Origin of the sequence: Streptomyces sp. NPDC051219 (assembly GCF_040682335.1) — a bacterium.
In the GTDB taxonomy this organism is placed as follows: domain Bacteria; phylum Actinomycetota; class Actinomycetes; order Streptomycetales; family Streptomycetaceae; genus Streptomyces.
Genome location: NZ_JBFBAS010000031.1, coordinates 1 through 57671 on the forward strand (window position 1 = coordinate 1; position 57671 = coordinate 57671).

The window sequence follows — 57671 nt, forward strand, 5'->3', positions numbered from 1 at the left end:
GCCCTCCCGGTGTGGGAGGGCCGCCGCCGGGTCGTGACCAGTACGCCGCTCAGGCCGCGTGCTTCTGCCGCGGACCGGCTGGACCTGCGCCTACTTCGAGTCGTGGACGCGCAGGAACGACTCGAGTCCGGCCAGGTCGTCGGTGTTGAGGTAGTCGACGTCCGCGTCGACCAGCTCCTGCCAGACCGCGTCACGCGCGGGTCCGGCCACATCGGGGGTGGCCCAGAAGCGGACCTGCTGCCCCTTGGCGTGGACGTCGGCCACTATCTGACGCAGTTTCGCGCGCTCATTCACCGGCATCGGGCCCACGCCCTGCCAGGTGAAGTTCTTCGTCCAGTTGTCGCTGATCAGCGGGATGAACGAGGCCGGAGCGCTGGTGCCGAGGTCGGCCAGGCGGCCGTCGTAGAAGGCGGAACGCACCTTCTGCGCTTCCATCGGGACTCGCGCGGCGCGGTCTCCGGAGACGACCGGGGTCACCGCCCCGGCGTGGACCTTGCCGGGCGTGTATGTGGTCAGCATCGACCGGTAACGCTTCAGGTGCTCGGACAGCACCTCGTAGGCCTCCGCGCCGGGGGTCTTGATGTCGATGAGCAGCTGAAGAGAGTTGGTGTGGCCGTCGTACACTTCGCCGTGGTTGGCCTTCACCCGCGCCATCAGCGGGTCGAGGTAGAGCGACTCGAGCGTGCGGCCCGGAATCAGGTCCTCCTTGTCGTGGCCGATCAGCAGCTCGTCGCCCACCAGCCAGATGTCGGCCTCGACGCTGCTGAAGCTGTGCGACAGCGCGTCGTTGAGCGGGTTGGTGTGCTCGTAGTCGTTGTGCGCGTGGGCCCGCGGCAGCGGCGCGGGGGCCGGCGCGGCATCCGCCGAGACGGCGTAGGACGGAGCCGCAAGACCGCCCGCGAGGACGGCCGTGACGAGCGCAACGAAAGCGTGGCGCGTTTGCCGGAACATGAAGCCTCCTGGAAATCCGCCCCGATGGGATACCGGGACGGAGCCACGGACGCTATGCAGCATTGGTGTCCCGTTGCCCACGCGGCAGAAGACATGTCATGAATCCGGGCGGGCTTCATCGCCCGGTCTGTTCACGGACTTTGGCTCATGGCCGGTCCCCTGCTAGACCCGGTCCGGAGCAAGCCGGTCCAACTCCCCGTAACGCGGCTGCGGGTGGAGCGTCGCCGTGGTGGCGGCCGGAGCCGGGTGCCGCTCCGCCAGCGGGACGAACGGCGGCAGGTCCGTCGTCTCGCCCAGGAAGACCCGGCGTACCACCCGCTCAGCCGCGTACCCGTCGTCGTACGGGCAGAAGCGCGCCCGGAAGGCGGCCCGCAGCTGGGCCGAGCGGGATCCCCGCCAACGGCCGCTGGTGAAGATGTCGATCAGCTCGTCCTCGGTGCGGGCAACCGCGCCGGGCGGGCAGGCGCGCACATCGAAGTAGGTGCCGCGGGCCGCCTCGTACGCCTCCCAGTCGTCGGCGTGGATCACGATCGGGCGGTCGAGGTTGGCGTAGTCGAACATCAGCGACGAGTAGTCGGTGACCAGCACGTCCGAGGCGATGCAGAGGGACTCGACAGAGGGGTGCTCCGACACATCGATCAGACGGGGTGAGCCACCGTGGGTGAGCGGCGCGTCGTACGCCGGGTGGGCGCGGGTCAGGATGACGAAGCGGGGCCCGAGGTCGCGCAGCACCCGTTCGAAGTCCAGGAAGCGGGGCTGACTGCGCCGGTAGTCGCGGTGCGTCGGGGCGTACAGGACGGCTGTGCAGCCGACCGGGATGCCCAGCGATTCGCGGAGCCGGGCGACGTCGGCGGCGGTGGCCCGCTGGAAGATGTCGTTGCGCGGATGGCCGTACTCGAGCGTCGTGTAACCGGAGGGCAGGGCCTTCTCCCAGACGAGCGTGGAGTGGCGGTTGGCCGAGAGCAGGTAGTCCCAGCGGTCGATGTCCCGCAGCAGGTCCGCGAAGTCGGGGGTCGGGGCGGCTGCCGGACGGTCCTGGAGGTCGAGACCCACACGCTTGAGCGGGGTGCCGTGCTGGGTCTGGAGGAGGACCTGGCCCGGCCGCTTGACCAGCCGGCCGTCACAACCCACGTTGTCCACCAGGTACTTGGCGCGGGCCAGAGCGGTCCGGTGGGCCGCCGAGCCGGGCCGCAGCCGGGCGGTCGCGGTGGGGACCGTGTGCGCGTGGGCGGCGGGGGCGATCCACGCGGTGCGGATGTGCGGGGCCAGCTCGCGCAGCTTCTCCTCGATCGCGGCCGGATTGCACGCGTAGCCCTTCTCCCCGTACGCGCTGAACACCGCGTAGTCCTCCTGGAGGGGCAGGCGTAGTTGGATCCGGTAGTGCAGCCGCAGCAGGGCCGCGCGCAAGCCTCGCAGAGCGGCCTTCACGTGCCGCAAGGTGTGTGCCTTCAAACTGCGCGCGGCGGCGAGCAGGCGGTACGTACGGTGGCTGCCGAGGCGCACCAGGCCGTGCCGCAGCCGGGCGACGGAGGAGACGGACGCACCGGGGGCGCGGTAGCGGCGGTAGTGCGCTCGCGCCCGGCGGAAGAATTCGGCGCGACTGCCGCGCGGGAGCCGGCCGCGCGCGGTGAACAGCTTGGTGAAGTGGTCGGTCATCCGGCGGAAGACCAGGGGGCGCCAGTCCGCCAGCGCCGGGCGGGCGTCGATGAAGGCGAAGACCCGGTCGTACTGGTCGAAGACGTCGAAGTGGCAGTGGCTGGTGGTGGACAGGATGCTGCCCGTGCGCCGCTGGCGGTAGTGCACGCACACGCGGTCGAGGACGGCGATCGACTCCGCAGTCATCAGCGCCGGGTAGGTCCAGGGCGTGTCCTCGTAGTAGCCGGCCGGGAAGGTGAGACCTTCGCGCTCGACGAACTCGCGGCCGTACGCCTTGTTCCAGACGACCATGAGAACGCCCAGAAGACCGGGGCGGTCGGTGAGCCGGAAGGTGGCCGGGCCGTCCTCGGTGAGGCGGTCCGCGAGCTGGTTGCGGACCACGTCGCCGGACCAGTACGTACGGGCGTAGTCGTAGACCAGGACGTCCGGACAGCCGGTCTCCTCGAGGCGGTCGGCGATCGCCCGGAGCGCGCCGGGGACCAGGGTGTCATCGCTGTCGAGGAAGATCAGGTAGTCGCCGGTGGCCCGCTCCAGACCGGCGTTGCGGGCGGGGCCGAGGCCGGCGTTCCGGGGCAGGTGGACGGCGGTGACCCGGGAGTCGCGGGCCGCGTACTCGTCGATGATGGAACCGCAGGCGTCCGGTGAGCAGTCGTCCACCGCGATGAGTTCCAGGTCCGTACAGGACTGGGACAGTACGGAGTCCAGGCTTTCCTGGAGATACGCCTGAACCTTGTACACGGGCACGATGACGCTGAACCGGGGCAAGGCACATCCATGGGTCGGCGTGGGCATATGGCCCAGCAACTGCCGATGGAGTGATCCGGTTACGCCAGACGTGGCATCCGGGGGACGAACGGCAGAGGACGGCCCGGTTAATGCCCGGTGGACCGTCCTCCGACCCCCGCTCCTTTCCGCCTACTTGACCGCACCCGCCATCACGCCGGAGACGAACTGCCTCTGGAACGCGAAGAAGACGACGAGCGGGATCACCATTGAGACGAAGGCGCCCGGCGCCAGTACATCGATGTTGTTGCCGAACTGCCGGACCTGCTGCTGGAGGGCGACGGTGATGGGCGGGCTGTCGGCGTCCGCGAAGATCAGCGCGACCAGCATGTCGTTCCAGACCCACAGGAACTGGAAGATGCCCAGCGAGGCGATCGCCGGGCCCCCGAGCGGCATGACCACCCGGGTGAACAGCCGGATCTCACCGGCGCCGTCGAGCCGGGCCGCCTCCAGCAGTTCCCGCGGGATCTCCGCGAAGAAGTTGCGCAGGAGGAAGATCGCGAAGGGCAGGCCGAAGGCGACATGGAAGAGCACCACCCCGAGGGTGGTCCCGAAGATGCCCAGTTCGCCGAAGAGTTCGGCGACCGGGACGAGCGCCACCTGGACGGGCACCACCAACAGGGCGACAACCAGCAGAAACCACCAGTCGCGGCCCGGGAACTCCATCCACGCGAAGGCGTAGCCGGCGAGCGAGCCGATGACGACGACCAGGACCGTCGCCGGGACGGTGATCAGCACCGTGCTCAGCAGGGAGTCCATGACGACTTCGTTGTCGAACAGCTTGGAGTAGTTCTCCCCGGTGATCTGGGCGGGGGCGGTGAAGACCTCCCACCAGCCGCTCGCACTGATGTCGGCGGGGGAGCGCAGCGATGAGAGGAGGAGGCCGATCGTCGGCATCAGCCAGAACAGCCCGATCAGGACCAGGAACACGCGCATCACGCCGCCGCCCGTGCGTGCCGCGATGCGGGTGGCGAGGGACTGCTCGGCCTTCACCGCTTCGGTGGTGGTCATCGCCCGGCCTCCCGTCGCATGCGCCGGATGTTGCTGTGCTGTCCCGGGGGACGACCCCCGGACCCCCGGCCGGGGGCGGGGGTGGGGGTGGGATTCACCGGCAGGCTCATCGCCTGGCCTCCCGTCGCATGCGCCGGATGTTGAAGAGCATCACCGGGATCACCAGCAGCAGGAGGAGCACCGCGATCGCGCTGCCGACGCCCAGGTCGGCGTCCGTGCCGAACGACGAGCGGTAGAGCTGCAGAGCCAGCACATTGGCATCGTCCTGGGAGGAACCGGGCGCGATGATGTAGACCAGGTCGAAGATCTTGAGCACGTTGATCATCAAGGTGACCAGCACCACCGCGAGCACGGGTGCCAGCAGCGGCACGGTGATCCGGCGGAACACCTGCCACTCGTTGGCGCCGTCGACCCGGGCCGCCTCCAGCAGATCCCGGGGCACGCTCGCCAGCCCCGCGGCGATGAGCACCATGGCGAACCCGGCCCACATCCAGACGTACGAGCCGATGACAGCAGGCGTGATCAGGCTCGGGCCCAGCCAGTCGACACCGTTGTACGGCTCGCGGAAGTTCGAGGCCGGGAAGCGGAGTTGGGCGCCGTCGGCCTTCTCGGAGAGCGTGAAGGTGCCGTCGGGCCCGGCCCGGGTGGAGTCCACCACCTTGCCGTCCTTGACCGCCTCGATCCTGATGCCGGGGTAGCCGACCTCCTGGGGGTCGATTCTGTTGGTCTCTCCGCCGCCGCCGCGAGTGAAGTCCTGCCAAGCGGTGCCGGTGACCTTGCCGGGCTCGGGCTCCGCCGGCCTGGCCGGCTTCGCCTCGTCGGGCAGCTGGGCGGGCGGTACTCCGACCAGGGGCAGGATCACCGGTTCGCCCGCCTGCACGGGGGCCTCGGTGATGAAAGAACCGCCGCCGCCCGGCTCCAGGGCCGAGTCCCGGCCGGGGCGTGCCTTGGGAAAGGCGGATGCCTCGGCGAACGTGTCGTGCACGCCGACCCAGACGGCGTTGGCGACCCCCCGGTCCGGGTCCTGTTCGTACACCAGCCGGAAGATGATGCCCGCGGCAAGCATCGAGATCGCCATGGGCATGAAGACCACGAGCTTGAAGGCCGTGCCCCAGCGGACCCGTTCGGTGAGGACGGCGAAGATCAGACCGAGCGCGGTCGCGACGGCCGGCGCGACCACCACCCAGATCAGGTTGTTCTTCACCGCCGTCAGGATCGTGTCATCGGTGAAGAGCTCGGCGTAGTTGTCGAAGGCGGCGAAGCTCGTGCCGGACTGGTCGAAGAAGCTCCGGTAGAGCGAGTACCCGATCGGGTAGACGACGAGCGCGCCGAGCAGCACGAGGGCGGGCAGCAGGAAACCCACCGCGACCGTCCTGCGGGTGCCGGTCACGCTCTTGCGCGGTCCTGCCGGGGACACCGGCTTTCCGGTGCCCCCGGTGGTGACGGACGTCATCGCGTCAGCTCTGGTACGCCTTGGCCGCGTCGGACTCCAGCTTCGCTTGAGTCCCCGCGACATCCTTCGGGTTCTTCAGGAAGTCCTGCAGTGCCTTCCACTCGCCCTTGCCGGGTGTGCCGCCGAAGGACTGCGGCGCCTGGTCCGACATGTCGAAGCGGAAGTCGTCACCCGCGGCGATCAGCGCCTTGGCGATGTCGCGCTGGATGTCGTTCGGGTACACCGCCACGTCCAGGGACTTGTTGGGCGAGATGAATCCGCCTGCCCCGGCCCACACCTTGGCGGCGTCGGTCGAGGCCAGGAAGGTCAGCAGGGCCTGCGCCCCCTTGGAGTCCTTGAGCGCGACGGCTACGTCGCCGCCGGAGACCACCGGGGACTCCGCGCCCACCGCCGGGAACGGGAACACCTTGGCGTCCGTACCGATCTTGGCGTCCGTCTGCGCGATATTGACCGCGACGAAGTCGCCTTCGAAGACCATCGCACCGTCGGGCTGGTCGCCGCCGGTGAACGTCTGCGTGACGGACTTCGGGAACTCCGTCTGCAGTGCGCCGTCCTGGCCGCCGACGAGGAACTCCTTCTTGCCGAACAGCTCGCCCAGGGTCGTCAGCGCGGCCTTGACGGTCGGGTCGGTCCACTTGATCTCGTGCTTGGCCAGCTGGTCGTACTTCTCCGGGCCGGCCTGCGAGAGGTAGATGTTCTCGAACCAGTCCGTGAGGGTCCACCCGTCCGCGCCGCCGACCGACACCGGTGTGACGCCCGAAGCGGAGATCGTCTCTGCGGTGTCCAGGAACTCCTTCCAGGTCTTGGGCGCCTCGACCCCCGCGTTCTCGAAGACCTGGGCGTTGTACCAGACCAGCGACTTGTTGGCCGCCTTGAAGTACACGCCGTACTGGGTGCCGTCCACGGCACCCAGCGTCTTCCAGCCGTTGCCGTAGTTCTTGTCGAGCTGTGCCTGGGCCTCCGCACCCACCGGCTTGGCCCATTTCTTCTGTACGGCCTGGGTGAGCGCGCCGACCTGAGGGAGCATCGCCACGTCCGGGGGCTGGCCTCCCGCGATCTTCGTGCCGAGGAAGTTGACGATCGGGTCCTGCGCGGGGACGAAGGTGACGGAGGCGCCGGTGCGCTTCTCGAACTCCTTCAGCACCTTGGTGAAGTTCTCCTGCTCCGGACCGGTCCAGACGGCCGCGACCTCGATCTTCTCGCCGTTCAGCTTGGGAAGCTGGACGGTCGCCGCGTCGGTCTGCTCACTGCCGCCCGGGGTGTCCTCCTCGGACTTGTCCCCGCCGCCGCAGCCGCTGAGCACGAGAGCCCCGGCGGCGACGACCGCCAGTACGGCCCTTCCCGGGCCACGGCCTGCCGCCCCGCGTGTGCCTCTGCGTGTGTGAAGAGTTGTGCGCATCACTGCCCCGTCTCTCCCGTTGCGCGTACGAACTTTGCGCGTACGAACCGCCGCATGCGAGTCACGGCCGCGACCGTTCGTGGCTGTCCCGTGCCGACAGTCCTACGCCGCGTGCCGATGCCCCGCAATAGCGCGGCCGATGTCAAGAGGGCGATCGTGATCCCGTTGTGACCAGCCCTACGGCCGGACGGTGCCATGCCCCCAGCGGTCAGCCGGTGTTGCCGGGCGCGAACGCCACAGGTGTCGCGTCCACCAGGCGGGCCGCCCGGTCCAGGGCGCTGGCCAGCAGTGCCAGATCCGTTGGGCCGTTGCCCAGTTCCCGCAGTGGCCGACGCGTCGGGGGGTCGCCCATCCGCTCCCACTCGACGGGTACGACCGTCGGCCGCAGCGTCGCCGTTCGCGGAATACGCCCCGTCACCCGGCCGCCCTGGAACTGCGTCACCCGGCCGTCGGGATGGTGCAGCTCCCCACGCCCTGCGGCGGCGTCCTCCGTGGCGCCCAGCACCACCCGCAGCCCGGCGGTCCGCGCCAGCTCGGTATCAGCCGTACGGTCGGGCCGCGCCGACGCCGCGACCAGGTGCACCCCGAGCCGCTCGCCGTCCCGGGCCACCGCTTCGAGCACCCGTACGACGGATCCGGCGGCGGGCCGGCCCGTGCTGCCGAGGGCCGGCGCCACCAGCGCGTCGAAGTCGTCGACCAGTACGACGAGCCGGGGCAGCGGGGTCGGTCCGGCCGCGGTCGTACGCGCCGCGGACGCGGAACGCAGCCGTAGGGTCCCGCTCGGCGGCGAGTCGAGTTCGCCGCGCTGCTCGGCCGCGCTGGGTGCCCGCTGCGCGACCATCCGCCCGGCCACCTCGCGCTGTGCGTGCCACTCCGCAAACCCCAGCGAGCCCAGTAGTTCGGAACGGCGCTTCAGCTCGGCACCCAGAGCCTGGGCGAAGTCGCGCATCCGTACCGGGTCGGAGGCGACGAGGTGCGCCGTGACATGAGGGAGTTCCGTACAGGCGCGCAGACCCTCGCCGCGCTCGCCCCCGGCGCCGTCGACGAGCACGAGCCCGAGCCGGTCCGGCCGCGCGGCGGCGCACAGCGAGGCGGCGACGGAGCGGAGCAGTTCGGTGCGGCCGCTGCCCGCCGGGCCCTCGATGATCAGGTGCGGTCCCTCCGTGACCAGTTCGGCACCGACCGGCCCACGCTGCCCGGTGCCGAGAACGACCTCCGCATGGCCGCCCACGCCCTGTCCCTCGTCGGTCGCCGAGGCCCAGCGCGCCATCAGCGACGCCGGGGTGGCGCGGGCGAGGCCCAGTTCGTCCAGCAGCCGGGCCGCGGCCGGCAGGGTGGCGGCCGACCTGGCGGGCAGGCCCGGTTCCGCACCGTCCGGCCGCAGAGGTGCGACGGCGCGGGCGAACCGCTCCGCCCATGCAGCGGACACCGCGTCCACGACGGCGACCGCGCCGTGCCCGGCCGGCTGCCCGTTCGCGGTGCGCAGCAGCCGCAGCGCGGTGGCGACATCGCCGCTCAGCAGTGCGGCGGCGCCGCATTCGCGGAAGGCGAGGGAGGCGGAACAGGCGGCTTCGTAGGTCGCGGTGACGGGTGAGGCGGGCGAGGCGGCGGGCGTCTCGGCGAGGCACACCAGATGGATCCCGGCGGCGGAGCCGGCCGCGGCCAGCCGCGCGGTGGTCTCCCGGAGCGCCGCCGAACCGGGATCGCCGTCCACGACCACCACGGTGTACTGGCCGGTGTACTGCCGCGCCGCGGCGGCGACTGCAGCGGGCTCCGCGGACGCCCAGCCGGGACCGAGCGGCCCGTCGTCCAGTCGGCGTACCAGTTCGGCGGCGCGGGCGGCGGCCTGGTCGCGGTCGTAGGCGAGGAGCAGCCGGCAGTCCTGGCCGTGCGCGGGACGCAGGTGCGGCAGCCAGCCGAGCCAGGACCATTCGCCCTTGCGCTGCTCCAGGCTCCTGGCCCGGTCCGTACTGATCAGCACGATCTCGAGGTCGTGCGGCGCGTGCAGGGCGGCGAGCTGGGCGAGCACCGACCGGGCCAGCCCGGACAGCCGCGCCCGCGGCCCGGCGAGCCCCAGCGAACCGGCCTCGCGCAGCCCGACGGTGACGGGCACGGCGGGCAACAGCCCCGCGCCGCCGGGCGCGGGCCGGTCCGCCGTACCCAGCCGCAGGACGAGCGCTTCGGGGTGCCCGGGGCCGCGCTCCCACAGCCGGGGCCCGGGGCCGAGAGCGGTGAGCAGCAGCGTGGCGGCATCCGGCCACGCCCCCGGAGTGGGCGCCTCGGCGGCAGGCGGCCGGCCGGCCGGTACGGTCTCGACCGCACCGTCGTCCCGCCCGGTCTCGACCCGTCCGCCGGTCAACCGCCGCGCCCAGGCCCCTATCCCACGCCGCCGATCCCCGGCCGTGTTGCCGCTGCGGCCGGCGTCCGCGCCGGCCCATCTGCCGGTCGCGGTGCCCGGCGCGTCTCCGGCCAAGGCCTGCGCCGCGCCGGCGATCGCCCCGGCACCCGCCCCGCCGGGGTCCGGCCGTCCCGTGGCGCCCCGTGAGGCCGCCGTGCCGGTACCGGCAGGAGAAGTGGCTTCCGGGTGTGACCTATGGCCCGCACTCCCGGCCGCGGGTGGAGTCTGGACCGCGCCGGCGGGTTCTCTGCCGCCCTGCGCCGGCACCCGGTACGGCCTGGACGCCGCCGGTTCGACGCCGTAGTGCCCCTGGCCCCCAGCCGCACCGGGGGTGCCGTAGCCGGCGGGGGGCACGCTTCCGCCCGTACCGGCACCGCCGTACGGTGCGCAGGCCGGCGACGTCAGGCGCAGGTGGCCCTCGGCGTCGGGAGTGGTGGGCACCCGTGGGTCAACCGGGCCGGGCGGCACGAGGCGCAGCGCGGACTCGCCCACACGCAGCAGCGCGCCGGGTGCCAGCCGCACCGGGCGGTCGCCGACGTCCGTGCCGTCCAGAGACGTGCCGTTCGTCGAGCCGAGGTCCGCGACCGAGACCCGTCCGTCCTCCGAGACCGTCACCACGCAGTGCAGCCGGGACACATCCGGATCGTCCAGCGGCACGTCCGCATCAACCGACCGGCCGATCCGGATCTGGCCGCCGTGCAGTATGTGGACGCCACCCGCGTCGGGCCCGGCGACCACATGGAGCTGCGCCGATCCGCCGCCGACGGGGGCGTCGTCCTCGGCCGGCGCCTGCAGCGACAGCACCGCGCCGTCGACCAGCGGGGGCTCGCCCAGCGTCCGGCGCTGCGCGTCGAGCCGCTCCTGGCCCGCGTACAGCACGACCGCACCCGTGACTTCGGGGCCCATGACCGTGGTCGCGAGCCCGGAGGCGACCGCGGCCAGAGCCGTTCCCGCCGGGGCGGTGACGAGCACGTCGCAGGCGCGCGGGTGCGGGGTCTGGCCGCTGCGCGGCCCGAGGACGGTCAGCCGGATCTGCATCGCCGTCAGCGGTCCCTTCTGCGCGGGGTGCCCGGCAGGGGAGCGGCAGGGAAGCTGCCCGTGAATCCCCCCACCCGGCACGGACGCGTCGTCCGGTACAGGTCAGCGCGGAACACGGGGCTCCCAACCCCAGTTCCGTGCTGGGGGCATCCTCGCACCTGCCGCTGACAACACGCCCGGCGACCACCATCAAGTGATCTTGATTGGTCGGCTGTGGACGTAAAAGTGCCTGCTTGGGACCGCCGATGGCTTGAGGAAGCGGCTCACGGGCGGGCCACCGCGGACTGCCGTCCGGCAACCATCCGCCCGATACGGGCGTCTTCCCCACCAACGAGAACGGGTGGTGCCCCCTCGGGCACCACCGGACCCTGTCCGGCGATCCCCGGCGAGGTGCCGTGGCTGTGGTCGCGGGCCCGACAGGATCGCCCGGACAGGGCCTAGAGTGGCCCGACGGGCAGGTGTGCCCGGCAAGCAAGGACACACGATCAGCAGGGAGCACATGACGTGCGGCCGGTAGGCAGCAAGTACCTGCTCGAGGAACCTCTCGGGCGCGGCGCCACGGGCACCGTCTGGCGAGCCCGCCAGCGCGAGACCGCGGGCGCCGAGGCAGCGGTGGCCGGGCAGCCCGGCGAGACGGTCGCGATCAAGGTCCTCAAGGAGGAGCTCGCGAACGACGCGGACGTGGTGATGCGCTTCCTGCGCGAGCGCTCCGTCCTGCTCCGCCTGACGCACCCCAACATCGTGCGTACCCGCGACCTCGTCGTCGAGGGGGATCTCCTCGCCCTCGTCATGGACCTCGTCGACGGCCCCGACCTGCACCGCTACATCCGGGAGAACGGCCCGTTCACCCCGGTGGCGGCCGCCCTCCTCACCGCCCAGATCGCCGACGCGCTGGCCGCCAGCCACGCCGACGGCGTCGTCCACCGCGACCTCAAGCCCGCCAACGTCCTGCTGGCCGACGCGAACGGCCAGATGCATCCGATGCTCACCGACTTCGGCATCGCGCGCCTCGCGGACTCCCCGGGCCTGACCCGCACGCACGAGTTCGTCGGTACGCCGGCCTACGTCGCGCCGGAGTCGGCCGAGGGCCGTCCGCAGACCTCCGCGGTCGACATCTACGGCGCGGGCATCCTGCTGTACGAACTGGTCACCGGCCGTCCGCCGTTCGGCGGCGGCTCCGCGCTGGAGGTCCTGCACCGCCACCTCAGCGAGGAGCCTCGCCGCCCCACGACCGTCCCGGAGCCCCTGTGGACGGTGATAGAGCGCTGCCTGCGCAAGGAGCCGGCCGAGCGGCCCAGCGCCGAGAACCTCGCCCGGGGTCTGCGCACCGTCGCGGCCGGCATCGGCGTCCACTCCTCCGCCGCACAGGTCGAGGCCGCCCTCGGCGTGGGCGCCCTGCTCGCTCCGGACCCGGACCCGGCCCCCGTCCCGGGCACGCCCGGCGCGGCCGACCCCACTCAGGTGCTGCCGGGCGGAGCCGGTTCGTACGATCCGAGCGCCGCGACCAGCGTCATGCCTTCCACCGGCCCCCGCGGCGCCGACCCGACGTCCGTCATGCCGCCGGTGCCTCCGCGGCCCGACGGCCCGCCGCAGCCTTCGCCCGACGACCCGCACCCCTGGCAGAGCCAGATGCGGGCGGCCCGCGACCGCAACGAGCAGACGCAGGTCCAGTACCTCGACCCCAGCCAGGATCCGCTGCGCCGCCGCCCGCAGCGCCGGCCCGCGCCCCAGCAGCCGCAGCCGCGGCAGCAACGGCAGCCGCAGCAGCCGCCTCAGCACTACGCCCCACAGCGTCAGCAGCAGCCGTACCAGCAGCCCTACCAGCCACCGCAGCAGCCTCAGCAGCGGTACGCGCCGCCGCAGCCGCCGCCCCAGCAGCCGGCCCCCCGTCAGCCGCGCGAGCCGCGCCGCCGGAACGCGAACCCGATGCGGATTCCCGGGCTCGGCTGCCTCAAGGGCTGCCTGTTCACGGTTTTGATCCTCGTCGTGGCGGCCTGGATGGTCTGGGAGCTCACCCCGCTCCAGGACTGGGTCGCGGACGGCAAGAGCTTCTGGAAACAGGTGTCGGACTGGGTCTCCGACGCATCCACATGGATCTCCGAGATCGGCAGCTCGACAGCGCCGGAACCGCCCGCATCGGAGACGGCTCCATAGATTTGTCGACTTCTGCGGGGTGATTTCCCCCGCAGAAGTGAAGGTTGGCATCGTCCGGGGCCCTGAAGACCCCGTCGGCCGCGTAGTTTTATGCGCGAACGCCAGCCGCTGAGGGAGCAGTCTTGGCACGGAAAATCGGCAGCCGGTACACCGCCCACCAGATTCTGGGGCGAGGCAGCGCCGGCACGGTGTGGCTGGGTGACGGGCCCGACGGGCCCGTCGCCATCAAGCTGCTGCGGGAGGACCTCGCGTCCGACCAGGAGCTCGTCGGACGCTTTGTGCAGGAGCGCAGTGCGCTGCTGAGCCTGGACCACCCCCGGGTGGTCGGCGTGCGCGACCTCGTGGTCGACGGCAACGATCTCGCCCTCGTCATGGAGCTCGTACGCGGCACGGACCTGCGCACCCGCCTCGACCGGGAGCGCCGGATGGCTCCCGAGGCGGCGGTCGCCGTCGTCGCCGACGTGGCGGACGCCCTCGCCGCGGCCCACGCGGCCGGTATCGTCCACCGCGACGTGAAGCCGGAGAACGTGCTGCTGGACATGCAGGGTCCGCTCGGCCCGGGCGGTTCCCATCCCGCGCTGCTCACCGACTTCGGCGTCGCCAAGCTGATCGACTCCCCGCGCCGGACCAGGACGGCGTCGAAGATCATCGGTACCCCCGACTACCTCGCTCCCGAGATCATCGAGGGCCTCCCGCCGCGGGCCTCTGTCGACATCTACGCCCTGGCGACGGTCCTCTACGAGCTGCTCGCCGGCTTCACGCCATTCGGCGGCGGCCACCCCGGCGCGGTGCTGCGCCGCCATGTGACCGAGACGGTCGTCCCGCTCCCCGGCATCCCCGACGAGCTGTGGCAGCTCATCGTCCAGTGCCTGGCCAAGGCCCCGGCGTCCCGGCTGCGCGCCTCCGAGCTCTCCGCCCGGCTGCGCGACCAGCTGCCGATGCTGGCCGGCATGCCCCCGCTGGACGTGGACGAACCGGACGACGAGGACGAGCCCCAGCGTCAGACGGCTGCGCCGTACCCCGACGAGACGGCCGTCCACCCCACCGCCCCCGGTGCGGGTGCGCCGGGCCGCCGCCGGGGCGCGGTCCCACTCGTCCCCGGCGCCGCGCCGGACTCGAACCGTGACACCCACACCAGCATGCGCGTCCCCGGCCCGGACGAGCTGGCGGGCGGCGCCCATGGCACGGCCCGCGTCCCCCGCTCCACGGCCGAACGCCGCCCCGGCTCGGCCCGCCACAAATCCACCTCGGACGCCGTCCGCCGGCGCCGCCTGAAGCTGGGTGTGGCCGCGGTGGTTCTGGCGGCGGCGGTGGGCGTCGGCGGCTGGCTGGCCACAAGCGGCGGCGACGCGGACGCCCCGCCCCAGGACACCCAGCAGTCCTCTCCCTGAGAGCGCGGGCGGGCGGTCCCTCTCCCGGGCGCGGGGAAGGTCCGGGCGGCCAGCCGTTACGCTGGGGGCGTGGCAGTCGTCGATGTATCCGAAGAGCTGAAGTCCCTCTCCTCGACCATGGGGTCGATCGAGGCCGTCCTGGACCTCGACAGGATGAGGGCAGATGTCGCCGTGCTCGAGGAGCAGGCCGCGGCCCCGTCCCTGTGGGACGACCCGGAGGCGGCACAGAAGATCACGAGCAAGCTTTCGCACCTGCAGGCCGAGCTGCGCAAGACCGAGGCCCTCCGTAGCCGGATCGACGACCTGAGCGTGCTGTTCGAGCTCGCCGAGGCGGAGGACGACGCGGACACCCTCGCGGAGGCCGAGTCCGAGCTCATTTCCGTCCGCAAGGCGCTGGACGAGATGGAGGTCCGTACGCTCCTCTCCGGCGAGTACGCCGAGCGCGAGGCACTGGTGAACATCCGTGCCGAGGCCGGCGGCGTGGACGCCTCCGACTTCGCCGAGCGCCTGCAGCGGATGTATCTGCGCTGGGCCGAGCGGCACGGCTACTCCACCGAGGTCTACGAGACCTCGTACGCGGAAGAGGCCGGCATCAAGTCGACCACCTTCGTGGTGAAGGCGCCCTACGCGTACGGCACGCTCTCCGTCGAGCAGGGCACGCACCGGCTGGTGCGCATTTCGCCGTTCGACAACCAGGGCCGCCGTCAGACCTCGTTCGCGGGCGTCGAGGTGCTGCCGGTCGTCGAGAAGACCGACCACGTCGAGATCGACGAGTCCGAGCTGCGCGTCGACGTGTACCGCGCTTCCGGCCCCGGCGGCCAGGGCGTCAACACCACTGACTCCGCCGTGCGGTTGACGCACGTCCCGACCGGCATCGTCGTCTCCTGCCAGAACGAGCGCTCGCAGATCCAGAACAAGGCGAGCGCGATGAACGTCCTTCAGGCCAAGCTGCTCGAGCGGCGCCGCCAGGAGGAGCAGGCCAAGATGGACGCGCTCAAGGACGGCGGCAGCTCCTGGGGCAACCAGATGCGCTCGTACGTCCTGCACCCGTACCAGATGGTCAAGGACCTGCGGACCGAGTTCGAGGTCGGCAATCCGCAGGCTGTGCTCGACGGCGAGATCGACGGTTTCCTGGAGGCCGGAATTCGCTGGCGCAAGCAGCAGGAGAAGTAAATTCGCGCTTTGTCGACAAGGGAACTGCCGTCCTAGGGACGGCAGTTCCCTTTTTTCGTCACAGTTGCAGGGCCTAACGGCAGGCAACTGCCCGCAAATTGGGCATTGCGTACGCAACGACCTTGACGCTTACATGAAAAGTGGGAAGGGTGGCGCGCGGCATGCGTATCACGGGGGCGCGTGTGACGGGGGCCGGTTACGAACCCCCGACGGCCGAGGCCCCGGACGCTGCTCCACTCACGAGAAGCTACTGGGGGTAGCAGGCAGATGACCAAGAAGACGCGGCTGCGCGTGGCGCGGATAGCGGCCGGCGCGGTAATTGCGGCCGGTGCCTCGCTGACCGCAGCCGGCGCTGCTCAGGCGGCCGGCATTGGCGTGAACATCGGAGGCCTCAGCGCGAAGGCCAACGTGGACGAGAATGGCGCGGCTGTCGAGATCGGCGCCGCGGACGAGGGTGAGGCCGACGGCGGCGGCGACGTCGCCGGTCCCGGTGGTGGCGACGTCGGTGGTGGTGACGCGGCCGTAGGCGGCGGTGACGCTGCTGTCGGTGGTGGTGACGCTGCTGTCGGTGGTGGTGACGCTGCTGTCGGTGGTGGTGACGCTGCTGTCGGTGGTGGGGACGCGGCCGTTGGCGGCGGGGACGCTGCCGTTGGCGGCGGGGACGCTGCTGTCGGTGGTGGTGACGCGGCCGTTGGCGGCGGGGACGCTGCTGTCGGTGGTGGTGACGCGGCTGTCGGTGGTGGTGACGCGGCCGTTGGCGGCGGGGACGCGGCTGTCGGTGGTGGTGACGCTGCTGTCGGTGGTGGTGACGCGGCCGTTGGCGGCGGGGACGCGGCTGTCGGTGGTGGCGACCAGGGCGGAACCCAGAACGGCGGCAACAGCAACGGCAACGGCAACGGTGGCGGCAACGCCAACGGCGGCGGTTCCACCGGCGGCGACGACGGCGGCGCCGGCACCTGCACCGTGGACCTCGACGGGGCCGAGTGCCAGGACAACACCGACACCGACAACGTCGGCTCCAAGCCGGTCGAGCAGGGTGAGGCCAAGGAGGAGCTCGCCGAGACGGGCGCCGCTGAGACCACGTTCCTGCTGGTCGGCGCCGCGACGATGATCGCCGGCGGTATCGGCTTCCGGATGCTGCCCCGCCTGGTCGGCGGCGGCCGTACGGCTGCCTAGCAGGCGCCTGCACGCACGTATGCACGCACAGGAGGGCCCGGGACGCGCGATCAGCGTCCCGGGCCCTCCTGGCGGTCCCGCCGGGTCCGTAGGCGGAAAGTCAGACGGTCTGGTGCGCCAGCAGGGCCATCGCGGCCACCAGCACCACCAGAAGCGCGACGAGCGCCGCCGGGCTCAGTCCGGCGAATGGGCCCTCCTGCTGGAGTCGCTCCCGGTTCGCCCGGCACACATGGCAGCGGCCCTCATTCACGGGCGCCGCGCAGTTGGCGCACACCAGTCGGTCATAGGTCATGCGCTCTCCTCTCCCGCGCGGCGGGGCCGCGATACGCAGCTTTCTCTCCGCACAACGCTCAGGGAAACGCGACCGTTCCCCCTACCACTCTGCCAGCTCGTGCGAGATTCGGCGCGCCCCACTCGATTTCGCGGGATAAATCACTCATCCACGACCGCCGCCTGCACGCTCCAGCCCGCTTCGCGTATGGTCACGCACACCTACTCCCGGCGACCGTGGTGCACCCGTGATCCGATTCGACAACGTCTCCAAGTCCTATCCGAAGCAGAACCGTCCTGCGTTGAGGGAGGTCTCCCTCGAGATCGAGCGGGGCGAGTTCGTCTTCCTCGTCGGCTCCTCCGGCTCCGGCAAGTCCACCTTCATGCGGCTGATCCTCCGCGAGGAGCGTGCCAGCCACGGCCAGGTGCACGTGCTGGGCAAGGACCTCGCCCGGCTCTCCAACTGGAAGGTGCCGCACATGCGGCGCCAGCTGGGCACCGTGTTCCAGGACTTCCGTCTGCTGCCCAACAAGACCGTCGCGGAGAACGTGGCGTTCGCGCAGGAGGTCATCGGCAAGCCGCGCGGGGAGATCCGCAAGGCCGTACCGCAGGTCCTCGACCTGGTCGGCCTCGGCGGCAAGGAGGACCGGATGCCCGGCGAGCTCTCCGGTGGTGAGCAGCAGCGCGTGGCGATCGCGCGGGCCTTCGTGAACCGGCCCATGCTGTTGATCGCGGACGAGCCGACCGGCAACCTCGACCCGCAGACCTCCGTCGGCATCATGAAGCTGCTGGACCGGATCAACAGGACCGGGACCACCGTGATCATGGCGACGCACGATCAGCAGATCGTGGACCAGATGCGCAAGCGCGTCATCGAACTCGAGATGGGCCGTCTCGTGCGCGACCAGTCGCGCGGCGTCTACGGCTACCAGCACTGAAAGACTGAGAGGACGCCATGCGCGCCCAGTTCGTCCTGTCGGAGATCGGCGTCGGCCTCCGGCGCAATCTCACGATGACCTTCGCCGTCATCATCTCCGTCGCCCTCTCGCTCGCCCTCTTCGGCGGCTCGCTGCTCATGCGCGACCAGGTGAGCACGATGAAGGGCTACTGGTACGACAAGGTCAACGTCTCGATCTTCCTCTGCAACAAGGGTGACGCCGAGGCTCTGCCCAAGTGCGCCAAGGGCGCCGTGACCGCGGAGCAGAAGAAGACGATCGAGGCCGACCTCGAGAAGATGGACGCCGTCGAGACCGTCACGTACGAGTCGGCCGACGAGGCGTACAAGCACTACAAGGAGCAGTTCGGCGACTCCCCGCTGGCCAGCTCGCTCACTCCGGACCAGATGCAGGAGTCGTTCCGGGTCAAGCTCGACGATCCGGAGAAGTACAAGGTGGTCGCGACGGCCTTCGCCGGCCGGGACGGTGTGCAGTCCGTACAGGACCAGCGCGGCATCCTGGAGAACCTCTTCGAGCTGTTGAACGGCATGAACGTGGCCGCCCTGTTCGTGATGGGGCTCATGCTCGTCATCGCGCTGATGCTGATCGTCAACACCGTGCGCGTCTCGGCCTTCAGCCGCCGGCGGGAGACCGGCATCATGCGGCTCGTCGGCGCCTCCGGCTTCTACATCCAGATGCCGTTCATCATGGAGGCCGCGTTCGCCGGGCTGATCGGCGGTGTGGTCGCCTGCGTCATGCTGCTCCTCGGCCGGTACTTCCTGATCGACCACGGCCTCGCGCTCTCCGAGAAGCTGGAACTCATCAACTTCATCGGCTGGGACGCGGTCCTCTCCGTGCTCCCACTGGTGCTGGTGATCGCTCTGCTGATGCCGGCGCTCGCAGCATTCTTCGCGTTGCGCAAGTACCTCAAGGTGTGACAAGCGCCCTGGGCGCCGTAAAGGCAACAGGCCTTACGGCGCCCGGCCTTGTCCTAGAGTGTTCGCCATGTCGGGCCCAGCTCTGTTCCGCCAACCTCGCCGCATCCGCCGCGCGGCGGCCCTGACATTGGTGTTCACCTGCGCTCTCGCGGCGGGCGCCGCGACCGGCGTCTGGGGCGAAGAGGCCCGTACGGACGGGCAGTTGACCGGAGCCCGAAGCGCCGCCGCCACCACCGAGCGCGATGCCGTCGAGAAGGCCGCCGCCGCGGCGATGGCCGACGGCAAGTCGGTCAAGGACGCGGCCGAGGAGGTCGTCAGCCGCAGTGGGGACCGCTGGGGCATGGTGTACGACGAGGGTGAGTACGCGGAGTTCGAGAAAACCCTCGACGGCGAGTACACGGGCGTGGGCCTGTGGGCCGGGCGCGGCCGCGACGGGCGGATCGAGGTCTCCCGCGTGCAGTCCGGCGGGCCCGCCGCCCGGGCCGGTGTCCGGGCGGGCGACCGGATCCGTACGATCGACGGTCACCGTATAGAGGGCCGGCCCGTCAACGAGGTCGTCTCCCTGCTGCGCGGCGACCGTGAGAGCGCCGTCGCCGGCACCTCGGTCACTCTGGGGCTGGAGCGCGACGGAAACAGCTGGACCGAGACCCTGCGCAGGGCCCGGCTCACCACGGAGGCCGTCACCGTGCGCCAGCTCGGAACGGGCGTGACGCTGATCAAGGTGGCGTCCTTCACCAAGGGCTCTGGCGAGCGGGTACGGGACGCCGTCCGTGCGGCCCCCACCGGCGCCGGCGTCCTGCTCGACCTGCGCGGCAACACGGGCGGGCTGGTGAACGAGGCCGTCACCGCCGCATCCGCGTTCCTCGACGGCGGGCTGGTCGCCACCTACGACGTCCGGGGAGCGCAGCGCGCTTTGTACGCCGAGCCCGGCGGCGACACCGGCCGACCGCTGGTCGCCCTGGTCGACGGCGGCACGATGAGCGCGGCGGAGATAGTGACGGGCGCGCTGAAGGACCGCGGCCGGGCCGTCACCGTCGGGTCGCGCACCTTCGGCAAGGGGGCGGTCCAGATGCCGACCGAGCTGCCGGACGGCTCGGTCGCCGAGCTCACCGTCGGCCACTACCGCACTCCGGCGGGTCACAGCGTCGACGGCCGGGGCATCACGCCCGACCTCGCGGTGAGCGAGCGGGCCGAGGAGAAGGCCCGCACGGTATTGGGTGGCCTCGGCACCGGGTCTTAGTGCGAAAATGGCCGCACTATGGCAAAAGAAAAAGGGCGCAAGCTGATCGCGCAGAACAAGAAGGCGCGGCACGACTACACCGTCATCGACACCTACGAGTGCGGGCTGGTCCTGACCGGCACGGAGGTGAAGTCTCTGCGCCAGGGGCGGGCGTCCCTTGTGGACGGGTTCGTCCAGATCGACGGGCACGAGGCGTGGCTGCACAACGTGCACGTCCCGGAGTACAGCCAGGGCACGTGGACCAACCACAGCGCGCGGCGGAAGCGGAAGCTGCTCATGCACCGCGTGGAGATCGACAAGCTCGAGTCGAAGTCCCAGGAGACGGGTCACACGATCGTGCCCCTGGCCATGTACTTCAAGGACGGCCGGGCCAAGGTCGAGATCGCGCTGGCCAGGGGCAAGAAGGAGTACGACAAGCGGCAGACCCTCCGCGAGAAGCAGGACCGGCGCGAGACGGACCGGGCGATCTCGGCGATCAAGCGGCAGCAGCGGGCCTGACGCGGGGAATAAGCTGGCACGGATGTGCGCTGTTAACGTACGATGGCATCTGCTCCCTGGCGACGGGGTGCGGTACCACCTTGATAAAAAAACATGGGGATGATCGGTTTCGACAGCGGATGTCGAAGCAGGGGAAGCGAGTCGAGGAAGCGGCAATGATCTCGTTAACCATATGTCGCAAACAATAATCGCCAACACCAAGCGCGATTCCTCCGCCTTCGCTCTCGCTGCCTAATTAGCAGCTAGCGAAGACTCTGCGGAGTGTCAGCCCGGGGCTGTTCCCGACCCGGATTCTGGCATCAGCTAGGGGACTAAACCACTGAGCCCGGTCACGGGGCCCAGTGGGAAATCAAACAGTGACTGAGCCCGTCGGAGACTTGTTCGCGTGATCTCCGGGGCCGAGAAAATCGCAGCGAACTGCACTCGGAGAAGCCCTGGTTCTGCACCGTTGGACGCGGGTTCGATTCCCGCCATCTCCACAATTCCCATGTGAGGCGAAGGCCCCGCTGTCTAGCACAGCGGGGCCTTCGTCGTTTCCGGAGCGCTCCGGCCGGCCGTTCCCACCGCCGTGACGACCAGTGCCAGGGCCGCGGCCGACACGGGCACCGCGTAGCCGGAGGCCGCCCCGAACCGCTCCACCGCCCAGCCCCCCGCCGCCGAGCCGCAGGCGATGCCGCCGAGCAGAGCGGTCACGGCCAGGGCCATGCCCTCGTTCAGGCGGTCCACCGGTATACGGCCCTGGAGGAGGGTCATGCCGGTGACCATGGTGGGAGCCGTGGCTATCCCGGCCGACAGCAGCGCCGCCGCGACCGCGAGCAGCGATCCGGTCAGGGTGGCCGCCAGCAGCGGCAGGCTCATCAGGGCAGTCATCGCGGCGACGCAGGGCAGCAGGCGGGCGCGAGGGTTGGCGGCCGGGCGCAGCGATCCGTACAGCAGGCCGGCCGCGCAGGATCCGGCGGCCTGGAGCGCGAGTACCGCGCCCGCCGCCGCGCGATGGCCCCGGTCCTCGGCGAAGGCGATGGTGACGACCTCCAGGGAACCGAAGACCGCGCCGGTGGCGAGGAAGGCCGACAGCAGCGGCGGCATGCCCGGTACCCGCAGCGGGGAGCGGGCTCTGCTGCGGGGCGAGACGGGGGGCTCGGTCGCGCGCTGGGCGGCGAAGAGCAGTACGCCGGTGAGGAGCAGCACGGCGCCGGTCAGGGTCCCTGCCTCCGGGAACACGGCGGTGCACAGGAAGGCCGCCAGTACCGGGCCCAGCATGAAACACAGCTCGTCGGCGGCCTGTTCGAAGGCGTTGGCGGTGTGCAGTGCGGCGGGATCGTCCTTGTGCAGATGAGCCCAGCGGGCGCGGGACATCCCCCCGGTGTTGGGGGTGGTGGCGGTCGCGGCGTACGCGGCGAAGAGCGTCCAGTCCGGGGCGCCGTGGCGCACGCACAGCAGCAGGGCGAGTGAGCCGAGGGCCGCGATCGCGGTCGCGGGCACCGCGATGCGGGCCTGGCCGTACCGGTCCACCAGACGGGCCGTCCAGGGGGCGACGAGCGCGGTGACGCCAAGTCCGGCCGCGGTGACCGCGCCGGCCAGTGCGTACGAGCCGCGCGACCCGGCGATCATGATGATGGCGCTCACACTGAACATCCCCATGGGGAGGCGGGCGATCAGGTTGCCCGCGGTGAACGCGCGGGCGCCTGGCGTTGCGAAGAGACGTGCGTACGGGTTGCGGCGGCCCGGGCGTGGTGGGCGCACCGGCGAGCCGGCGGCGTCGGCTGTGTCGTACATCGGCGGGGAGTCGGACGGTTGCGGCATGGCCCAACCCTCGCCGCGTCCCCGTCGGCGGTCCAACACCTGCTGGGACCCCATTGACGCGCTTACGTTGTGAATCGGTGCGAGGTAGGTTCGCGGGGTGCCCCGAGACATCGAGCCCCGGCTGCTCCGGGCCTTCACCGCCGCCGCCGACGAGCTGCACTTCACCCGGGCCGCCGCCCGGCTCTATGTCGCACAGCAGGCACTCAGCAGGGACATCCGGCGGCTGGAGCGGGAGGTGGGCGCCGAGCTGTTCGTCCGGACCACCCGACAGGTCTCCCTCACGGCGGACGGCGAGCGACTGCTGCCTTACGCGCGCCGGGTGCTGGAGGCCCAGGACGATCTGGCGGCGGCCTTCGCGGGGACCGGGGACGCGGCCCGGCCGCTGCTGGTCGACCTGAACACCGAGGGCATGACCTCCGGGCGGGTCCTGGCCCGCGCCCGTGAGCTTGCCCCGGGCTGTGAGTTGATGGCCCGCTTCGAGAGCGGACTCACCGGCGCCGCCGCAGAGATTCTCGCCGGGCGGCTCGATGTCTCCTTCGGGCTGTTCGCCGGTCTGCCGCCGGCCGTCCGCGCCCGGCTGGCCCACCAGCCGGTCCGGTACGAGCCGCTGGCGGTGCTGCTGCCGAACGGGCATCCGCTGGCGGAACGCCCGTCGGTACCGCTGGCCGCTCTGGCGGGCGAGACCGTGTATGCGGGGGCGGGCAATCCGCGAACCCTGGAATGGACGGAATTCGCCCGGCGGCTGTTCGCAGGCCGGGGCATCGCCGTGGCGCCGCCGGCGCCGGTGGCGATCGGTCACGAGGAGTTCCGCCGGGTGATGGCGAAGAGCCGGAACCCGGTGCTGGTCGTGGTGGACTTTCCCGAGCTGCCGGGCGCCGTGCTGCGCCCGCTCGTCGATCCCGTACCGCTGTCGCCGCTGTCCATGGTGTGGCGGAAAGGGCTGCGGCACCCGGGAGTGGAGGCGCTTCGCGCTGCCGTGTCGGAGCTTTCGCGGGTGGAGGGCTGGCTTGATCCCGTGACCGATAGTTGGCTGCCCGACATCGATTTGTCTTTGATAGTGGACAAATTCTCTTTGAGTATGGACAAAAACTGACTCGTGCGGATGAGGGCTCGATAGCTGCGCTACGTTCGCTCACCCGGGCGCGGTGTGGACATAGGGGGGCGCCCTGTTCGATGGGGATGGGCGTACAGCGGTGGAAGACCAGCAAGAAAATGCTCCTCTCGGGCATGCGCGTGATCAGGACGAAGTGACGGTCGAACTCCACGGCTGGGGAGAGCAGTTCGAGGTGGCAACCGGGGGACCGGGTCTCGCAGGGGTTCCCGGACCTGGTCCCGTCTTCGTGGACGAGAGCGGCCGCCGGAGCAGGAAACTCCGCCGCATGGGGTGGGTACTCGGCACGGCCTGCGCCTGTTACGCCGTACTCCTCGTCGGTACCCTCCTCGGCGGCAACTCCAGCGCACCCTGGCTGGGCATACCCGGTCCGGCCGCGGAGAAGAAGCCGGACACGGTACGCGACTCACCCGCCCCGGACGCTCAGCCGCCCGTCGGCAACGCGCCCGGTACCGTGCCCCGTCCCCTCCCCGGGGACGCCGCCGGGGAGGGGCCCTCGAACCCGCCGGGCACCACCGCGGCCCGTCCGCCGGCCGGCGGCGCGGCCCCGGCCGCCGGGCCCACACGCCGGCCGGGCGCCTCGGTCAGCGGCCCCCCGGCCGGCCCGGCCGGCCCGCCGCCCGGCGCCACCACCGGCGGTGGCGTGGACCCCGGCCCGGCGCCCGAGCCCGATCCGGAGCCGCAGCCCAGTGAGCCCGCGCCGTCGGTGAGCGAACCGCCGCCGGTGCTGCCGACGGATCCGGTGGATCCCGCGGCCGAGGGCGGTGCCGTATGACCTCCCGCGCCGGCACGGGAACCGTCAGGCGTCGCGGGATGCCTATGCGCTATCTGCTGCCCCTGCTGTTCCTGGTAGCGCTCTTCGCCATGCTCATGCTGCGCGGCTATGTGCACAGCGAGATCCTCGCGGACCACCGTGTCCGGCAGCCGGCCGCCAACGACCAGGTGCCCCGGCACCTCATCGAGGGCGGCCCGGTCATCGACGCGCGCAAGCGGAACGACCCCAAGGCGCTCGACGTCCCCGACAACAAGCTCGTTCTGACCTTCGACGACGGCCCCGACCCGGTATGGACGCCGAAGGTTCTCGACAAGCTCCGGCAGTACGACGCGCACGCCGTCTTCTTCGTCACCGGCACGATGGCCTCCCGCCACCCCGACCTGGTGCAGCGGATGGTCGACGAGGGCCATGAGATCGGCCTGCACACCTTCAACCACCCGGACCTCTCCTACCAGTCCCGGGCCCGGATCGACTGGGAGCTGTCGCAGAACCAGCTGGCGCTCGCGGGCGCGGCCGGGATCCGCACGTCCCTGTTCCGGCCGCCGTACTCGTCGTTCTCGCACGTCCTTGACAACAAGAACTGGCCGGTCACGGAGTACGTCGGCAGCCGCGGCTACGTCACGGCCTTCAACACCGTCGACAGCGAGGACTGGAAGCGCCCCGGCGTCGAGGCGATCGTCCGTAACGCCACTCCGGAGAAGCCCGGGGACGGCGCCATCGTCCTGATGCACGACTCCGGCGGTGACCACCGCTCCCAGACCCTGGCGGCCCTCGACCGGCTGCTGCCCCAACTGCAGGAGCAGGGTTACGAGTTCACCGGTCTCACCGGGGCCCTCGGCGCGCCCGGTGCGCACACGCCTGTGACCGGGCTCGAGCTGTGGAAGGGCAAGGCGTTCGTCGGAGCGGTCAGCGTCTCGGAGCACATCACCGACGCGCTGGTGGTGGGCCTCGCCATCGTCGGCGTGCTGGTCCTCGCCCGGTTCGGCCTCATGCTGCTGCTCTCGGTACTGCACGCCCGCACGGTGCGGCGGAAGGACTTCAGCTGGGGTCCCGCGGTCACCCGCCCGGTGACGGTGCTCGTTCCGGCGTACAACGAGAAGGAGTGCATCGCCAAAACGGTAACCTCCCTGACGGCAAGCGACCATCCCGTCGAGGTGATCGTCATCGACGACGGTTCGACGGACGGCACCGCGGACATCGTGGAGGGGATGGGCCTGCTCGACGTCCGCGTCGTACGGCAGATGAACTCCGGAAAACCGGCCGCGCTCAACAACGGCATCGCCCACGCCTCCCACGACCTCGTCGTGATGATGGACGGGGACACCGTCTTCGAGCCGTCCACCGTGCGCGAGCTGGTGCAGCCCTTCGGCGACCCCCGGGTCGGCGCGGTCGCGGGCAACGCCAAGGTCGGCAACCGCCACCGCCTCATCGGCTCCTGGCAGCACATCGAGTACGTCATGGGCTTCAACCTCGACCGCCGGATGTACGAGCTGCTGCGCTGCATGCCCACCATCCCGGGTGCGGTCGGCGCCTTCCGGCGCGAGGCGCTGGACCGCGTCGGCGCCATGAGCGACGACACCCTCGCCGAGGACACCGACATCACCATGGCCCTGCACCGCGACGGCTGGCGCGTGGTCTACGCGGAGAACGCCCGCGCCTGGACCGAGGCCCCCGAGACCGTGCAGCAGCTGTGGTCCCAGCGCTACCGCTGGAGCTACGGCACCATGCAGGCCATCTGGAAACACCGGCGGGCGCTGGTGGAAAGCGGTCCCTCGGGCCGCTTCGGCCGGGTCGGCCTGCCCCTGGTCTCGCTGTTCATGGTGCTGGCGCCCCTGCTCGCACCGCTGATCGACGTGTTCCTGCTGTACGGACTCGTCTTCGGCCCCACCGGGAAGACCGTCGCGGCGTGGTTCGGCGTCCTCGCGGTCCAGGCCGTCTGCGCCGCGTACGCCTTCCGGCTCGACCGAGAGCGCATGACACACCTGATCTCGCTGCCGCTCCAGCAGATCCTCTACCGGCAGCTGATGTACGTCGTGCTGCTCCAGTCCTGGATCACCGCCCTGACCGGTGGCCGGCTGCGCTGGCAGAAACTCCGCCGCACCGGAGCCGTCGAAGCACCGGGAAACCTGCCGAGCCGGCGGCAGCCCGCCGTCTCACACCGGCGCTGAGGGCCGGGTGAGAGCAAGGTTTCGCTCCAGTCATCCGGCGGCACGGGGCTGAAACGAGCCAACCGTACGGTCAGGCATCACGGACCCGACATCTGTGGAGGCGTGATGACTGCCCCGACCACCACCGCTTTGCGCAAGGGGGGCCGCTGGATCGAGCAGTGGGACCCGGAGGACGAGACCTTCTGGAGGGAGACGGGTGAACGAACGGCGCGGCGCAACCTGATCTTCTCCGTGCTGTCCGAGCACATCGGGTTCTCCATCTGGACCCTGTGGTCGGTCATGGTCCTCTTCATGGGACCGCAGTACGGGATCGACCCCGCCGGGAAGTTCTTCCTGATCGCCACGGCCACCCTGGTCGGCGCGGTCGTCCGCGTCCCCTACACGTTCGCCGTGGCCCGCTTCGGCGGCCGGAACTGGACGGTCTTCAGCGCGCTGATGCTGCTGGTGCCGACCGTCGCGGCACTGTTCGTGATGAAGCCGGGCACCTCGTACACCACCTTCATGGTGGTCGCCGCGCTCACCGGCGTCGGCGGCGGGAACTTCGCCTCCTCGATGACCAACATCAACTCTTTCTTCCCGCTGCGGAAGAAGGGGTGGGCGCTCGGCCTGAACGCCGGCGGCGGCAACATCGGCGTACCCGTGGTGCAGCTCGTCGGCCTGCTGGTGATCGGCACGGCCGGCGCCACGCACCCGCGGATCGTGCTCGCCGCCTACATCCCGCTGATCGTCGTCGCGGCGACCTGTGCGCTGCTGTGGATGGACAACCTCGCGCCCGTACGCAACGACACCGGGGCCGCGAAGGAGGCGGTGAGGGACGGGCACACCTGGATCATGTCGTTCCTGTACATCGGCACCTTCGGGTCGTTCATCGGCTACAGCTTCGCCTTCGGCCTGGTGCTCCAGACCCAGTTCGGCCGTACGCCCCTCCAGGCAGCCTCCCTGACCTTCATCGGTCCGCTGCTCGGCTCCCTGATCCGCCCGGTCGGCGGTTCGCTCGCGGACCGCTTCGGCGGTGCCCGGATCACGCTGTGGAACTTCGCCGCGATGGCAGGCGCGACCGCGGTCGTGGTCTACGCGTCCGTCGAGAAGTCCCTGGCCGTCTTCCTGATCGGCTTCATCGCCCTCTTCGTCCTCACCGGACTCGGCAACGGCTCGACGTACAAGATGATTCCGGGCATCTTCCAGGCCAAGGCTCTCGCCAAGGGGATGGAGGGAGAGGCCGCCGCGGCCTACGGACGCCGGCTGTCCGGCGCTTCCATGGGACTCATCGGAGCCGTCGGCGCCCTCGGCGGACTCGGGATCAACCTGGTCTTCCGGCAGGCGTTCCTCACCTCAGGTACGGGCACGGCGGCCTTCGTCACCTTCCTCGCCTTCTACGGAGTGTGCTTCGCACTGACGTGGGCGGTATACCTTCGGCGGCCGGCCGCGGCCCCGGCGCGGACAGAGATCACCGAAGCGAAGCCGCAGCTCAGCTACGCCGAGGTGTAATCCGCAATACCCGTTAACGACGTCGAAATACCGGCGAACCGAGCCCGTCACGCCCCGTTGGCAGGCTCGGTCCGCCGGCACCACCTCGTAACACCCCATGCACAGAGCGGGGCACCAGCCATGAACGACACACAGAACGGTCCTCTCGCGGGCTTCACGGTCGGAGTCACGGCGGCGCGGCGCGCGGACGAGCTCGGAGCGCTGCTGCAGCGGCGCGGAGCGGCCGTACTGCACGCCCCCGCCCTGCGGATCGTGCCGGTCGCCGACGACAGCGAACTTCTCGCCGCGACCAAGGAGCTGATCGCAAACGCCCCGGACGTGGTGGTCGCGACGACCGCGATCGGCTTCCGGGGATGGGTGGAGGCCGCCGACGGCTGGGGCATCGGCGAGGACCTCCTCGCGCGGCTGCGCGGGGTCGAACTCCTCGCGCGCGGACCGAAGGTGAAGGGCGCGGTCCGGGCCGCCGGCCTCACCGAGGAGTGGTCTCCCGCCTCCGAGTCCATGGCCGAGGTACTGGACCGGCTGCTGGCCGAGGGCGTGGACGGCCGCCGGGTGGCGATCCAGCTGCACGGCGACCCGCTGCCCGGCTTCGTCGAGGCACTGCGTGCGGGCGGCGCCGAGGTCGTCGGCGTACCCGTCTACCGATGGATGCCGCCCGAGGACGTCGCACCGCTGGACCGCCTCCTCGACGCCACGGTCTCCCGCAGCCTGGACGCGGTCAGCTTCACCAGCGCTCCGGCCGCCGCATCGCTGCTCTCCCGTGCCGAGCACCGCAGGCTCCTCCCCGAACTGCTGGACGCCCTGCGGCACGACGTCCTGTCGGCCTGCGTCGGCCCCGTCACCGCCCTGCCGCTGCAGGCCCATGGCATCGACACCTCCCAGCCCGAGCGCTTCCGGCTTGGCCCTCTGGTGCAGCTGCTGTGCCTCGAACTTCCGTCGCGTGCACGCACTCTGCCCGTCGCCGGCCACCGCGTCGAGATCCGTGGCCACGCGGTCCTGATCGATGACACCCTGCGTCCCGTGCCGCCCGCCGGCATGTCCCTGCTGCGCGCGCTGGCCCGCCGCCCGGGCTGGGTCGTCGCCCGCTCGGAGCTGCTGCGGGCGCTGCCCGGCGCGGGCCGGGACGAGCACGCCGTGGAGACGGCGATGGCCAGGCTGCGTACCGCGCTGGGTGCCCCGAAATTGATCCAGACCGTGGTCAAGCGCGGCTATCGGCTGGCCCTGGACCCGGCCGCGGACGCCAAGTACGCCGACTCCTGAGCACGCCGGGCGGGGCAGCGTCTACCGCCGTAACCGCGAGCACCTGCGGCCCTGCGAGCCGGAGCGCACCGAGGAGTTCTTCCCCCCGAGGGTCAAGCGGCCGCTCTCCGGGACCGGTTGGCGCAGCGGGAGGCGGGACGGCTGATGCCGTGGCTGCTCACCGACGCGGCAGGCAGCCGCGTCCTGGGCGGCCTCACGCTCTCCAACACGCCCTGGGCCCGTTCCGCAGCGCCGGCCTCGGCTCCTGGATCGACGCGGACTGCACCGGCCGCGGCCTTGCCACCGCCGCGGTGGAGTACGTCTGCCGGGCGACGCGCGAGGAGTTGGGCCTGCACCGGGTCGGGGCCGGCACGCTGCTGGAGAACGCGGCCTCCCAGCGCGTGCTGGTCAAGGCGGGATTCGAACCGTTCGGGACAGCGCGGGACTATCTGCACATCAACGGCGCGTGGCGGGACCACCGCCTCTTTCAGCGCATCCTGCACGACGGCCCACCCGTGTGAGCCGTGGCCGTGGGCGGCCTCCGGCCGGTAGCAGGGGTTCCGGCCGGGCGCCGGGACGGGCACTCTGGGGGGACGGGACTCACCCGGGTACCCCGAGGCGGTGACAGGCGCATGGCGGCGGGCATGGGCTCGTACGAGTTGCGGTTCGACTCCGGGCGGATATGCCTGGATCTGGTGGCCACCGGAGCGCCTCCGACGGAGCGGCTCGACGGGCGCGACCGGCTGCGGGCGTGGCTGACCGGTGCCGGACTCGTACCGCCCGGCACCCCGCTCACGGCCGTCGACGCGGACTGGCTGGCGCGGTTCCGCGAACTGCGCGGCGACGTGGGCGAGCTGGTGCGGGCGGAGATCGAGGGCAGGCCCGCCGAAGAGGCCCTGGCGCGGGTCAACGCGCTGGCGGGCGGGCCACCACCCCCGCTGTGCGCCGTACGCGCGGCGAGCGGTGAGCTCGTAAGGACTCTGGGCGCCGACCCGGAGTGCGGGGCGCTGCTCGCGGCGGTGGCCCGGGATGCCGTCGAGCTGCTGACCGACCCGGTGGCCCGGGCCCGGCTGCGGCAGTGCGAGGGCGACGGCTGCTCGCTCGTCTACCTGGACACGTCCCGCGGGCGCCGCCGGCGCTGGTGCTCCAGCGAGGTGTGCGGGAACCGGGAGAGGGTCGCCCGGCACCGGCGGCGGTCCCTCGCCGCACAGCCGTAACCCACGGCAACCGCACACCCTTAAAAGATCTTGAAAGAATATTCCGGCCGCGTTGAGCACAACCGGCTCCCCCTTCCGTAGTGAGGGGGGAAGAGTCCGGCTGTCTCGACCTGGAGGTTCTGGTGCGCAAGGATGCCGCCGTGGCCGATGACCGCCCGCAACGGGCACGACATCGCAGTGAGGTGCCGCGCTCTCAGTCCTCCGTCCCCGACGAGGAGTTGATGCGGGCGCTCTACCGCGAGCACGCGGGTCCGCTTCTCGCGTACGTACTCCGCCTGGTCGCGGGGGATCGTCAGCGTGCCGAGGACGTCGTCCAGGAGACCCTCATCCGGGCCTGGAAGAACGCAGGTCAGCTGAATAACGCCACTGGCTCGGTCCGGCCCTGGCTGGTGACCGTCGCCCGGCGTATCGTCATCGACGGTCATCGCAGTAGGCAAGCCCGGCCACAAGAGGTCGAGCCGTCGCCGCTCGAGGTCATGCCCGCGGAGGACGAGATTGACAAGGCGTTGTGGCTGATGACGCTCTCTGATGCGCTCGACGACCTGACTCCCGCTCACCGGGAGGTACTGGTCGAGACGTACTTCAAAGGACGTACGGTCAATGAGGCTGCCGAAATACTCGGCATACCCAGCGGGACGGTGCGGTCCAGGGTGTTCTACGCGCTGCGCTCCATGAAGCTCGCGCTCGAAGAACGAGGAGTGACGGCATGACCGCGCAGGGGTGGTACCCCGGCAACAACGCGCAGGACGGCAACAGCTCTCACGATGCCGCCGGCGCCTACGTGCTCGGCATTCTGGATGACGCGGAGGCCACGGCGTTCGAGATGCATCTCGCCGGATGCGAGATCTGCGCCTCCCACCTGGACGAGTTCGCCGGCATGGAACCCATGCTCGCCATGCTCGCCGAGGCTCCGGGACCGCCCGCGAAGGTGACGGCGCCCAGCAGCAAGCTTCTCGACAACCTCGTCGACGAGGTCGCCGAGAAGCGCGCACAGCGCAGGCGGCGCAGCTTCTACATGGTGGCGGCCGCGGCGGTGCTGGTCGTCGGCGGACCGGCGGTGGCGGTCGTGGCGACGTCCGGGGATGACGGCAGGAACAACGTGGCGGAGGTCCATCCGACCAGCCCGGCCGAGGATGCCTTCTTCAACCACATGGAGGAGAAGGTCCAGGCGACCGACGCGTCGACCAAGGTCAGCGCCACCGTCGGCCTGGAGAAGAAGGGCTGGGGGACGCACACCGTCCTGGAGCTCAAGAACGTCAAGGGCCCGCTGAAGTGCAGTCTGGTCGCGGTGTCCAAGACGGGCGAGGAAGAGACGGTCACCTCCTGGGCCGTCCCCAAGTGGGGATACGGCATCCCGGACAGCACGCACGAGTCCGCGAAGAACCCGCTGTACGTCCACGGCGGGGCGGCGATGGACCGGAACGACATCGATCACTTCGAGGTACGGACGTTCGACGGTCAGCGGCTTGTCGAGGTGGAGGCCTGACAGCACGTGCATACCGGGGTCCCCTTCGCGTACGGTTGACGGCTGCCCACAGCACGTCAGAAGGGGGCCTCGGTGGCCGCGCAGGATGCCGCTGTCGATTCCGTACGAGACCGTGAGATCGGTGTCGAGCAGAATCACCTGGACCAGGTGTACCGCCGCCTCGAGGAGAAGATCCACGAGGCGGAATTCTTGATGAACGACGCCGCCCAGCGTGGCCAGGTCGGCACGCCCGGCGCGCTGGCCGAGCGGGACGCGCAGGTGTTCCGTGCCGGTATTCACCTCAACCGGCTCAACAACGAGTTCGAGGACTTCCTCTTCGGGCGCGTCGACCTGCTGCTCGGCAAGGACGGCGAGAAGGGGCCGGACGGCGCGTACACGTCGGTCGAGCCCGCCGACGACGCCGTACGGCCGGACAACACGGCCGACATCGCCGAGACCCTGCACATCGGCCGGATCGGTGTACTCGACTCCGACTACGCGCCGCTGGTGATCGACTGGCGCGCGCCGGCCGCAGCGCCGTTCTACCGGTCGACTCCGAAGGATCCGGGCCGGGTGGTACGCCGCCGGGTCATCCGGTCCAAGGGCCGCAAGGTCCTCGGGGTCGAGGACGACCTGATGCGGCCGGAGGTCACCGCCACGCTGGACGGTGCCGAACTGCCGGTGATCGGCGACGGCGCGCTGATGGCCGCGCTGGGCCGGGCCCGCAGCCACACCATGCGGGACATCGTCTCCTCCATCCAGGCCGAGCAGGACCTGGTCATCCGCGCCCCCGCCGCCTCCGTGACCGAGGTCTCGGGCGGCCCCGGCACCGGCAAGACGGCCGTCGCCCTGCACCGGGCGGCCTACCTGCTCTACCAGGACCGCAGGCGGTACGCGGGCGGAATCCTGGTGGTCTCGCCGACCCCGCTGCTCGTCGCCTACACGGAGGGCGTGCTGCCCTCGCTGGGCGAGGAGGGGCAGGTCGCGATCCGTGCGGTCGGCTCGCTGGTCGACGGCGCGGAGGCGACGGCGTACGACGATCCGGCCGTCGCCCGTGTCAAGGGCTCCTCCGAGATGCTGAAGGTTCTGCGCAAGGCGGCGCGCGGGGCGTTGGAGGGCGCCGCGCCCACGCGCTCCGATCGACGGGTGGGGGCAGCCGCCGCGGGCGGCGAGCGGCTCTCCTTCGGCGACGACGCCGGGCCGGCCGACGGCGCCTCGCGACGTGGCGGTGATTCCGCGCGGACCGCGCGGGACGAGGGCGCACCGGGCCGGGCGCCGCAGTCCACCCCCACCCGGCTCCGCGTGGTCGCCTTCGGCGGGCGGATCGAGCTGGGGGCCGAGGAGCTGCAGCGGATCAGGAACTCCGTACTCGGCGGGACCGCGCCGATCAACCTGCTGCGGCCGCGGGCCCGCAGACTCGTCCTCGACGCCCTGTGGGCGAAGTCCAACGGCCGGGGCAGGTACACCGACCCCGAGCTGGTCGCCGAGCTCCGCTCGAGTTTCGACGAGGACGTCTCGACCGAGCCGGAGTTCCTCGCGTTCATGGACGCCTGGTGGCCCGAGCTCAGCCCGCGGCGGGTGCTCGCCGCGATGGCCGACGAGCGCCGGCTCGCCCGGTGGGCGCGCCGCGTGCTGAACCCCCGCGAGACCCGGCTGCTGGCGCGGTCTCTCCGGCGGCTGGGGGCGGACGGGGAGGGCCCTCTGTCGGTGCACGACGTGGCGATCCTGGACGAGCTGCAGATGCTGCTCGGCACGCCGGCCCGGCCGAAGCGGAGACGGGGGCTCGACCCGTTGGACCAGCTCACCGGTCTCGAAGAGCTGATGCCGCAGCGCGAGGAGACCCAGTGGGAGCGGGCGGAGCGGCTCGCGGCGGAGCGGACGGAGTACGCGCACGTCATCGTCGACGAGGCGCAGGACCTGACGCCCATGCAGTGGCGGATGATCGGCCGGCGCGGCCGGCAGGCGACCTGGACGATCGTCGGCGACCCGGCCCAGTCCTCCTGGTCCGACCCGGACGAGGCGTCCGCGGCCCGGGACGAGGCGCTGGGCACTCGCCCGCGGCGCCGGTTCAACCTGACCGTGAACTACCGCAACCCGGCCGAGATCGCCGCGCTCGCGGCCAAAGTCCTGGCGCTCGCCATGCCCGGTATGGAATCCCCCGTGGCGGTCCGTTCGACTGGCGTGGAGCCGCGCTTCGTGGCGGCACGCGACGACCTGGCCGAAACGGTCCGGCAGGAGGCACAGCGGCTGCTGGAGCGTGTGGACGGCACGGTCGGCGTCGTCGTGGCGATGAACCGCCGCGAGCAGGCGACCCGGTGGCTGGCAGGACTGGGTGAGCGGGTGGTGGCGCTGGGCAGCCTGGAGGCGAAGGGACTCGAGTACGACGCGACGGTCGTCGTGTCGCCGGCCGAGATCGCGGACGAGAGCCCGGCCGGTCTGCGGGTGCTGTACGTGGGGCTGACGCGCGCCACCCAGCAGCTCACGGTGGTGTCGGGCGAGCGCGACGACCCGGACGCCGAGGGGGTCCCTGACCTGCTCCGGGACTGAACGGGGGCAGAACCCGCGGGACGGGAATCACTTTCCGGGATCCTTTGTTAGCCTGAGTACGGCACCGGCTCGATCCAAGCCCCCGGGCCCAACCTTCGTCGCTTCGAGCGACCACTTGCCGCGAGGCGAGCATGGCGGGTCGGTGCCACTCAAGCGTCATAAGAACAGGTCCGCGCCGTCATCCGATGGCGGGGACCTGTTCTGTTTAACGCAACCCTCTCGTATGGTGGAAGTGTCTTTCCGAAATTTGCGGCTGGTTACCTTGTACCGGCTGGTAGGTGGGACGATCGGACGACGCGTCCCGGCCGGCAGGCCGCGGCGGCGCGGCAATGCATCCAGGGAAAGCAGAGGAAGTCGGCCATGGCAACGGCGCCCAGCGTCTCGTACTCGATGACGGTCCGGCTGGAGGTGCCCGCGAGCGGAACCGCGGTCAGCCAGCTCACCACGGCCGTGGAGTCCTCCGGCGGCTCGGTCACCGGCCTCGATGTGACCGCCTCCGGCCACGAGAAGCTGCGCATCGACGTCACGATCGCCGCCACCTCGACCTCGCACGCCGACGAGATCGTCGAGCAGCTGCGCGGCATCGAGGGCGTCGTGCTGGGCAAGGTCTCCGACCGTACGTTCCTGATGCACCTCGGCGGCAAGATCGAGATGCAGTCCAAGCACCCCATCCGCAACCGTGACGATCTCTCGATGATCTACACGCCGGGTGTGGCCCGGGTCTGCATGGCGATCGCCGAGAACCCCGAGGACGCCCGGCGTCTCACCATCAAGCGCAACGCCGTCGCAGTCGTGACGGACGGCTCCGCCGTCCTCGGCCTCGGCAACATCGGCCCCAAGGCCGCCCTCCCGGTGATGGAGGGCAAGGCGGCCCTGTTCAAGCGGTTCGCCGGCATCGACGCGTGGCCGCTGTGCCTGGACACCCAGGACACCGACGAGATCGTCGCGATCGTCAAGGCGATCGCCCCCGGCTTCGCCGGAATCAACCTCGAGGACATCTCCGCGCCCCGCTGCTTCGAGATCGAGGCGCGGCTTCGCGAGGCCCTCGACATCCCCGTCTTCCACGACGACCAGCACGGCACGGCGATCGTCGTCCTCGCCTCCCTGACCAACGCACTCCGCGTGGTGAGCAAGGGAATTGGGGATGTCCGAGTCGTCATGTCCGGCGCCGGCGCGGCCGGTACGGCCATCCTGAAACTGCTGATCGCCGCAGGTGTGAAGCACGCGGTCGTCGCCGACATCCACGGTGTCGTGCACGCCGGCCGTGAGGACCTGGTCTCGGCCGACCCAGACTCGCCGCTGCGCTGGATCGCCGACAACACCAACCCGGAGGGCGTCACCGGTACCCTCAAGGAGGCTGTCGCCGGCGCCGACGTGTTCATCGGTGTCTCGGCGCCCAACGTGCTCGGCAGCGACGACGTGGCGGCCATGGCGGACGGCGCGATCGTCTTCGCGCTCGCGAACCCGGACCCCGAGGTGGACCCCGCGATCGCCCGTCAGACGGCCGCAGTTGTGGCCACCGGACGTTCGGACTTTCCGAACCAGATCAACAACGTGCTGGTCTTCCCGGGCGTCTTCCGCGGTCTGCTGGACGCCCAGTCCCGCACGGTCAACACGGAGATGATGCTCGCGGCGGCCGCCGCGCTCGCCGACGTGGTGACGGAGGACGAGCTCAACCCGAACTACATCATTCCGTCGGTCTTCAACGACAAGGTCGCGGGTGCGGTGGCCGGAGCCGTCCGTACCGCCGCCAAGGCCGCCGGGGCGGGCGCGGACGAGCTGTGAGCCCGTGCGGCGGCCCGCAGACGCGGAGTGCGACGGCGCGTCGCGGAACGTGGCGCCTGCGCCACCCCTCTAGGGTTGCGGGGATACCCGCACAGAGGCCCGCGGCGGCTGCCGTCCGCGTCAGCCAGTCGACGGAGCGTCACCACGACGAGGGCAGTGGCGCTTTTCGTGTGACTCTGGTGGGTGCCGGATTCGCTTTCCCGCCGCTGGTGGGGGCAGGATGCTTAACCGGGCGCGAGGGTCTGACGTCAGACCCGGGTCCGGGGACTGTCCGAGGGCCCTGGCAGCATCGGCTTCGATCTCACGCCTCATAGGCAAGTTGAACACGGGAGTACAACATGAACCGCAGTGAGCTGGTGGCCGCTCTGTCCGAGCGCGCCGAGGTGACCCGCAAGGACGCCGACGCCGTTCTGGCCGCTCTCGCCGAGGTCGTCGGCGAAGTTGTCGCCAAGGGCGACGAGAAGGTCACCATCCCCGGCTTCCTGACCTTCGAGCGCACCCACCGTGCCGCTCGCACCGCTCGTAACCCGCAGACCGGCGACCCGATCCAGATCCCGGCCGGCTACAGCGTGAAGGTCTCCGCGGGCTCCAAGCTCAAGGAAGCCGCCAAGGGCAAGTAAGACCCGAAGGCAACAGGAAGGGCGGCCACCCGGACCGGGTGGCCGCCCTTCCTGTGCGCACGGACAGAGTGCCTAGACGAGCGCGCCGCCCGGGAGTTCGACCTTCGCTCCCAGCTCTACGAGCTTCTCCATGAAGTTCTCGTAGCCGCGGTTGATCAGTTCGATGCCGTGGACCCTGGACGTGCCCTGGGCCGCCAGGGCCGCGATCAGGTACGAGAAGCCGCCCCGGAGGTCCGGGATGACCAGGTCAGCGCCCTGCAGCTTGGTTGGGCCCGAAACCACGGCGGAGTGCAGGAAGTTGCGCTGGCCGAAGCGGCAGGCCGAGCCGCCCAGGCACTCGCGGTAGAGCTGGATGTGCGCGCCCATCTGATTGAGCGCGGAGGTGAAGCCCAGCCGGGACTCGTAGACCGTCTCGTGGACGATGGAGAGCCCGGACGCCTGCGTCAGGGCCACAACCAGCGGCTGCTGCCAGTCGGTCTGGAAACCGGGATGGACGTCCGTCTCCAGGGCGATCGCCTTCAGCGGACCGCCCGGGTGCCAGAAGCGGATGCCCTCGTCGTCGATCTCGAAGGCGCCACCCACCTTCCGGTAGGTGTTGAGGAACGTCATCATCGAACGCTGCTGGGCGCCGCGCACGTAGATGTTGCCCTCGGTGGCGAGCGCCGCCGACGCCCAGGAGGCCGCCTCCAGGCGGTCGGGGAGCGCACGGTGGTTGTAGCCGCCGAGCTTGTCGACACCGGTGATCCGAATGGTCCGGTCGGTGTCCATGGAGATGATCGCGCCCATCTTCTGCAGTACGCAGATGAGGTCCTCGATCTCCGGCTCCACGGCGGCGTTGGAAAGCTCGGTGACGCCCTCGGCCAGCACGGCCGTCAGCAGCACCTGCTCGGTCGAGCCGACGGAGGGGTACGGCAGCCGGATCTTGGTGCCGCGCAGCCGCTGCGGGGCCTCCAGGTACTGGCCGTCCGCCCGCTTCTCGATCGTCGCGCCGAACTGGCGCAGCACGTCGAAGTGGAAGTCGATCGGCCGGCCGCCGATGTCGCACCCGCCGAGGCCCGGGATGAACGCATGGCCGAGCCGGTGCAGCAGCGGGCCGCAGAACAGGATCGGAATGCGCGACGAGCCCGCGTGCGCGTCGATGTCCGCCACGTTGGCGCTCTCGACGTGGGTCGGGTCCAGGACCAGTTCGCCGGGCTCGTCGCCGGGGCGGACCGTCACACCGTGGAGCTGCAGCAGCCCGCGTACGACCCGCACATCGCGGATGTCGGGCACATTGCGCAGCCGGCTCGGACCGCTGCCGAGCAGCGCGGCGACCATGGCCTTCGGCACGAGGTTCTTGGCGCCGCGGACACGGATCTCACCCTCGAGCGGGGTTCCGCCGTGGACAAGCAGTACATCGTCTGTGACGGTCATGAATCTCGCGTTCCGGAGAGGGTGGGCAGGGGGCCAGAGAAAAGGGTAAGGGGCGACCACCCCCGCTCCGTAAGGGTGAGGACGGTGCGGGATCGTCATGAATTTGTCACAACACGCTCCGTATGCCCCGGACAGCGGAGGGTGGCCTTCCGGGTGACGCGCTCCCGCTGCTGCTGTGCGCCCTGAGCTGCGTACGCTCACAGACCGCCGTTGACTCCCCCCAGAGGGCAAAGATGCGGGATCATGTCGGCATGACCGAGGTGTCCTCGCTCACAGGGCGGCTGCTCGTCGCCACCCCCGCCCTCGCGGATCCGAACTTCGACCGCGCGGTGGTGCTTCTCCTCGACCACGACGAGGAGGGCTCGCTCGGCGTGGTCCTCAACCGCCCGACTCCGGTCGGCGTCGGGGACATCCTGGAGGCCTGGGCGGCCCTCGCCGGTGAGCCCGGGGTCGTCTTCCAGGGCGGCCCCGTCTCCCTCGACTCGGCACTCGGCGTGGCCGTCATCCCCGGTGAGGAGGGCCCGCTCGGCTGGCGGCGGGTGTACGGCGCGATCGGGCTGGTCGACCTGGAGGCGCCGCCGGAGCTGCTGGCCAGCGCGCTCGGGTCCTTGCGGATCTTCGCGGGTTACGCCGGTTGGGGGCCGGGACAGCTGGAGGACGAGCTGATCGAGGGCGCCTGGTACGTCGTCGAGTCCGAGCCGGGAGACGTCTCGGCTCCGGACCCGGAACGGCTCTGGCGGGCCGTACTGCGCAGGCAGCGGAGCGAGCTCGCGATGGTGGCCACGTACCCGGACGACCCGTCCCTGAACTGATGCCCGCGCGTTTCAGTACCCTTGGCTTCTATGAGCACTCTTGAGCCCGAGCGCGGGGCAGGTACGGGGACCCTCGTAGAGCCGACGCCGCAGGTGTCGCACGGCGACGGCGACCACGAGCGCTTCGCCCACTACGTCCAGAAGGACAAGATCATGGCGAGCGCGCTCGACGGCACGCCCGTCGTCGCGCTGTGCGGCAAGGTCTGGGTTCCGGGCCGTGACCCGAAGAAGTATCCGGTCTGCCCGATGTGCAAGGAGATCTACGAGTCGATGGGCGCCGGCGGCGCCGGCGGCGACAAGGGCAAGGGCGGCAAGGACAAGTAGCCGTTCGCCCCGGCCGGCTCGACCAGTAGCTGTACGGAAGGCCCTCGCGGTGCGCCGATGCGCACCGCGAGGGCCTTTCGCGTGCGCGCCGAGGCGGCCATAATCTCCTGCGTGTTGTGCAGAGCGAAACGCTCGTTGCATATGTTGCAACGCCGACTCGTAGGGGTTACCGGATGAAGTTCTCCACCCGAACGGCCGCACCCGTAGTGGCACTCGCCCTGGCCGGTCTCGCCGCCACGGCCTGTGCCCCGCAGACCTCCGACAACCGTGCGAAGACGGACGACAAGAGCGGCACCCTCCGGGTCTGGCTGTTCCGCGAGGTCAACAACAAGCCCAAGGAGCAGGTGGTCGAGCGGGCCGTCGCCGCCTTCGAGAGGGCGCACGAGGGCACCGACGTACGGATCGACTACATCCCGGTCGACACCCGTGCCCAGAAGATCAAGGCCGCCTTCAACGATCCGAAGAGCGCACCCGACCTCATCGAGTACGGCAACACGGACATGGCCGGCTACGTGAAGGACGGCGGACTCGCCGACGTCACCGCCGAGTTCGGCACCTGGGACGAGACCAAGGACACCGACCCGACCGCGCGGGATTCGGTGACGGTCGGCGGAAAGGTGTACGGCGCCCCGCTCCTCGTCGGCGTGCGCGCGCTCTACTACCGCACCGACGTGTTCCGCGAGTTGGGGCTGACCGTCCCCAGGACGCAGGCCGAGCTGGTCTCCACCGCCAAGAAGATCCGCAAGGCGAGGCCCGAGCTGTACGGTCTCGCGGTCGGCGGGGCCTACACGTACGGCGCGATGCCGTTCATCTGGGCGCACGGCGGCGAACTCGCGGAGGGCAAGGACGGTTCGTACAAGGCGGCCATCAACAGCCCCGCCGCTCAGCGGGGCATCACCGCCTACACCTCGCTCTTCGGAGACGACAACTGCCCGGCCGCCAAGTGTGCCCAGATGGGCGGCAACGCGACGGTCACCGCCTTCGCGGCGGGCAAGGCGGGTATGGCCATCGGCGGCGACTTCAGCCATCAGGCGGTCGAGGCGGGCAAGATCAAGGGCAAGTACGCGGTCGTGCCGCTGCCCGGCGTCGAGGCGGGCCGGATAGCGCCGGCCTTCGCAGGCGGCAACAACATCGGCGTACTCAAGAGCAGTTCGCACCGCACGCTCGCGGTGGACCTGATGAAGTCCCTCGCAGGCAAGCGGACGCAGGCTCAGCTCTTCGACGCGATGGGCTTCCTGCCCACCTTCACCGATGTGCGCGCCGAAGTCGCCAGGAAGGAGCCGTTCGTCGAGCCCTTCGTCACCACGCTCGGCGCCGGCACCAAGTTCGTCCCCGAGTCGGCGGGATGGGGGCAGATCGACTCCTCGCTCGTCCTGCCCACGATGTTCCAGGAGATCGTCAGCGGCGGCAAGGACGTGGCGGCGGCGTCCGGCGACGCCGCGAGGAAGATGGACGCCGCGTTCGGGTCCGCGGGCTGAACGCGATGGCGCAGCACCTCACGACCGCACGGCGTGGCGGGACATGGACGCCGTGGCTCTATCTCGCTCCCGCGCTGGCCGTCCTCGGCGGGCTGCTCGTCTACCCCGTCTACCAGCTCGGCCTGATCTCCTTCCTGGAGTACACACAGGCCCAGGTCAGCGGTGGCGAACCGACCACCTTCCGGGGCTTCGGGAACTACGCGGCACTCTTCCGCGACAGCCAGTTCTGGCAGGTGCTGCTGGCCACCGTGCTGTTCGCGGCGGCATGCGTGGTCTCCACCCTGACGGTGGGCTGCGCACTCGCCGTCCTGCTGACGCGCGTCCGTGCCGTACCGCGGCTGGCGCTGATGCTCGCCGCGCTGGGCGCGTGGGCGACCCCGGCGGTCACCGGTTCGACGGTGTGGGTCTTCCTCTTCGACCCCGACTTCGGACCGGTCAACAAAATGCTGGGACTGGGTGACCACTCATGGACGTACGGGCGCTACAGCGCCTTCGCGCTCGTCCTCTTCGAAGTGGTGTGGTGCTCGTTCCCGTTCGTCATGGTGACCGTCTACGCCGGCATCAAGGCGATTCCGGGGGAGGTGCTGGAAGCCGCCTCGCTGGACGGGGCCTCGAACTGGCGGATCTGGCGTTCGGTCATGGCGCCGATGCTGCGGCCGATCCTGGTCGTGGTGACCATCCAGTCGATCATCTGGGACTTCAAGGTCTTCACCCAGATCTACGTGATGACGAACGGCGGCGGAATCGCGGGCCAGAACCTCGTCCTGAACGTGTACGCCTACCAGAAGGCCTTCGCGTCCTCGCAGTACAGCCTGGGTTCGGCGATCGGTGTGGTGATGCTGCTGATTCTGCTGGCGGTCACCCTCGGGTACCTGCGACTGCTGCGACGCCAGGGAGAAGAGATATGAGCTTCGCACGCACCACTCGGCGGCCGGGCCTGCGCATACGGCGTCCGGGACGGCTCGCCGCCGAGGCGCTGGCGCTGGCCGTCGCCGTCCTCGTCGCGTTCCCGCTGTACTGGATGGTGCTTTCCGCGCTCAAGCCGGCTGGTGAGGTCCAGTCGGCCGAGGCCCGGCCGTGGACGCTCACCCCGTCGCTGGACTCCTTCCGCCGGGTCTTCGAACAGCAGGACTTCGGCCGGTACTTCCTCAACAGCCTGCTCGTGGCGGGAACGGTGGTCCTCGCCTCCGCACTCGTCGCCTTTCTGGCGGCTACGGCGGTCACGCGGTTCCGTTTCAGATTCCGCACGACTCTGCTGATCATGTTCCTGGTGGCGCAGATGGTGCCGATCGAGGCGCTGACCATCCCGCTGTTCTTCTTGATGAGGGACTTCGGGCAGCTCAACACCCTCGGCTCGCTGATCCTGCCGCACATCGCCTTCTCGCTGCCGTTCGCGATCTGGATGCTGCGCGGCTTCGTGAAGGCGGTGCCGGAGGCGCTGGAGGAGGCGGCGGAGCTGGACGGGGCGAGCCGGACGCGGTTCCTGTGGCAGATCCTGTTCCCGCTGGTCTTCCCGGGCCTGGTGGCGACGAGCGTGTTCTCGTTCATCTCCACCTGGAACGACTTCCTGTTCGCCCAGTCGTTCATCATCAGCGACACCTCGCAGTCGACACCGCCGATGGCGCTGCTGGTGTTCTTCAAGACGGACGAGAACGACTGGGGCGGCATCATGGCCGCCTCGACGGTGATGACCGTCCCGGTGCTCGTCTTCTTCGTACTCGTACAGCGCAGGCTCGTCTCGGGCCTCGGCGGAGCGGTCAAGGACTGACGCGATGGATCTGATTCCGGCGCCCAGGAGTGCCGAGGGGGTGCCGCCCGGGCCCGCGTACGACTTTCTCGACGCACAGACGCAGCTCGATCCCCGGCCCGGCACCGAAGGTGTGGCGCGTTGGCTACGGGCGACGGTCGGGGCGGCCACCGGCCTCCCCCTGCAGGACGGCCGGAGCGACCACAACCGCATCGTGCTGAGCATCGACGCCGGACTCGCCCCCGAGGAGTACCGCATCGTCGTCGACGGGTCCGTCCGCCGCATCGACGGGGGCAGCGCGGCCGGCGTCTTCTGGGGCGCCCAGACCCTCCGCCAGCTGCTCGGCCCCGAGGCGTTCCGGCGCGCTCCCCTCACACCCGGCCGGGTATGGGCCCTCCCACGGATCACCATCCGGGACGCGCCGCGATTCGCCTGGCGCGGGCTGATGCTCGACGTGGCACGCCACTTCATGCCCAAGGACGGCGTCCTGCGCTATCTGGACCTCCTGGCGGCCCACAAGCTCAACGTCCTCCATCTGCACCTCACCGACGACCAGGGCTGGCGCATCGAGATCAAGCGTCACCCGGGACTCACGGAGGTCGGTGCCTGGCGGTCCCGCACCAAGTGGGGCCACCGCGCCTCGCCCCTCTGGACCGCGACACCGCACGGCGGTTACTACACCCAGGACGACATCCGGGAGATCGTCGCCTACGCGGCGGAGCGGCACATCACGGTCGTCCCCGAGATCGACATTCCCGGCCACTCCCAGGCCGCCATCGCCGCCTACCCGGAACTGGGCAACACCGACGTCGTGAACACCGCCGCTCTGCAGGTCTGGGACACCTGGGGCGTCAGCCCGAACGTCCTCGCCCCCACGGAACACACCCTGCGCTTCTACGAGGGCGTACTGGAGGAAGTCCTCGCCCTCTTCCCCGCTTCCTCGTCCCCCTTCATCCACATCGGCGGGGACGAGTGCCCCAAGGGCCAGTGGCGGCGGTCGCCGTCGGCCCAGGCCCGTATCGAGGAACTGGGGCTGGCGGACGAGGACGAACTGCAGTCGTGGTTCATCCGGCACTTCGACGGCTGGCTCGCCCGGCGCGGCCGCCGGCTCATCGGCTGGGACGAGATCCTGGAGGGCGGCCTCGCGCCCGGCGCGGCGGTCTCCTCCTGGCGTGGTTACGCGGGCGGGATCGCGGCCGCCGAGGCTGGGCACGACGTCGTCATGTGCCCTGAACAGCAGGTGTACTTGGACCACCGGCAGGCGGGCGGTGAGGACGAGCCGATGCCCATCGGGTACGTCCGCACGCTGGAGGACGTCTACCGCTTTGAGCCCGTTCCGCCGGGGCTGGCACCCGGCGCGGCCGCCCACATCCTCGGCACGCAGGCCAACGTCTGGACCGAGGTGATGGAGAACCGGAGCCGCGTCGACTACCAGACGTTCCCGCGGTTGGCGGCCTTCGCCGAAGTCGCCTGGTCGGTGCTGCCGGCGCCGGCGGAGCGGGACTTCGCCGCGTTCGAGGCGCGAATGGCCACGCACTACGCCAGGCTTGACGCGCTCGGCGTGGAATACCGCCCGCCCGGCGGCCCGTTGCCGTGGCAGCGGCGGCCGGCCCCGGACGGAAACGACGCAGGTCTCGGACGCCCGATCGAGGGAGCGCCCCCGATCGTGTGAGCCGGACCGGAAGCCGGGTGCCTGCGGGCCCCTTCCCTGGGACCGTGGGAGGCCGCACGGAATAAGTAGTACAAGGATCCTCGAAGGTGGCATTTCGCGCTCAGCGCCGAAGGCGTGAGAAACCGGACTATCGCCCTGGTCGGGCGCGGATGCACCCTTCGTGGACCCTCTCTCCGGTCGGCTCGGAAGATGTGCCAGAGTTGCCACGTCCGGGCCGCGAGCACGTACCGTACGGCGGAACAGGCGGGACAGCCGGGACACCGGGACACCGGGAAGGGGCAGCTGGGTTGACCACGCACGCACCGCAGGCGGCGCAGTCCGTGACGCTGCCTGCCTCGCTCGACGAGGCTGTGGCGGCGCTCGCCGCCTTGCCCGCCGCCGTGCCTGTCGCCGGTGGTACCGATCTGATGACCGCGGTCAACGCGGGGCTGCTGCGCCCTGCGGCGCTGGTCGGTCTCGGCCGGATCAGCGAGATCCGCGGCTGGCAGTACCAGGACGGCCACGCCCTGTTGGGCGCGGGCCTCACGCACGCGCGGATGGGGCGGCCGGATTTCGCGGCGCTCATCCCGGCGCTGGCGGCGGCCGCCCGGGCCGCGGGACCGCCGCAGATCCGTAACGCCGGAACGCTTGGCGGCAATATCGTCACCGGTGCCCACACTGGTGACGCTTTGCCGGTTTTGGCCGCTCTGGAAGCGACGTTGGTGGTCGCGGGACCCGGCGGAGCGCGCCGCGAGATCCCCGTCTCCCATCTGCTGGCCGGCCGAGAGATGCTCAGCCCCGGCGAGCTGGTCGGCTTTGTGCGCGTGCCGCTGTTGCACGCGCCCCAGGTCTTCCTGAAGGCGACCGGCCGTACCGGACCCGGCCGCGCCACCGCCTCCGTCGCGCTCGTCCTCGACCCGGCCCGGCGCGGCGTGCGCTGTGCGGTGGGCGCGGTGGCGCCGATGCCGCTGCGACCGCTTGAGGCCGAGCGCTGGGTCGCCTCGCTGATCGACTGGGACGGCGAGCGGGCGCTGGCGTCCGAGGCGCTGGCGGCGTTCGGCGAGTACGTCGCGGCCGCCTGCGTTCCGGACCCTGCGCCGTCGGCGGACGGCTCCGAGGCGGCCGCCCTGTCGCCCGCCGTACTGCATCTGCGGCGTACGGTCGCCGCGCTGGCCCGACGAGCACTGGGGAGGGCGCTGACGTCATGAGTGACAACGAGAACCCGCAGCACCCGCAGCAGGGCGGCTGGCAGCCGGTCCCGCAGGGTGGGGAGTACGACGCCGAGGCCACCGCCTTCGTCAGACTGCCCGAGGAGCTCATGGGCCGCGGCGAGCCCCTCGCCGCCCCGGGGCAGGGCTACGTCCCCCCGGTCATCACCCCTCTCACCCCCGCCGCGAGCGCCGACCCGTCGGCGACCGGTACGTGGGCGACGCCGGCGGTGCCCCCGGCCGGCGGCGCAGAAGCCGTGCGGTGGCCGGAGCCGGACGCCGCACAGGATCCACGCGCCACCGCCCATTGGGACTTCGCGGACGCGGAGCGGTACGCGGACGCGCAGCGGTACAACGCCTCCGGGGCGGAGGCGCGGGGCCCGGGCGACGCGGGCCACGGGCAGGCCGGTTCCGTACCGACCGCTTCCGATCTCACCGGCCAGTGGACCATCCCCGTCGCAAACGGTGATCTTCCGGACGAATCGGGCGAGTTCACCACCTCGGCTCTGGCGGCCCACTGGGGCGCGTCGGCGCCGGCCACGCTGCCCGGCGGCGCGACCGCGCCGTGGGCGACGCCAGGTGCGGCGGACGCCGCCGGTGCGGCGGGTGCGGCGGACGGCGAGCCGTCACCGTGGGCCCGGCCCAGGTCCGCGTGGCCGCAGGAACCGCAAGGGCAGCGGGACCCGCAGGGGTCGCAGGACAGCTCGGGAGAGCACTCCGGGGCGCCGGGCGCGTTCCAGGCCCCGACCGGTCAATGGCCGGACCTCGCCGCCGTGGCGGAGGCCGCACACAACGGCGCCGAGGGCGGCGCCCAGGCAGTGGCCGAATCCGCCGAACCCGCACAGGCGTCCCACCCCCGGACGGCGGCGGAGCGCGACACCACGCCCGCGGCCGGCAGCGCCGCGGACGACGAGCGGCCGCACGACGAGCAGGAGCCGCAGAGCGAGGGGCAGCGGGCCGAGGTGCAGGGCAGCGAGCGGAGCCCTCTGCGGCCCGGGCAGCAGCCGCACGGCGGCCGCCCCGTCGGCGAACCGGCCGGCGAACCCGCCCACGGCGAGGACCACGGCGGCCGACCGGCGCCCGCCGAGCAGCCGCACGCCCAAGCCACCGTCGGCCAGCAGCACCCGCACGGCGACCACAGCGACGACACCGCGGACGCGACCGCCACCACCGACGCCGGGGCAGCCGAGGACACCGACAGCCGGCACGCACACAGCGAGCACCCCCACGCCTCCTACGTCCTGCGCGTCAACGGCGCCGACCGGCCCGTCACCGACGCCTGGATCGGCGAGTCCCTCCTCTACGTCCTGCGCGAGCGCCTCGGCCTCGCCGGCGCCAAGGACGGCTGCTCGCAGGGCGAGTGCGGCGCCTGCGCCGTCCAGGTCGACGGCCGGCTCGTCGCCTCCTGCCTCGTGCCGGCTGCGACGGCCGCGGGCTCCGAGGTCCGTACGGTCGAAGGGCTCGCCGCCGACGGCGAGCCGTCCGACGTCCAGCGGGCGCTCGCCAACTGCGGCGCGGTGCAGTGCGGCTTCTGCGTACCCGGCATGGCCATGACCGTTCACGACCTGCTCGAAGGCAACCATGCCCCCACCGAGCTGGAGACCCGCCAGGCGCTCTGCGGCAACCTGTGCCGGTGCTCGGGCTACCGAGGCGTACTCGACGCCGTACGGGAAGTGATCGCCGAGCGCGCGGCGAACTCCGCCACGCCCGAGGGCGGCGGCGCCGAAGAGGCACGCATTCCGCACCAGGCGCCCCCGGGCGCCGGCGGCGTACAGCCTCCGCACGCGCATCCGAGCCACCCGACCCACCCGACCCACCCGACTCACCCGCACGACGGAGGCCTGGCGTGAGCAACGACGCTGCCACCGCGACCCCGGCGGTCGAAGGCAACCGGCACGACTGGCAGGACCGCCTGGACCGCCAGGAGGCACCGGCGCACGGCCTCGGCGCCTCGCTGCCGCCGGCCGACACCCGCGCCAAGACCGAGGGCACCTTCCCGTACGCCGCAGACCTCTGGGCCGAGGGTCTGTTGTGGGCCGCTGTGCTGCGTTCCCCGCACGCCCATGCCCGAATCGTCTCTATCGACACGACGGCCGCCGCCGACATGCCCGGCGTACGGGCGGTCGTCACCCACGCCGACGTACCCGGCAACGCCGCACACGGACGGCGGATCGCCGACCGGCCGGTCTTCGCCGCCGAACTCGTCAGGCACCACGGCGAGCCGATCGCGGCCGTCGCCGCCGACCACCCCGACACGGCCCGTCTCGCCGCGGCCGCGATCGCCGTCGAGTACGAGATCCTCGAACCGGTCACCGACCCGGAGAAGGCCTTCGCCGCCGACCCGCTCCACCCCGACGGCAACCTGATCCGCCACATCCCGCTGCGCTACGGCGACCCCGATGTCGCCGGCGAGGTCATCGTCGAGGGCCTTTACCGGATCGGCCGCCAGGACCCCGCCCCCATCGGCGCCGAGGCCGGGCTCGCCGTCCCGCGCCCGGACGGCGGCGTCGAGATCTACACCGCCTCCACCGACCCCCACACCGACCGCGATCTCGCAGCCGCCTGCTTCGGCCTCGAACCGGACCGGGTGAAGATCGTCGTCACCGGCGTCCCCGGCGCGACGGGCGACCGCGAGGACCCTGGCTTCCAACTGCCCCTCGGCCTCCTCGCCCTGAAGACCGGCTGCCCGGTGAAACTGGCCGCGACGCGCGAGGAGTCCTTCCTCGGCCACGCCCACCGCCACCCCACCCTGCTGCGCTACCGCCACCACGCGGATGCGGAGGGCCGCCTGGTGAAGGTGGAGGCACAGATCCTCCTCGACGCCGGCGCCTACGCGGATGCCTCCTCCGAATCCCTGGCCGCCGCGGTCGCCTTCGCCTGTGGCCCGTACGTCGTTCCGCACGCCTTCATCGAGGGCTGGGCGGTCCGTACGAACAACCCTCCGTCCGGGCACGTCCGTGGCGAGGGTGCGATGCAGGTCTGCGCTGCGTACGAGGGCCAGATGGACAAGCTGGCCGCGAGGCTCGGCATCGACCCGGCCGAACTGCGACTGCGCAACGTGCTCGCAACCGGCGACCTCCTGCCCACCGGCCAGACGGTCACCTGCCCCGCACCCGTTGCCGAACTGCTCCGATCCGTACGGGACTTCCCGCTGCCGGTCCTGCCGAAGGACTCCCCGGAGGACGGCTGGCTGCTGCCCGGAGGCCCCGAGGGCGCCGGCGAGCCGGGAGCGATCCGTCGCGGGGTCGGCTACGCGGTGGGCATGGTCCACATGCTCGGCGCCGAAGGTGCGGACGAGGTCTCGACGGCCACGGTCAAGGTCCAGAACGGCGTCGCGACGGTCATCTGCGCGGCGGTGGAAACAGGCCAGGGCTTCTCCACCCTCGCCCGCCAGATCGTCCAGGAGACCCTGGGCATCGAGGAAGTCCACGTCGCCTCCGTCGACACGGACCAGCCGCCGGCCGGACCGGCGACGCACGGCCGGCACACCTGGGTCTCGGGCGGAGCCGTCGAACGCGCCGCCAAGATGGTCCGTACGCAGCTCCTCCAGCCCCTGGCCCACAAGTTCGGGATGTCCACAGAACTCCTCCAGATCGCCGACGGAAAGATCACCTCCTACGACGGAGTCCTGTCCACGACGGTCACGGAGGCGATGGCCGGCAAGGAACTCTGGGCCACGGCCCAGTGCCGCCCGCACCCCACGGAACCTCTCGACGAATCCGGCCAGGGCGACGCCTTCGTGGGCCTCGCCTTCTGCGCCATCCGGGCGGTGGTCGACGTCGACATCGAGCTGGGCTCGGTGCGCGTCGTCGAAATGGCGGTGGCCCAGGACGTCGGCCGGGTCCTCAACCCACGCCAGTTGGCCACCCGTATCGAGGCGGGCGTCACCCAGGGCGTGGGCACGGCCCTCACGGAGAACCTCCGCACGATGCGCGGCATCGTCCGTCACCCCGACCTGACGGGCTACGCACTACCGACATCGCTGGACGCCCCGGACATCCGCATCGTGAACCTCGTCGAGGAACGCGACGTGGTGGCCCCGTTCGGGGCCAAGGCCGCCAGCGCCGTCCCGGTCGTGACGTCCCCGGCGGCCGTCGCCTCGGCAGTCCGCGCAGCCACGGGCCGCCCGGTGAACCGGCTTCCGATAAGACCGCAGGCTGCGGTGGCGGTGCCCAACTCCTGAGTGTGTGACCCGCATTGCACCTGCAACCCAAGGGTGCGAAGTGTCAGTGGCGATGGCTAGAGTGATCCCCGAAGCTTTGTGTAAACGGGGAGGATGCTGTGCTGCCGAGCGAGGGCGGGTCAGGAGGCGCGTGGTCCGGGTTCTTCAACCCATTTGCGGCCGTCACGGACGCCGTGAGCGACATGGTCACCGAACTTTCGTCGTTCACGAAGTTCCGGGACAGGGTCGACCAGTTGGTGAAGGACCTCAAGGAGGGCCCCGCCGGGCCGAACAAGGTCGGCCAGGGCGCCATGGCCCGAGGCCAGCTTGGTGGCGGAGAAAGCGGCTGGCACGAGGCGGACGGGCTGTTCGACTCCTACACGACGGTCATCGAGGAGCTGGAGAAGCTCTCGAAGCTGCTGTCGGACTCCATAGAGGGCATGGGCATCGCGGTCATGGCCTCCCACAACGGTTACGAGAACCTCGACGAGGACATCCGTCGGCGTATGGCCGCCATCGGCAGGCACACGACGGACGACTACAAGCGGCACCACAACTCATCGGCAGCGGAGAAGGGGCACAGCAACACGCAGCCGGGCGACTCGGGTGCCGGCACCGCCGGTGCCGGTGGCGGCCTCGGCGAGTGAGCAGCGGCTGTGGACCACGGGGAATAGGTGAGACGGCGTATGGGTAACAGGGGACGAACTCCGTTCGAGGGCATGTCCCACGCGACGATGCTCGCGTGGCTGGACCAGGCGAACGCAAGCGCGGTACAGGACGCCGCCGACAGGTTGGCCAAGGCCGCCGTGGAGATCCACAAGATTGCGGAGGACCTCAAGGTCCGACCGCAGTGGGTGGAGTGGAAGGGAGAGGGCGCCGACGCCTTCCGGTCGTGGGGTGCCGACCTTCACAGCTCGACGCTGAGACTGGGCGACTACAGCGAGGGCGCTTCGAAGTGGCTTGCCACCGCCTCGGACGCGATCGCTCTCGCCAAGTCCACCATCCCCCGCACCCTGCCGGAGGAGGCGGCGAACCTCGCAGCGGCCTCGAAGTACCACAACGACCCGGACTCGGCAGCCGTCAGAGGCAAGGCTGTCTCCACGCTGCCGCACGACTACGCCAACGCCACGCCGGAGGCGAAGGCGGCCGCGGCCGATGCCGCCCAGCTGGCGGCGGCGGACCGGATGAGGGTGCTGGCGGAGTCGTACGCGGACTCGCAGCAGAACATGGACAAGCTGGAGCGGCCGGTGTTTCCGCCGCCGCCGGGGGCGGTCCTGCCGGAGGATTACCTGCAGTACGACATGGCCGAGGACTCGTATCGAAGGGGCGACAACAGCCCGTACACGGGGGAACGCACGGACGGTGTGTCCAGTCGGGAGCGGGCGGTCGCTCCCGAGTCTGTGTCGCGGGCAAGGCCTGATACCGAGATCGGCACGGCCACCGCTCGGCCGGTGGAGCGCCCGGTGGACATGGAGATCGACAGCGTGGCCACGCTGCCCTCTCAGACCGCCACACCCCCAGGGACGACCGGTATCGTTCCGCCAGTCAGCAGGCCTGACGGCCCGGTCACGATCACGCCAGGAGTGATACCGCCTGCGTTCGGCGGCAATCCCGGCGGGCCCACTGCCAATGCGCCAGGAAAGCCGGTTCCCGGCATGCGTGGACCTGTTTCGCCCGGACAGGCCGGTCTCACCCCGAGGATGCCGCGGGAGAACGGCATCGTCGGCGGCCGACCGGTCGCGCCGAACACGGGTCGCCCGGCGGGCGCGATTCCTCGTGGCACGGTGATTGGCAGTGAAGGCACCACTGCCCGCGGCCAGATGGGACGGGGGATGACCGGCATGCATGGCGGTCCTGTGGGAGGCGCCGGCCAGAGCGGTATCAGCGGCGGGCGTCGCTTGGCGTCCGAGGCGGGCGGCGTTGTCGGAGGCCGGCCCGGACAGGCAGGCCACAACAGCGCTCGGCCCTTCACGCCGGGTGGCTCGGGCTTGGTGCGCGGCGCGAACCCAAACTCCACCGGTGGGACTCACGCCGGACAAGCAGGCCGGGCGGGGGCAATTCCCTCGGGGTCGCGCACCGCCAACTCTCGCCGTGGTGAGCAGAACGGCGAGCGCCCCGACTATCTGTCGGAGGACGAAGAGACCTGGCAGCAGAGCGGCCGGCGCGTAGTGCCGCCGGTCATCGACTGACACCTCAGAGAGAACGTCAAGGGAAACAGATGCCTACCAGCAGTATTCGAGACGATCGCCGCGGAACACTTGTCTCGGCGGTGTTGGGACTACTGCTGGTGGGCATCGCTGCTGCCGCACCGGCCCACGCCGATTCAGTGCGCTCAGACCAGTGGTTCCTCGATGCCATGAAGGCCGAGGAGATTTGGAAGCTCAGTACTGGTAAGGGTGTCACCGTTGCGGTGATCGATACGGGAGTCCAGGCAACCAACCCGGACCTGAAGGGGCAGGTCCTGCAAGGCAAGGACCTGGCTGACGGCGCACCGGGCGACGCACGGACTGACCATAAGGGTCATGGAACCAGCATGGCTGGACTGATTGCCGGAACAGGCGAAAGCGGCGGAGGGGACGGGGCGTTCGGACTAGCACCCGGAGCGAAGATCATGCCCATCCGGATGCCCAAGGATGGCTCTGTCAATCAGGCTGAGGCCGACAGTCGAATGAGCACAGCGATCCGGTACGCAGCAGACAACGGCGCGAAGGTCATCAACATCTCTCAGGGCAGCCCTGTGGAATCGCAGGAGGTGACCCAGGCGGCGAAATACGCTCTGACAAAGGGGGCGTTGATTTTCGCCAGCGTGGGCAATGAGGGCGAGACGACGAATGACCTTGTATATCCTGCCGGCACGCCAGGCGTCGTAGGCGTAGGCGCGATCGGCAAGGATTTGCGCAAAACCCCTGAATCCCAGTACGGCCCTCAGGTGGACATCTCCGCCCCCGGAGAAGAAATGGTCCATGCGTGCGCCAGAGAGACCGGCCTGTGCAGGACCAGCGGGACCAGTGACGCGACGGCCCTTGCCTCCGCCTCCGCAGCCCTGATCTGGGCCAAGCACCCCACCTGGACCAACAACCAGGTGTTGCGGGTCATGCTCAACACCATCAGCGCTCCGTCCGACGGCGTTAAGCGCAACGACCACATCGGCTACGGCGCGGTGCGTCCGTTGCGCGCGCTGAAGACTCCCGGCGACCCGGGCCCCGCCGACGAGTATCCACTCCCGGACCTCTCGGCCGCCGCTCCCAAGTCGCCGTCCCCCGAGGCCTCCAAGTCCACGGACGGCGGTACCGAGGACCACGACAAGCCGGCCGCCGCAGCCTCCTCGTCGAACGACGACAGCAACACCGGGCTCTGGATCGCACTCGGCGTCGGCGGGGCGGCCATCATCGGCGCCGCAGTCGCCGTCCCGGTCATCCGCTCGCGGCGTCGCAGCACGACAGCAGTCGCATCTGCGCCGAGCTTCCCGCCCAGTGGCTACCAAGGGCAGCCGCAGTACCCGCCCTACAGTCCGACGCAGGTCGGCCCGAACCCGAACCGCCCATCTCCCGGTCCGCACGGACCCGGCCAACGTGGGTGAGATTTCCATCCGATCCAAGCGGGCAAGAAGGGCCTTGTCTGGGCCAACGGAGCCGCTTCGACTTCATCTGCGAAGGGCCACAGGAATCCTCTATGTCTGCGAGGGGCATTGAGGTGAAACTCAGCACCGTCGGCTCAGCGGGCAACAAGAAGGTGAGCAGCCCGCTGCCGTCGCTGATGCAGAAGCATGTGGGCGTTCTCCCAGTGTCAGTTGGAGTGATCCTAAGCGGCGGTCCCGGTGTGCGGCGCCCAGTGCACGGTGGGTAACCCCGAGGCCCGCTCAATTGGATGCAACTTGCTGTGATCATGATGCATAAATTCCAACGACCTCGCGGGCGTCAGCCAGCACGCTTGCGTCAAACTCCTCTGCGCCTGGGCGAAAAGAGTGCTGGACAGTGCGGTTGTGTAAGAACCGCAACTATCCGATGCAGGAAGCGCGAGGGGACGGATCCGATTCCTAGCCTGGAGCTAGTTCTGTCACGGATTCGGTACCGCCTCGACCGGGTGCCGCGCAGCGGTGGGCGCTGCTGCGGCTGCGATACAACATGGGGGAGCTATGTCGTTCGATGAGGAGTGGTCATCGGCACGCACCGGTGGCCCGAGCGTCAGCATGCGCCTGAATCGCGTTGATGACGGCCCCACCAGCAGCGGCGCTGCTGCCGACCTGAGCGTGAAGCAGGACGAACTGGGTGCCGTGGGGCATGAGGCGTACGGGCTCTACAACCGGCTGGCCAACGACGGCGATCAGGCACGCGCGAGCACATTCGACGCGGCGATCGCGCTCACGAACGACAACTTCCAGACCGGTTCCGCCATGACGAAGGTGCACGACACCTGGGGCAGACAGCTGAAGACGTTGTTGGACGCCTGCGCGAATATCTCCAACCACCTCGATTACTCGGCCGCGTCACATGCCAAGGAAGAGGCCGACATCGTCGCTGCCCTCACGGCATCCAAGATCAACGCATACTTCAAGTAGAGAGCGCCCTTCGCCATGCTGAAGTTCGAGGACGTCTACCACGCACCGCTGGGCAAATTGAAGACGGCGGTTGACGACTGGACCGCGATGGTCACCAAGCTCGAGAGGCTGGCGGAGGATGCCCGCAAGGGGATGCTTGCCAAGTCGGGTAAGGCTGATTGGAAGGGCGTCAACGCCGACGTCACCAAGCCGTTCATCGAGAAGACGGTGAAGGAGTTCGACGACGCTACGAAGGCCGCCAAAGGCATCAAGCAAATCCTGGAGCAGGGGCACGCCGCCTTCAAGAAGGCACAGGACGACCTGAAGAAGATCGTCGATACCGACGCGCCGGCAGCCAGGCTCGTCGTGGGGAAGGATGGCAAGGTTACCGCTTCCTATCCACTCGAAAAGGATCAGGCGGCGCGCCACGACCCCGATTACGCGTCGGCGTTGTCGGAGCAGAAAAACGAAATCGAGGCTATGCAGCGGCGCATCGACGCGCTGGTTGAGACTTGCGACGACGCCGATGACACGACCTCGCGGGCACTGCGGGCCAACATCACGGACGACGCAAACCATTTCAGCGCACCCAAGTACGACAGCCTCGACGCGGAAGAGGCCCAGCGTGCTGTTTACCTGGCTTCCAAGGGCCGGGACCTCACTCACAGCGAGCTCCAGCAGCTTAATGAACTGCTAAGGGACAATCACAACTCGCCGATCTTCTCCAAGACCTTCTACGAGAAGCTCGGCCCGGAGAAGACCCTAGCCTTTTTTGGCCAGCTCTCCACCGACACGTATGACTACTCTAAGGTTGACAAAGAGCGTCTGAAGGACGTTCAGGAGCTGCAGAAGAACCTGGGGCTGAACCTCGCCACGGCGACGGACCCCGACCAGCAGCCGCATCTGTCCGACAAGTGGGCACAGGACATGCGGAAGCTGGGCACCGAGCGCATCCCGCTGGCCAAGCATGACCACTCCGGGCCGTTCGGATACCAGCTGCTCGGCGGGATCATGCGGTACGGCAACTACGACCCGAAGTTCCTCAATCCCATCGCGGAACACGTCACCCAGTTGCACCAGAAGGATCCGTATTTCTTCGCGGACTCCAAGGGTGTGGGTGGCTGGCAGAAGAACCCGTTCAACCCGTCGAGCGTGAACGGAGCCGGATACGACCCGGTAGTCAGCATGCTGGAGGCGCTTGGGCACAGTCCCGAGGCGTCAAAAGAATTCTTTTCTGCCGATCCGAAGGCGTATAACGAGGACGGCACGCTCAAAGGCGGTGCTCCCAACCTTGGCAAGGACAAGGACGGGAACGCCATCACGAGTTACCTGGACTACTTCGGGAACGAGGACTACAAGTTCTTCCCGGACATCGTGGGCCACCATCCTGACGATGCAGAGAAGTCCATGGCCTTCATGCCGGACGCCCTCGGGCACGCGTTGGAGACGGCGACCCTCGGCCATGCCTGGGACGACCCGAACCCGAAGCTCGTGCGGGACGAAACCTCTGCCGGAATCATGGAGGAGGTTGTTGCGAAGTACGGTGGCGACGCTGGGCTTCTCAAGCAACAGGAGGCCATGGCGGACAGCCTTGGCCACATGGGGGCAGGCTATATCGACGACATCAACTGGGCGCTCAACGAGAATCGCCCGGAAAGTATGTTCGCTCCTGGTAAGGACCCTGATTCGCATGCCGAGTTCGGGCGGAGTGACGCCCGAAAGTTTCTGAGCACGTTGGGCCAGCATCCTGATGCGTATGCCTCAATCTCGACCGCCGAGCGTGTCTACACGAGCAGCATGCTCGAGGCGCAGGTCGGACCTGACGGCAAGATCGACCAGGGCGAGGCGCGGCAGGCCGTCCGCACAGGGGCCGAGGTGCAAGGCATGCTCGACCAGTCCCGCGTGGATCAGCTCGAGGCCCAGAACGGGAAGAAACTCGAAGACTACGAGAAGACTTTGGAAAAGCGCTCTGCATGGATCGAGTTTGGCGCTACCGCGGCGGTAGCCGCGGGTGTTGCCTTCCTGCCGGCCACCGCGGCCGCTGCGGGGGCCGCGGCCATCCTCGTGCCACTTGCTGTGGACACGGGAAGCGGCGCGCTCGAGCAGGCTGCGGGGCAGGTCATCGGCGACTGGTCTGACAAGGCGCAGGAAGAACACAAGGACAAAGTCGACGGGGAGACCCGTGATGCGAAGACCGCGACCTTCGAGGCGGGCGAGCGCATGGCCGAGGCTCCGACCAAGCGTTTTGCGGAACAGCACGGGATTGACCTCGAAGGGATCTTTGGTCAGGATTTGATCGAAGCGGCGGACCTCGGGTACGCCAAGGGCAATGACAGGGAAAACCAGCAGGGTAACGACCCTGAGACGGGCTGATTCGAGAATGAGTGCGCGGGTAGTGATGCACCAGAAAACGGCTCGGGCCGTCTGTCTGTTGCTTGTTCTCGGTTTCGGGGTTCCTGCTTGCTCTGGCAGTGAGAGCAAAAAAGGCGAAGAGCCTAGAGTTCGAGTCTCAGCCGGAGAGCTGTGCGGCGGCGGCGTGTTCTCTGCGGAGGGGGCGAAGGCGCTGAGGGTCGCAACGGGTGCTCGGACGTTCTCGACTCGGAGCGGTGGAACCGGGGTGGCGGCGGCCGCTGAGAAGCTGGCAAGCGACTACGCAGGTTGGAATGGAAGCGCCGCGCCGGACGAACTGGATCTCTGCTCGGTATACAAGGGCGAAGACGGCTTGAGTGACGCGCGAATCCGCGTGGGCTTGGACGACGGCAAGTTCATCGACAGTGATGACCACGCTCCCACCCTGCATCCGTATGCCATGGGCCGAAAGGCGCTTGCCGGCGCAAGACGCTCTTATCTGCACTTCGAGTGTGTGAGTCCAAGGATGGATGGTTCAGATAAGAAGCCTGCACTTATTCGGGGCGAGATGTTCAACCGCAACGTGCCCGAGGAGGGTTCCGTCGCCCTGCGTGAGGCAAGTCTGGTCGCGCTGCACTCCGCGGCGCTGGCGCTTGCGAAGGAGCTGGGCTGCAAGGACAACGGAAGTCTTGCCGAAAAGGCGACGCTCAAGCCCGTCGCCTGAAGGGTCGGCCGGACCTGGAGTGGCACCGACCGGCTTGCCCCTCGGTGTATCGGTTGACGTTGACCCGTCGGCGGCCCGGACCGGCTCGTCGGGCCTACGCCGGCACTGGTCATGCATGGGCACGGGGCCCACCATGACTTGAAATGATCGTTTGCCTAAGGCTTTTGTGGAGATCGCGACCGCGGGCGGCCGGCTCCGGGCACTATCAGGGCCCATGGCCATCCAGTCCGACTTCGCCACCGCCATCGTCGCCATCGCGGCAGGGCTCTCGGCCATCGGTGGAGCCATCGGCGTGATGCGGGGGCAGGCGCGGTACACCAAGGACGTCACGCGCGAGCGCGACCGCCTGCTCGGCCAGATCTATTCGCCCGGCTCCGCATCGCCCACCGGCGAGACCCCGCCGCCCGGAGGTGTCGGCAGCGACGGGCCGGTGCCGCCAGGCCGCGCCGGTGGTGAACCCGGCGCCTGGTCAACAACCGCCTCCGCCCAGCGGGACAAACGCTTTGCCCTCCTGCTCATCGACTACTACGCGCACGGGCTCACCCAGGCCAAGCGCAGCTTCATGGTCAGCCTGACCTGCTCGA

Annotated in this window: 45 protein-coding genes and 1 other RNA gene (1 of these 46 running past the window's edge); 37 read left to right on the plus strand and 9 right to left on the minus strand. The window is 70.2% G+C overall.

Annotated elements, in window-relative coordinates; genetic code table 11:
* Positions 1 to 90 precede the first annotated feature (90 nt).
* The 6 genes from AB0M62_RS27380 to AB0M62_RS27405 all read right to left on the minus strand — a co-directional run bounded on the left by AB0M62_RS27380 (position 91) and on the right by AB0M62_RS27405 (position 10689).
* Positions 91 to 951, minus strand: coding sequence for a phosphatidylinositol-specific phospholipase C/glycerophosphodiester phosphodiesterase family protein (locus AB0M62_RS27380; protein ID WP_366076966.1), 861 nt, complete (start codon positions 949 to 951; stop codon positions 91 to 93).
* 162 nt (positions 952 to 1113) lie between these two features.
* Entirely contained in the window at positions 1114 to 3372 is a 2259-nt protein-coding gene (locus tag AB0M62_RS27385; protein WP_366076967.1) for a bifunctional glycosyltransferase family 2 protein/CDP-glycerol:glycerophosphate glycerophosphotransferase, read from the minus strand.
* A 150-nt stretch (positions 3373 to 3522) separates the two neighbouring features.
* Complete coding sequence (locus AB0M62_RS27390; protein WP_366076968.1) at positions 3523 to 4401, minus strand: carbohydrate ABC transporter permease; 879 nt, start codon at positions 4399 to 4401, stop codon at positions 3523 to 3525.
* Positions 4402 to 4507: 106 nt separating this feature from the next.
* On the minus strand, positions 4508 to 5854 hold the full coding sequence (locus tag AB0M62_RS27395) for a sugar ABC transporter permease (RefSeq protein ID WP_366076969.1): 1347 nt from the start codon (positions 5852 to 5854) through the stop codon (positions 4508 to 4510).
* A gap of 4 nt (positions 5855 to 5858) precedes the next feature.
* Positions 5859 to 7253: an ABC transporter substrate-binding protein gene (locus AB0M62_RS27400; RefSeq protein WP_366076970.1), complete on the minus strand. Its 1395-nt coding sequence runs from the start codon at positions 7251 to 7253 to the stop codon at positions 5859 to 5861.
* A gap of 208 nt (positions 7254 to 7461) precedes the next feature.
* Complete coding sequence (locus AB0M62_RS27405) at positions 7462 to 10689, minus strand: FtsK/SpoIIIE domain-containing protein (RefSeq protein ID WP_366076971.1); 3228 nt, start codon at positions 10687 to 10689, stop codon at positions 7462 to 7464.
* 504 nt (positions 10690 to 11193) lie between these two features.
* Between AB0M62_RS27405 and AB0M62_RS27410 the strand changes: the two genes are divergently transcribed.
* From AB0M62_RS27410 to AB0M62_RS27425, 4 genes are all read left to right on the plus strand, one after another.
* On the plus strand, positions 11194 to 12843 hold the full coding sequence (locus AB0M62_RS27410; RefSeq protein WP_366076972.1) for a serine/threonine-protein kinase: 1650 nt from the start codon (positions 11194 to 11196) through the stop codon (positions 12841 to 12843).
* 122 nt (positions 12844 to 12965) lie between these two features.
* Positions 12966 to 14234 (plus strand): serine/threonine-protein kinase, encoded by a 1269-nt coding sequence (locus tag AB0M62_RS27415; protein WP_366076973.1) that lies wholly within the window; start codon positions 12966 to 12968, stop codon positions 14232 to 14234.
* Positions 14235 to 14303: 69 nt separating this feature from the next.
* Positions 14304 to 15407 carry a peptide chain release factor 2 gene (gene prfB / locus AB0M62_RS27420; protein WP_366076974.1) on the plus strand — a complete coding sequence of 368 codons (1104 nt, stop codon included), beginning with the start codon at positions 14304 to 14306 and terminating at the stop codon, positions 15405 to 15407.
* A gap of 267 nt (positions 15408 to 15674) precedes the next feature.
* The gene (locus tag AB0M62_RS27425) at positions 15675 to 16583 is read left to right on the plus strand and encodes a hypothetical protein (RefSeq protein WP_366076975.1); all 909 of its coding nucleotides are present in this window, start codon (positions 15675 to 15677) and stop codon (positions 16581 to 16583) included.
* Positions 16584 to 16683: 100 nt separating this feature from the next.
* Here the strand turns inward: AB0M62_RS27425 and AB0M62_RS27430 are convergent, their stop codons facing one another.
* The gene (locus AB0M62_RS27430; protein WP_366076977.1) at positions 16684 to 16875 is read right to left on the minus strand and encodes a hypothetical protein; all 192 of its coding nucleotides are present in this window, start codon (positions 16873 to 16875) and stop codon (positions 16684 to 16686) included.
* Between the two features lie 226 nt (positions 16876 to 17101).
* On the opposite strand from AB0M62_RS27430, the gene ftsE reads away from it, so the two are divergent.
* The 5 genes from ftsE to ssrA all read left to right on the plus strand — a co-directional run bounded on the left by ftsE (position 17102) and on the right by ssrA (position 20946).
* On the plus strand, positions 17102 to 17791 hold the full coding sequence (ftsE, locus tag AB0M62_RS27435) for a cell division ATP-binding protein FtsE (protein ID WP_254375670.1): 690 nt from the start codon (positions 17102 to 17104) through the stop codon (positions 17789 to 17791).
* A 17-nt stretch (positions 17792 to 17808) separates the two neighbouring features.
* Positions 17809 to 18726, plus strand: coding sequence for a permease-like cell division protein FtsX (ftsX, locus tag AB0M62_RS27440; protein ID WP_366076978.1), 918 nt, complete (start codon positions 17809 to 17811; stop codon positions 18724 to 18726).
* A gap of 67 nt (positions 18727 to 18793) precedes the next feature.
* Positions 18794 to 19966: a S41 family peptidase gene (locus AB0M62_RS27445; protein ID WP_366076979.1), complete on the plus strand. Its 1173-nt coding sequence runs from the start codon at positions 18794 to 18796 to the stop codon at positions 19964 to 19966.
* Positions 19967 to 19984: 18 nt separating this feature from the next.
* The gene (smpB, locus tag AB0M62_RS27450; protein WP_366076981.1) at positions 19985 to 20464 is read left to right on the plus strand and encodes an SsrA-binding protein SmpB; all 480 of its coding nucleotides are present in this window, start codon (positions 19985 to 19987) and stop codon (positions 20462 to 20464) included.
* Positions 20465 to 20559: 95 nt separating this feature from the next.
* Positions 20560 to 20946, plus strand: a transfer-messenger RNA (tmRNA) gene (gene ssrA / locus AB0M62_RS27455).
* A 28-nt stretch (positions 20947 to 20974) separates the two neighbouring features.
* Here the strand turns inward: ssrA and AB0M62_RS27460 are convergent.
* A complete protein-coding gene (locus tag AB0M62_RS27460; protein ID WP_366077022.1) occupies positions 20975 to 22240 on the minus strand; it encodes an MFS transporter in 1266 nt (421 codons plus the stop codon).
* A 124-nt stretch (positions 22241 to 22364) separates the two neighbouring features.
* Here AB0M62_RS27460 and AB0M62_RS27465 point away from each other — a divergent pair, with 124 nt between their 5' ends.
* From AB0M62_RS27465 to AB0M62_RS27520, 12 genes are all read left to right on the plus strand, one after another.
* The gene (locus tag AB0M62_RS27465) at positions 22365 to 23360 is read left to right on the plus strand and encodes a LysR family transcriptional regulator (RefSeq protein WP_366076982.1); all 996 of its coding nucleotides are present in this window, start codon (positions 22365 to 22367) and stop codon (positions 23358 to 23360) included.
* Positions 23361 to 23646: 286 nt separating this feature from the next.
* Complete coding sequence (locus tag AB0M62_RS27470) at positions 23647 to 24153, plus strand: hypothetical protein (protein ID WP_366076983.1); 507 nt, start codon at positions 23647 to 23649, stop codon at positions 24151 to 24153.
* Between the two features lie 44 nt (positions 24154 to 24197).
* A complete protein-coding gene (locus AB0M62_RS27475) occupies positions 24198 to 26321 on the plus strand; it encodes a bifunctional polysaccharide deacetylase/glycosyltransferase family 2 protein (RefSeq protein WP_366077023.1) in 2124 nt (707 codons plus the stop codon).
* Between the two features lie 105 nt (positions 26322 to 26426).
* Positions 26427 to 27809: a nitrate/nitrite transporter gene (locus tag AB0M62_RS27480; protein ID WP_366076984.1), complete on the plus strand. Its 1383-nt coding sequence runs from the start codon at positions 26427 to 26429 to the stop codon at positions 27807 to 27809.
* A gap of 120 nt (positions 27810 to 27929) precedes the next feature.
* Positions 27930 to 29069, plus strand: a complete 1140-nt coding sequence (locus AB0M62_RS27485) for a uroporphyrinogen-III synthase (protein ID WP_366076985.1) — start codon at positions 27930 to 27932, stop codon at positions 29067 to 29069.
* Between the two features lie 149 nt (positions 29070 to 29218).
* The gene (locus AB0M62_RS27490) at positions 29219 to 29569 is read left to right on the plus strand and encodes a GNAT family protein (RefSeq protein WP_366076986.1); all 351 of its coding nucleotides are present in this window, start codon (positions 29219 to 29221) and stop codon (positions 29567 to 29569) included.
* Positions 29570 to 29680: 111 nt separating this feature from the next.
* Entirely contained in the window at positions 29681 to 30265 is a 585-nt protein-coding gene (locus AB0M62_RS27495; RefSeq protein ID WP_366076987.1) for an ABATE domain-containing protein, read from the plus strand.
* Positions 30266 to 30387: 122 nt separating this feature from the next.
* Entirely contained in the window at positions 30388 to 30975 is a 588-nt protein-coding gene (locus AB0M62_RS27500; protein ID WP_366077024.1) for a sigma-70 family RNA polymerase sigma factor, read from the plus strand.
* Positions 30972 to 31751 (plus strand): zf-HC2 domain-containing protein, encoded by a 780-nt coding sequence (locus AB0M62_RS27505; protein ID WP_366076988.1) that lies wholly within the window; start codon positions 30972 to 30974, stop codon positions 31749 to 31751. Before AB0M62_RS27500 ends, AB0M62_RS27505 begins: the two co-directional genes overlap by 4 nt.
* Before the next feature lie 72 nt (positions 31752 to 31823).
* On the plus strand, positions 31824 to 34277 hold the full coding sequence (locus tag AB0M62_RS27510; RefSeq protein WP_366076989.1) for a UvrD-helicase domain-containing protein: 2454 nt from the start codon (positions 31824 to 31826) through the stop codon (positions 34275 to 34277).
* Positions 34278 to 34637: 360 nt separating this feature from the next.
* Positions 34638 to 36062: an NAD-dependent malic enzyme gene (locus tag AB0M62_RS27515; RefSeq protein WP_366076990.1), complete on the plus strand. Its 1425-nt coding sequence runs from the start codon at positions 34638 to 34640 to the stop codon at positions 36060 to 36062.
* A 338-nt stretch (positions 36063 to 36400) separates the two neighbouring features.
* Positions 36401 to 36682: an HU family DNA-binding protein gene (locus AB0M62_RS27520; RefSeq protein WP_366076991.1), complete on the plus strand. Its 282-nt coding sequence runs from the start codon at positions 36401 to 36403 to the stop codon at positions 36680 to 36682.
* Between the two features lie 72 nt (positions 36683 to 36754).
* Here AB0M62_RS27520 and murA read toward each other — a convergent pair whose 3' ends face one another.
* Entirely contained in the window at positions 36755 to 38095 is a 1341-nt protein-coding gene (gene murA / locus AB0M62_RS27525) for a UDP-N-acetylglucosamine 1-carboxyvinyltransferase (RefSeq protein ID WP_366076992.1), read from the minus strand.
* Between the two features lie 251 nt (positions 38096 to 38346).
* On the opposite strand from murA, the gene AB0M62_RS27530 reads away from it, so the two are divergent.
* The 16 genes from AB0M62_RS27530 to AB0M62_RS27605 form a co-directional block, all read left to right on the plus strand.
* The gene (locus tag AB0M62_RS27530) at positions 38347 to 38907 is read left to right on the plus strand and encodes a YqgE/AlgH family protein (protein ID WP_366076993.1); all 561 of its coding nucleotides are present in this window, start codon (positions 38347 to 38349) and stop codon (positions 38905 to 38907) included.
* Positions 38908 to 38937: 30 nt separating this feature from the next.
* On the plus strand, positions 38938 to 39231 hold the full coding sequence (locus AB0M62_RS27535) for a DUF3039 domain-containing protein (protein WP_366076994.1): 294 nt from the start codon (positions 38938 to 38940) through the stop codon (positions 39229 to 39231).
* A gap of 173 nt (positions 39232 to 39404) precedes the next feature.
* The gene (locus AB0M62_RS27540; protein WP_366076995.1) at positions 39405 to 40709 is read left to right on the plus strand and encodes an extracellular solute-binding protein; all 1305 of its coding nucleotides are present in this window, start codon (positions 39405 to 39407) and stop codon (positions 40707 to 40709) included.
* Positions 40710 to 40714: 5 nt separating this feature from the next.
* The gene (locus tag AB0M62_RS27545; RefSeq protein ID WP_366076996.1) at positions 40715 to 41617 is read left to right on the plus strand and encodes a sugar ABC transporter permease; all 903 of its coding nucleotides are present in this window, start codon (positions 40715 to 40717) and stop codon (positions 41615 to 41617) included.
* Positions 41614 to 42477 carry a carbohydrate ABC transporter permease gene (locus tag AB0M62_RS27550; protein ID WP_366076997.1) on the plus strand — a complete coding sequence of 288 codons (864 nt, stop codon included), beginning with the start codon at positions 41614 to 41616 and terminating at the stop codon, positions 42475 to 42477. Before AB0M62_RS27545 ends, AB0M62_RS27550 begins: the two co-directional genes overlap by 4 nt.
* A gap of 4 nt (positions 42478 to 42481) precedes the next feature.
* Entirely contained in the window at positions 42482 to 44128 is a 1647-nt protein-coding gene (locus tag AB0M62_RS27555; RefSeq protein WP_366076998.1) for a beta-N-acetylhexosaminidase, read from the plus strand.
* Between the two features lie 287 nt (positions 44129 to 44415).
* A complete protein-coding gene (locus AB0M62_RS27560; protein ID WP_366076999.1) occupies positions 44416 to 45315 on the plus strand; it encodes an FAD binding domain-containing protein in 900 nt (299 codons plus the stop codon).
* Positions 45312 to 47165: a 2Fe-2S iron-sulfur cluster-binding protein gene (locus tag AB0M62_RS27565; protein ID WP_366077000.1), complete on the plus strand. Its 1854-nt coding sequence runs from the start codon at positions 45312 to 45314 to the stop codon at positions 47163 to 47165. Before AB0M62_RS27560 ends, AB0M62_RS27565 begins: the two co-directional genes overlap by 4 nt.
* Entirely contained in the window at positions 47162 to 49498 is a 2337-nt protein-coding gene (locus AB0M62_RS27570; protein WP_366077001.1) for a xanthine dehydrogenase family protein molybdopterin-binding subunit, read from the plus strand. The genes AB0M62_RS27565 and AB0M62_RS27570 overlap by 4 nt, the downstream gene beginning before the upstream one ends.
* 182 nt (positions 49499 to 49680) lie before the next feature.
* Positions 49681 to 50124: a hypothetical protein gene (locus tag AB0M62_RS27575; RefSeq protein WP_366077002.1), complete on the plus strand. Its 444-nt coding sequence runs from the start codon at positions 49681 to 49683 to the stop codon at positions 50122 to 50124.
* 72 nt (positions 50125 to 50196) lie between these two features.
* Positions 50197 to 51666 (plus strand): hypothetical protein, encoded by a 1470-nt coding sequence (locus AB0M62_RS27580; protein WP_366077003.1) that lies wholly within the window; start codon positions 50197 to 50199, stop codon positions 51664 to 51666.
* A 29-nt stretch (positions 51667 to 51695) separates the two neighbouring features.
* Positions 51696 to 53057: a type VII secretion-associated serine protease mycosin gene (gene mycP / locus AB0M62_RS27585; RefSeq protein ID WP_366077004.1), complete on the plus strand. Its 1362-nt coding sequence runs from the start codon at positions 51696 to 51698 to the stop codon at positions 53055 to 53057.
* Between the two features lie 555 nt (positions 53058 to 53612).
* Complete coding sequence (locus AB0M62_RS27590; protein ID WP_366077005.1) at positions 53613 to 54035, plus strand: hypothetical protein; 423 nt, start codon at positions 53613 to 53615, stop codon at positions 54033 to 54035.
* Positions 54036 to 54050: 15 nt separating this feature from the next.
* The gene (locus AB0M62_RS27595; protein WP_366077006.1) at positions 54051 to 56387 is read left to right on the plus strand and encodes a hypothetical protein; all 2337 of its coding nucleotides are present in this window, start codon (positions 54051 to 54053) and stop codon (positions 56385 to 56387) included.
* 244 nt (positions 56388 to 56631) lie between these two features.
* Entirely contained in the window at positions 56632 to 57087 is a 456-nt protein-coding gene (locus tag AB0M62_RS27600; protein WP_366077007.1) for a hypothetical protein, read from the plus strand.
* Between the two features lie 214 nt (positions 57088 to 57301).
* Positions 57302 to 57671: the 5' portion of a hypothetical protein gene (locus tag AB0M62_RS27605; protein WP_366077008.1), read on the plus strand. It continues 353 nt past the right edge of the window; only the first 370 of its 723 coding nucleotides appear in the window; its start codon is at positions 57302 to 57304; its stop codon lies off the right edge, out of view.

Excerpts from the sequence above, each read along its gene's own strand:
- AB0M62_RS27505 (WP_366076988.1), top strand. The coding sequence starts at position 30,972 with ATGACCGCGCAGGGGTGGTACCCCGGCAACAACGCGCAGGACGGCAAC.
- murA (WP_366076992.1), bottom strand. The coding sequence starts at position 38,095 with ATGACCGTCACAGACGATGTACTGCTTGTCCACGGCGGAACCCCGCTC.
- AB0M62_RS27460 (WP_366077022.1), bottom strand. The coding sequence starts at position 22,240 with ATGTACGACACAGCCGACGCCGCCGGCTCGCCGGTGCGCCCACCACGC.
- AB0M62_RS27485 (WP_366076985.1), top strand. The coding sequence starts at position 27,930 with ATGAACGACACACAGAACGGTCCTCTCGCGGGCTTCACGGTCGGAGTC.
- AB0M62_RS27565 (WP_366077000.1), top strand. The coding sequence starts at position 45,312 with ATGAGTGACAACGAGAACCCGCAGCACCCGCAGCAGGGCGGCTGGCAG.
- AB0M62_RS27530 (WP_366076993.1), top strand. The coding sequence starts at position 38,347 with ATGACCGAGGTGTCCTCGCTCACAGGGCGGCTGCTCGTCGCCACCCCC.
- AB0M62_RS27550 (WP_366076997.1), top strand. The coding sequence starts at position 41,614 with ATGAGCTTCGCACGCACCACTCGGCGGCCGGGCCTGCGCATACGGCGT.
- AB0M62_RS27580 (WP_366077003.1), top strand. The coding sequence starts at position 50,197 with ATGTCCCACGCGACGATGCTCGCGTGGCTGGACCAGGCGAACGCAAGC.
- AB0M62_RS27535 (WP_366076994.1), top strand. The coding sequence starts at position 38,938 with ATGAGCACTCTTGAGCCCGAGCGCGGGGCAGGTACGGGGACCCTCGTA.
- AB0M62_RS27400 (WP_366076970.1), bottom strand. The coding sequence starts at position 7,253 with ATGCGCACAACTCTTCACACACGCAGAGGCACACGCGGGGCGGCAGGC.
- AB0M62_RS27520 (WP_366076991.1), top strand. The coding sequence starts at position 36,401 with ATGAACCGCAGTGAGCTGGTGGCCGCTCTGTCCGAGCGCGCCGAGGTG.
- AB0M62_RS27425 (WP_366076975.1), top strand. The coding sequence starts at position 15,675 with ATGACCAAGAAGACGCGGCTGCGCGTGGCGCGGATAGCGGCCGGCGCG.
- AB0M62_RS27380 (WP_366076966.1), bottom strand. The coding sequence starts at position 951 with ATGTTCCGGCAAACGCGCCACGCTTTCGTTGCGCTCGTCACGGCCGTC.
- mycP (WP_366077004.1), top strand. The coding sequence starts at position 51,696 with ATGCCTACCAGCAGTATTCGAGACGATCGCCGCGGAACACTTGTCTCG.
- AB0M62_RS27595 (WP_366077006.1), top strand. The coding sequence starts at position 54,051 with ATGCTGAAGTTCGAGGACGTCTACCACGCACCGCTGGGCAAATTGAAG.
- AB0M62_RS27405 (WP_366076971.1), bottom strand. The coding sequence starts at position 10,689 with ATGCAGATCCGGCTGACCGTCCTCGGGCCGCGCAGCGGCCAGACCCCG.
- AB0M62_RS27480 (WP_366076984.1), top strand. The coding sequence starts at position 26,427 with ATGACTGCCCCGACCACCACCGCTTTGCGCAAGGGGGGCCGCTGGATC.
- AB0M62_RS27430 (WP_366076977.1), bottom strand. The coding sequence starts at position 16,875 with ATGACCTATGACCGACTGGTGTGCGCCAACTGCGCGGCGCCCGTGAAT.
- AB0M62_RS27470 (WP_366076983.1), top strand. The coding sequence starts at position 23,647 with ATGGGGTGGGTACTCGGCACGGCCTGCGCCTGTTACGCCGTACTCCTC.
- AB0M62_RS27545 (WP_366076996.1), top strand. The coding sequence starts at position 40,715 with ATGGCGCAGCACCTCACGACCGCACGGCGTGGCGGGACATGGACGCCG.
- ftsX (WP_366076978.1), top strand. The coding sequence starts at position 17,809 with ATGCGCGCCCAGTTCGTCCTGTCGGAGATCGGCGTCGGCCTCCGGCGC.
- smpB (WP_366076981.1), top strand. The coding sequence starts at position 19,985 with ATGGCAAAAGAAAAAGGGCGCAAGCTGATCGCGCAGAACAAGAAGGCG.
- AB0M62_RS27390 (WP_366076968.1), bottom strand. The coding sequence starts at position 4,401 with ATGACCACCACCGAAGCGGTGAAGGCCGAGCAGTCCCTCGCCACCCGC.
- AB0M62_RS27395 (WP_366076969.1), bottom strand. The coding sequence starts at position 5,854 with ATGACGTCCGTCACCACCGGGGGCACCGGAAAGCCGGTGTCCCCGGCA.
- AB0M62_RS27445 (WP_366076979.1), top strand. The coding sequence starts at position 18,794 with ATGTCGGGCCCAGCTCTGTTCCGCCAACCTCGCCGCATCCGCCGCGCG.
- AB0M62_RS27515 (WP_366076990.1), top strand. The coding sequence starts at position 34,638 with ATGGCAACGGCGCCCAGCGTCTCGTACTCGATGACGGTCCGGCTGGAG.
- AB0M62_RS27590 (WP_366077005.1), top strand. The coding sequence starts at position 53,613 with ATGTCGTTCGATGAGGAGTGGTCATCGGCACGCACCGGTGGCCCGAGC.
- AB0M62_RS27555 (WP_366076998.1), top strand. The coding sequence starts at position 42,482 with ATGGATCTGATTCCGGCGCCCAGGAGTGCCGAGGGGGTGCCGCCCGGG.
- AB0M62_RS27540 (WP_366076995.1), top strand. The coding sequence starts at position 39,405 with ATGAAGTTCTCCACCCGAACGGCCGCACCCGTAGTGGCACTCGCCCTG.
- AB0M62_RS27575 (WP_366077002.1), top strand. The coding sequence starts at position 49,681 with ATGGTCACCGAACTTTCGTCGTTCACGAAGTTCCGGGACAGGGTCGAC.
- AB0M62_RS27495 (WP_366076987.1), top strand. The coding sequence starts at position 29,681 with ATGGCGGCGGGCATGGGCTCGTACGAGTTGCGGTTCGACTCCGGGCGG.
- AB0M62_RS27475 (WP_366077023.1), top strand. The coding sequence starts at position 24,198 with ATGCGCTATCTGCTGCCCCTGCTGTTCCTGGTAGCGCTCTTCGCCATG.